The organism is Burkholderia sp. BCC1972, assembly GCF_905339605.1.
In the GTDB taxonomy this organism is placed as follows: Bacteria; Pseudomonadota; Gammaproteobacteria; order Burkholderiales; family Burkholderiaceae; genus Burkholderia.
Map to the genome: position 1 here is coordinate 1 of NZ_CAJPGH010000024.1, position 57,671 is coordinate 57,671.

The 57,671-nt window shown below is 67.1% G+C and carries 39 protein-coding genes and 1 pseudogene (1 of these 40 running past the window's edge); 8 read left to right on the plus strand and 32 right to left on the minus strand.

Annotated features, from left to right (window positions below; translation table 11 throughout):
- The 10 genes and pseudogenes from U5798_RS27805 to U5798_RS27850 form a co-directional block, all read right to left on the minus strand.
- A pseudogene (locus U5798_RS27805) lies at positions 1-205 on the minus strand (hypothetical protein); the annotation flags it as partial.
- 150 nt (positions 206-355) lie between these two features.
- The gene (locus tag U5798_RS27810; RefSeq protein WP_322083829.1) at positions 356-1,027 is read right to left on the minus strand and encodes a c-type cytochrome; all 672 of its coding nucleotides are present in this window, start codon (positions 1,025-1,027) and stop codon (positions 356-358) included.
- 42 nt (positions 1,028-1,069) lie between these two features.
- Complete coding sequence (locus tag U5798_RS27815; RefSeq protein ID WP_322083830.1) at positions 1,070-2,455, minus strand: cytochrome C; 1,386 nt, start codon at positions 2,453-2,455, stop codon at positions 1,070-1,072.
- 160 nt (positions 2,456-2,615) lie between these two features.
- On the minus strand, positions 2,616-4,304 hold the full coding sequence (locus tag U5798_RS27820) for a c-type cytochrome (RefSeq protein ID WP_322083831.1): 1,689 nt from the start codon (positions 4,302-4,304) through the stop codon (positions 2,616-2,618).
- The gene (locus tag U5798_RS27825; RefSeq protein ID WP_322083832.1) at positions 4,301-5,131 is read right to left on the minus strand and encodes a hypothetical protein; all 831 of its coding nucleotides are present in this window, start codon (positions 5,129-5,131) and stop codon (positions 4,301-4,303) included. The genes U5798_RS27820 and U5798_RS27825 overlap by 4 nt, the downstream gene beginning before the upstream one ends.
- Positions 5,132-5,136: 5 nt before the next feature.
- Positions 5,137-5,976 (minus strand): outer membrane lipoprotein-sorting protein, encoded by an 840-nt coding sequence (locus U5798_RS27830; protein ID WP_124456510.1) that lies wholly within the window; start codon positions 5,974-5,976, stop codon positions 5,137-5,139.
- Positions 5,977-6,039: 63 nt separating this feature from the next.
- Positions 6,040-6,543: a hypothetical protein gene (locus tag U5798_RS27835; RefSeq protein ID WP_322083833.1), complete on the minus strand. Its 504-nt coding sequence runs from the start codon at positions 6,541-6,543 to the stop codon at positions 6,040-6,042.
- On the minus strand, positions 6,540-15,287 hold the full coding sequence (locus U5798_RS27840) for a choice-of-anchor Q domain-containing protein (RefSeq protein ID WP_322083834.1): 8,748 nt from the start codon (positions 15,285-15,287) through the stop codon (positions 6,540-6,542). The genes U5798_RS27835 and U5798_RS27840 overlap by 4 nt, the downstream gene beginning before the upstream one ends.
- Before the next feature lie 17 nt (positions 15,288-15,304).
- Complete coding sequence (locus tag U5798_RS27845; RefSeq protein ID WP_124456513.1) at positions 15,305-16,954, minus strand: multicopper oxidase domain-containing protein; 1,650 nt, start codon at positions 16,952-16,954, stop codon at positions 15,305-15,307.
- A 67-nt stretch (positions 16,955-17,021) separates the two neighbouring features.
- Positions 17,022-18,605 carry a multicopper oxidase domain-containing protein gene (locus U5798_RS27850; protein WP_124456514.1) on the minus strand — a complete coding sequence of 528 codons (1,584 nt, stop codon included), beginning with the start codon at positions 18,603-18,605 and terminating at the stop codon, positions 17,022-17,024.
- A gap of 766 nt (positions 18,606-19,371) precedes the next feature.
- Between U5798_RS27850 and U5798_RS27855 the strand changes: the two genes are divergently transcribed.
- The 4 genes from U5798_RS27855 to U5798_RS27870 all read left to right on the plus strand — a co-directional run bounded on the left by U5798_RS27855 (position 19,372) and on the right by U5798_RS27870 (position 28,270).
- The gene (locus tag U5798_RS27855) at positions 19,372-20,196 is read left to right on the plus strand and encodes an IclR family transcriptional regulator (RefSeq protein WP_322083835.1); all 825 of its coding nucleotides are present in this window, start codon (positions 19,372-19,374) and stop codon (positions 20,194-20,196) included.
- Between the two features lie 253 nt (positions 20,197-20,449).
- Positions 20,450-21,829: an MdtA/MuxA family multidrug efflux RND transporter periplasmic adaptor subunit gene (locus U5798_RS27860; RefSeq protein WP_322083836.1), complete on the plus strand. Its 1,380-nt coding sequence runs from the start codon at positions 20,450-20,452 to the stop codon at positions 21,827-21,829.
- Positions 21,830-21,844: 15 nt separating this feature from the next.
- Positions 21,845-24,958, plus strand: coding sequence for an MdtB/MuxB family multidrug efflux RND transporter permease subunit (locus U5798_RS27865; RefSeq protein WP_322083837.1), 3,114 nt, complete (start codon positions 21,845-21,847; stop codon positions 24,956-24,958).
- A gap of 3 nt (positions 24,959-24,961) precedes the next feature.
- The gene (locus U5798_RS27870; protein ID WP_322083838.1) at positions 24,962-28,270 is read left to right on the plus strand and encodes an efflux RND transporter permease subunit; all 3,309 of its coding nucleotides are present in this window, start codon (positions 24,962-24,964) and stop codon (positions 28,268-28,270) included.
- A gap of 111 nt (positions 28,271-28,381) precedes the next feature.
- On the opposite strand, the gene U5798_RS27875 is transcribed toward U5798_RS27870, so the two are convergent.
- From U5798_RS27875 to U5798_RS27890, 4 genes are all read right to left on the minus strand, one after another.
- On the minus strand, positions 28,382-29,344 hold the full coding sequence (locus tag U5798_RS27875; RefSeq protein WP_124456519.1) for an AraC family transcriptional regulator: 963 nt from the start codon (positions 29,342-29,344) through the stop codon (positions 28,382-28,384).
- Positions 29,345-29,374: 30 nt separating this feature from the next.
- Entirely contained in the window at positions 29,375-30,466 is a 1,092-nt protein-coding gene (locus U5798_RS27880; protein WP_322083839.1) for a porin, read from the minus strand.
- 87 nt (positions 30,467-30,553) lie between these two features.
- A complete protein-coding gene (locus tag U5798_RS27885) occupies positions 30,554-32,758 on the minus strand; it encodes a xanthine dehydrogenase family protein molybdopterin-binding subunit (RefSeq protein ID WP_322083840.1) in 2,205 nt (734 codons plus the stop codon).
- Positions 32,742-33,182 (minus strand): (2Fe-2S)-binding protein, encoded by a 441-nt coding sequence (locus U5798_RS27890; protein ID WP_322083841.1) that lies wholly within the window; start codon positions 33,180-33,182, stop codon positions 32,742-32,744. The genes U5798_RS27885 and U5798_RS27890 overlap by 17 nt, the downstream gene beginning before the upstream one ends.
- A 265-nt stretch (positions 33,183-33,447) precedes the next feature.
- On the opposite strand from U5798_RS27890, the gene U5798_RS27895 reads away from it, so the two are divergent.
- Positions 33,448-33,831 (plus strand): VOC family protein, encoded by a 384-nt coding sequence (locus U5798_RS27895; RefSeq protein ID WP_322083842.1) that lies wholly within the window; start codon positions 33,448-33,450, stop codon positions 33,829-33,831.
- Positions 33,832-33,913: 82 nt separating this feature from the next.
- Here U5798_RS27895 and U5798_RS27900 read toward each other — a convergent pair whose 3' ends face one another.
- Positions 33,914-35,353 carry an NYN domain-containing protein gene (locus U5798_RS27900; RefSeq protein ID WP_322083843.1) on the minus strand — a complete coding sequence of 480 codons (1,440 nt, stop codon included), beginning with the start codon at positions 35,351-35,353 and terminating at the stop codon, positions 33,914-33,916.
- 261 nt (positions 35,354-35,614) lie between these two features.
- On the opposite strand from U5798_RS27900, the gene U5798_RS27905 reads away from it, so the two are divergent.
- On the plus strand, positions 35,615-36,244 hold the full coding sequence (locus U5798_RS27905; protein WP_124456525.1) for an SDR family oxidoreductase: 630 nt from the start codon (positions 35,615-35,617) through the stop codon (positions 36,242-36,244).
- 85 nt (positions 36,245-36,329) lie between these two features.
- On the opposite strand, the gene U5798_RS27910 is transcribed toward U5798_RS27905, so the two are convergent.
- Positions 36,330-36,878, minus strand: a complete 549-nt coding sequence (locus tag U5798_RS27910; RefSeq protein WP_059235263.1) for a peroxiredoxin — start codon at positions 36,876-36,878, stop codon at positions 36,330-36,332.
- A gap of 278 nt (positions 36,879-37,156) precedes the next feature.
- Here U5798_RS27910 and cdpA point away from each other — a divergent pair, with 278 nt between their 5' ends.
- The gene (cdpA, locus tag U5798_RS27915) at positions 37,157-38,899 is read left to right on the plus strand and encodes a cyclic di-GMP phosphodiesterase CdpA (protein ID WP_322083865.1); all 1,743 of its coding nucleotides are present in this window, start codon (positions 37,157-37,159) and stop codon (positions 38,897-38,899) included.
- 27 nt (positions 38,900-38,926) lie between these two features.
- The gene (locus U5798_RS27920; protein ID WP_124456527.1) at positions 38,927-40,417 is read left to right on the plus strand and encodes an HDOD domain-containing protein; all 1,491 of its coding nucleotides are present in this window, start codon (positions 38,927-38,929) and stop codon (positions 40,415-40,417) included.
- Between the two features lie 116 nt (positions 40,418-40,533).
- On the opposite strand, the gene U5798_RS27925 is transcribed toward U5798_RS27920, so the two are convergent.
- The 16 genes from U5798_RS27925 to hpnI all read right to left on the minus strand — a co-directional run.
- On the minus strand, positions 40,534-41,328 hold the full coding sequence (locus tag U5798_RS27925) for an ABC transporter substrate-binding protein (protein ID WP_111017476.1): 795 nt from the start codon (positions 41,326-41,328) through the stop codon (positions 40,534-40,536).
- 278 nt (positions 41,329-41,606) lie between these two features.
- On the minus strand, positions 41,607-42,665 hold the full coding sequence (astE, locus tag U5798_RS27930) for a succinylglutamate desuccinylase (RefSeq protein WP_185658283.1): 1,059 nt from the start codon (positions 42,663-42,665) through the stop codon (positions 41,607-41,609).
- A gap of 7 nt (positions 42,666-42,672) precedes the next feature.
- Positions 42,673-44,013 carry an N-succinylarginine dihydrolase gene (gene astB / locus U5798_RS27935; RefSeq protein WP_006488742.1) on the minus strand — a complete coding sequence of 447 codons (1,341 nt, stop codon included), beginning with the start codon at positions 44,011-44,013 and terminating at the stop codon, positions 42,673-42,675.
- A 14-nt stretch (positions 44,014-44,027) separates the two neighbouring features.
- Positions 44,028-45,491, minus strand: coding sequence for a succinylglutamate-semialdehyde dehydrogenase (gene astD, locus U5798_RS27940; protein ID WP_322083844.1), 1,464 nt, complete (start codon positions 45,489-45,491; stop codon positions 44,028-44,030).
- A gap of 7 nt (positions 45,492-45,498) precedes the next feature.
- The gene (gene astA / locus U5798_RS27945; protein WP_124456530.1) at positions 45,499-46,530 is read right to left on the minus strand and encodes an arginine N-succinyltransferase; all 1,032 of its coding nucleotides are present in this window, start codon (positions 46,528-46,530) and stop codon (positions 45,499-45,501) included.
- On the minus strand, positions 46,527-47,579 hold the full coding sequence (aruF, locus tag U5798_RS27950; RefSeq protein ID WP_322083845.1) for an arginine/ornithine succinyltransferase subunit alpha: 1,053 nt from the start codon (positions 47,577-47,579) through the stop codon (positions 46,527-46,529). The genes astA and aruF overlap by 4 nt, the downstream gene beginning before the upstream one ends.
- A 30-nt stretch (positions 47,580-47,609) precedes the next feature.
- Positions 47,610-48,842 carry an aspartate aminotransferase family protein gene (locus tag U5798_RS27955; protein ID WP_122944883.1) on the minus strand — a complete coding sequence of 411 codons (1,233 nt, stop codon included), beginning with the start codon at positions 48,840-48,842 and terminating at the stop codon, positions 47,610-47,612.
- 1,018 nt (positions 48,843-49,860) lie between these two features.
- A complete protein-coding gene (locus tag U5798_RS27960) occupies positions 49,861-50,901 on the minus strand; it encodes a GlxA family transcriptional regulator (RefSeq protein WP_124456532.1) in 1,041 nt (346 codons plus the stop codon).
- Positions 50,902-50,923: 22 nt separating this feature from the next.
- Positions 50,924-51,718 (minus strand): ABC transporter ATP-binding protein, encoded by a 795-nt coding sequence (locus U5798_RS27965; protein ID WP_176046878.1) that lies wholly within the window; start codon positions 51,716-51,718, stop codon positions 50,924-50,926.
- 20 nt (positions 51,719-51,738) lie between these two features.
- On the minus strand, positions 51,739-52,452 hold the full coding sequence (locus tag U5798_RS27970) for an ABC transporter permease (protein WP_124456534.1): 714 nt from the start codon (positions 52,450-52,452) through the stop codon (positions 51,739-51,741).
- Positions 52,449-53,138: an ABC transporter permease gene (locus tag U5798_RS27975; RefSeq protein WP_011544981.1), complete on the minus strand. Its 690-nt coding sequence runs from the start codon at positions 53,136-53,138 to the stop codon at positions 52,449-52,451. The genes U5798_RS27970 and U5798_RS27975 overlap by 4 nt, the downstream gene beginning before the upstream one ends.
- Positions 53,139-53,505: 367 nt before the next feature.
- Positions 53,506-54,060, minus strand: a complete 555-nt coding sequence (locus U5798_RS27980) for a hypothetical protein (RefSeq protein WP_322083846.1) — start codon at positions 54,058-54,060, stop codon at positions 53,506-53,508.
- An 87-nt stretch (positions 54,061-54,147) separates the two neighbouring features.
- Positions 54,148-55,185, minus strand: coding sequence for a lysylphosphatidylglycerol synthase domain-containing protein (locus tag U5798_RS27985; protein ID WP_322083847.1), 1,038 nt, complete (start codon positions 55,183-55,185; stop codon positions 54,148-54,150).
- A complete protein-coding gene (gene hpnK / locus U5798_RS27990) occupies positions 55,182-56,066 on the minus strand; it encodes a hopanoid biosynthesis-associated protein HpnK (RefSeq protein ID WP_124456537.1) in 885 nt (294 codons plus the stop codon). Before hpnK ends, U5798_RS27985 begins: the two co-directional genes overlap by 4 nt.
- Before the next feature lie 3 nt (positions 56,067-56,069).
- Entirely contained in the window at positions 56,070-57,512 is a 1,443-nt protein-coding gene (hpnJ, locus tag U5798_RS27995; RefSeq protein WP_311767317.1) for a hopanoid biosynthesis associated radical SAM protein HpnJ, read from the minus strand.
- 134 nt (positions 57,513-57,646) lie between these two features.
- Positions 57,647-57,671, minus strand: the end of a protein-coding gene (hpnI, locus tag U5798_RS28000) for a bacteriohopanetetrol glucosamine biosynthesis glycosyltransferase HpnI (protein ID WP_124456539.1). It continues 1,151 nt past the right edge of the window; 25 of the gene's 1,176 nt are visible here — the last part of the coding sequence; its start codon lies off the right edge, out of view; its stop codon occupies positions 57,647-57,649.

Below are 57,671 nucleotides of genomic sequence, written 5' to 3' on the forward strand. Positions count from 1 at the left end.
CGTAGTGCACGAGCGCATGGCCCGCGCCCGCCACGAGCGCCAGTGCGAACAGCCAGTCGAACAGCGACAGGCGCGCGAGGAACGAAAGGTCGTCGCCCGGCTCATACGCGCGAACCGCGGTCGGCGCACGGAGTCGCCGATGCAGCCGAAGCAGTGACGCGGCAATGGATATCATGCCGCCGCGTGACGATTGAATGGCTTTCATAAGCGTCACCAGGACGGAACCATCGGGTTCGAATAAAAAGAGGCGCCCCGCCCCGGGGGAGACGAGACACCTAAACGATCGCCGCCGGCGCCGTTCGTCTGCCCGCCGCGCGGCACCAGCCGCACGGGACGCCGGTTCGGCGGCGCCTGCTCATTGCTCGGCCGCCGGGCTCGCCGGTGCGTCGGCTTCCAGCGGAAACGCCTCGACATACGCCGCGACGGCGCGCATGTCCTGCTCCGTCATGTTCGAGCACACCGACTTCATGACCGCGCCGCGCGGCCGCGTGTCGGTTTCGCGGAAAACCCTCAGCTGCTTCAGCACGTAGTCCGCGTGCTGGCCGGCAAGACGGGGAAACCCGGTCATGCCCTCACCATGCTGGCCATGACACCCGACACAGGCCGACACGCCCTTGTCCGGCAGGCCCGCCATGAAGATCGCCTTGCCCGCGTCGACGAGCAAGCGATCGTCGACCGCGCCGAGCGCCGCCGGCTGGCTCGAGAAATAATCGGCGAGCTGGTCGATCTGCGCATCGGTCAGATGCGTGAAGCCCCACATGTAGCGCTTCGCATTCGGATCGGCGCGCGCGTGATGCTTGAAGTCGTTCAACTGATCGACGAGATATTCCTTGCGCTGTCCGGCCAGCTTCGGAAACACCGGCGACACCGACACGCCGGTCGCACCGTGGCAGTTCGAGCACACCTGCAGCGCGATGGTCTTGCCCGACACGGCCGGATTGTCGACTTCCCGCGACCGCTCCAGGTCGTGACAACCCGATGCCGCCAGCACCAGCGCAAGCCAAGCGAAATGGGTCACCTTGTTCATGTCAGCGCTCTCCTGCCGTAATACCCGTCGCCCCGCCGGATGTCAGAACGAAGCGAGCCATAGATAGACGAACAACGTGTCGTTGTCCCTCGCATTGCGTCCGTTGCCGTCGTAGTTGGTCGTCGCGCCGAGGTACTTGGTGAAATGCGTGTACTGGATGCCGACGCGCACGTGTTGATCCGGCATCCAGAATATTTCCGGCGTCCAGCCCTGCGTATTCGGATGGAAGTTCGCGCTCGCCGCATAGGCGGTACTGTCCGCGGTGCCCGTCGTGTTGAAGAACGACAGGCTGACGCCGTACTTGGCCTGGTAGACGTACGACGCCTTGAGCCGCAGCGAATTCAGGTTCGCGGCCGTGTTGTCGCTCACGATGAAATTGTTCGGATCGTGAATGTTCTCGCGCACGTAGCGCGCTTGCGCGGTGATCGTGTGCGGCTCCAGCAGGTACTGGTACTGCGTGTCGAAACCGTAGTCGCGATAGCGCGTCACGCCCGAGCCGAAGATCGGGAAGCTGTTCGGATCGTTCGGATAGACGTCGACGCTCAGCCCGAACGCGCCGACCATCAGGCTGTGCGGGCCCCAGTCGCGCGTCAGCGCGATGCGCGCATACGGGTTGTAGCCACGCAAATAGACCTGCGGGTGGTCCGGATTGCCCGCGTGGTTGCCCTTGCTCAGGAACGACCAGATGCCGTCGGCCGTGCTGTAGGCGGTCAACTCCGCATAGACCGTCTTGTTCCAGTACAGGTACCCGCCCATGCCGACGACCTGCATCGCGAGACCGCCCTCGATGATCGGCGTGACCGGCACGCCGGCCACCGGGCTGATCGCCGAGCCGATGTACGGATAACTCCAGGCCGGCGCGGTATTGAAGACGTCCTGCACGGTGGGGTTGTTGTGCAGCGTCAGGCCGAAGATCAGATCGTTGGCGGGTGACATGATCCGGTCGACGAAGCGGAAGTCGGTGTTGTCCGATGCCCACCAGCCTTTCCATTTTCCGTTGGCGTCCTGATGATCGTAGTTCGTGTAGGTGAATTGCGCGAAGCCGCCGAGATGGTCGGTGATCTTCCCGGCGAGGAACACGCTCGCGAAGTCGAAGATCGGCAGGCCGTTCTTCGGCGTGACCGGATTGCCGCTGGCGTCGCTGTTCGCTCGTGTCTTGCTCAGGTCGCCTATCGCCATCGCCGCGAGCGGAATCGTGCGCTCGCCCAACGTGTAGCCGTTCAGCTTGAACAGGCGCCCGTACGGCGTGAGTTCGGGGAACTGTCCGCCGGCATGGCACGCGACGCAGCTCTGCCCCGTCTGGCGCGCGAAGATCGGCAACGCGTGCCCGACGGACACCTGCAGCATCGCGAGCGCCGCGATCACGATCATCCAGCCGCGATGCAGCCAGCGATGACGCATGTCACGATCGACAGGAAACGTTGTCATGGCTGTTTTCCCCCCTCACGCGGTGTGCACCGCGCTGCGCCACCGCGACATCGGAACGTCGCGCGATGTATTCATTGTGCGAAGCGCCCGCGAGAACCGGCATGGGGAGACTTCCTCCATACGCGGTCTGATTCCTCCCCCATCTCGACGCGCGCTCCGCTCAGGGAACGATCCAGTCTCCGTCGGCGGCGATCTTCGTGCGGTCCGGCCCGGCAAACCGGACGATATAGCCGCCCTTCGACGCGAAGCGCTGCCCGGTCGCGAGCGTCAGGCGCGGGTAGTAGCCGGTCAGGATGCGGCGTTCGAGCATGTCCTGGATGCGCTCGACCAGGTACTCGCGCACGAACGCGTCGACCACGTGGCTCAGCGTCTCGGCGAGCAGGCCGCACGCGAGATAGGTATCCGCCTGCACCTGCGGCGCGACCATCGGAATCTTCCGGATCGTGAACCAGCCGAACGCATAGTCGACGCGCACGCGCCGCCCTTCGGGCAAGTCGAACGGATAGGCGACGCGCGTCACCGCGCGCCAACTCGTCGGCAGCGGCGTGCTGTCGAGCCCGCCGAGCAGCCCCGACATGAACACGGTGTCCGCCGCCGGCGGCACGTGCTCGAGCGCCGCGAGGTCGGGCGGCCGCAGCCACAGCACGAGCACGTCGTCGCGCGGCGTCCGGCGCAACGCGCGCGCGACGCCGTCGCGCGGGGCGAGCGCGTGATTCGACACCGCGATGCCGCGCGCCTTCAGTACGGCTGCAAGCGCCTGTGCGCCGCGCTCGCCGTTGTCGCCCGCGCGATAGACTTGCCTGACCGTCTTCACCGGCCGCGCGCCGGCTTCGTCCAGGATGCGCTTCGCGATCAGGTCCGACTCGAGCAGCACGCCGCGCGAGAAGTACACCGAGTAAAAATCGTGATCGGTCTCGACCGGCACTTCGACGTTCGGAAAGAGGCACGGCACGGCCTCCGCCTCGCAGAAGTCGTGGACGGGCGCCCAGTTCCGGCCGCCGAGCCCCGACACCACGGCCAGCACCGGCTGCCGCTCGAGATACGCGTTCAGTTGCGCATGCCACGTGTCCGGCGGCCCGGTGAGCGACCAGACGTGCAGTTCCCAGCGGCGATTGACCATGAACATCATTTTTCGCGTGGAACGCAGCGGCGGCGTCGTGCCGAACGGAAACGCGTTCTTGTCCGCGAAGTAGTGCTGTAGGACGTCGAGCATGCCCGCCCGCTTCACCGGGTCCGCGTCCGGCGTGACGATCGTCGCGAAATGCAGCACCGTGTCGGTCACGCCCGACGGCTTGCGGCGATCTAGACGCTTCAGATAGCCGGTCAGCGCGGCCATGTCGGCGTCGCCGAGCGCGTATTGCGGCATCAGTCTGCCGAGCGGCCTGCCTTCCGGATCGATCCCGTCACGCACGGCACGCGCGAGCCGTTCTTCCGTGTACGGCTCGCGATCGGTGCGCATGCCGGGAACGTACGGGATGTCGAGATCCTCGGCGGTCTGCGCGCGCGGATGCACCAGGTAGCGCCACGTGACCGGCGGGATGATGTTGTTGCCTTCCTTCGAGCCCAGCCCGCTGCGCCGATGGCAATTGATGCAGGCGGCGGCGGCCCCTTTCAGGCGCACGCCGTCCTGATGCACGGCTTCGAGCGGCGCGCCCGAACCGAGGATGCCGCGCTGGAAGATTGCCTCCCCCGCGTCCGCCGGCACGGCGGGTGCAGCTGTCTCGTCGCCGATCGCGTGACCTGCGCCCGCGCACAACGCGGCCAGCACCCCCCACCGCGCCAGTTGCCCGCGCGAGACCGGCAGGCACGCCGCCGCGAGGGCGCGCGCTCGCCCCCGGATGCCGTTCATGGCCGTACCGTCGGCCGGCCCGCGCCCGGCGGGGCCGGCGACACGCGCGCATCGAGCGACGCCGGACGGCGTCCGCCCGGCGCGACGGGCCGGGCGAAGAGCGCGTCGTCGAGGGGCGGATTCAGCGACACCTTGTCGATGATCAGCGTGTCCTTGGTCGGCGAGGCCGCCGTCCCGCTCTCGATCCTGAGCGGGATTTGCAGGCCGTCGATGAGCTTGAAGTTGCCGTAGTTCACCTCCACCGTGAGCGGGCCGGTCGGCCCGCGCACCTGGCGGTCGGCCTTCACGTCCAGGAAACTCCGTCCGTCGATCCACACGTGCCGTACCGCGCCGGACGGCAACTTCACCGCCAGGCGGTACGCATCGTGCCCGCCGATTCGGTCGACGCCGTCCAGCGTCACGCCGATGCCCTTCGCATCGTGGTCGAACAGCGGACCGTCGATCACCTGCTCGTCGCGCGCGGACATCAGCTCGCCCGGCGTATACGGCCGCAGGCCGGCGCTGCCGCCCGCGGCCTGTTTCCAGCCTTCGCGGCCGTCGAACACGCGCACGGCCTTCTGGTTGAGCACGGTGATCTCGAAGCGCGTCTTGTTCGGCCGCTTCATCGCAAGGACGAACGGCATGTCGCGCACGGGCGCGTTCGGGCTGTCCACATGGCCCGACCAGACCATCGTCCGGACCTTGCGCCACGCGTCGAGCCCGCCTCTCGCCGCGACATTCTTCTCGACGATCTGGTCCACGCCGAGGCCCTGCCCCGGCAATTGCTCGCACCCGCACAAGGCCGCCATCGCGCAGCCGGCGAGCACCCACGATCCGATCCGTCCCATGGTCGTCACCTCGTCCGGGTCTCGGCCGGGTGACTCGGCGCCTTCGCGAAAGTGAGCGGCGGCTTGCCGAACATCGTGTCGTCGGCCGGCTCGTTGAGTGCGACGTGCTCGATCGTGATCCGGTGCGTCTCCTTGACGCCGCTCACGACGGTCTCGAGCGTGTGCGGCATGACGAGGCCGTTTTCCTTCCTGTAATCGCGATAGAGCACGGCGACGCCGTGCGTCTTGCCGTCCAGCACGCGCGGCTCGCCATCGATCTTCAGTTCGAGAAAGCTCGACGCGTCGACCCACAGGCGGCGCGACGCGCCGTCCTTCGACGTCAGCTTCAGCACATACGCGCGATGCCCTTCCACCTGCTCCATGCCAAGCGCCTGGATCGTGGTGCCCTTGTTCGCGTAGTCGATCAGCGGACCGTCGAGTTCGGCCGACGACGCGGCGGACTTGAGTTGCGCCGGCGTATACGGCTCGACGTCGTTGCGGCCGAGATACGGCCGGACCAGCCAGCCCTGCGAACCGTCGTACACCTGCAGCGCGGTCTGCTGCTCGAACTGGATTTCGAGCCGGCTCTTGTGCGGCCGCTTCAACGTCAGCGTGAACGGCAGCCTGACGTTCTTCTTGCCGCCCGCATCGAGCTGCCCCGTCATCCTGATCGACGACACCGCCCGCCACGCCTGCAGCCCGCCACGGGCCGCGACATTGCGCTCGGCGATCTGCGCCGCGTCCATATGCGACGCCGACGCCGCCTGCGCATTCCCCGCCGCCGAGGCCGCGGATGCGACCTGGCCGCAAGTCAACAAGCCGGCAGCACACGCCGCCGAAATCGACTTGAAAAGAAACCGGTTCATGACTGCTCTCCCCGCATGCAGGCCGCCCGTTGTCGATGCGCGGCGGCATGCGCATGTATGTGATTACTCGACCACCAGCCCGTCGATATGCAGCGAATCGATCAGGATGCTGACCCGTTCGCCGCGCTTGATCGGCCCTCCCTTGTTGGAAAACACCATCCAGTACTCGTGTCCGGTCTCGAGCTGGCCGGTCTGCCGCAGCGCGCCGATCTGGTCCATCACCGGAATCACGAGCATCGCGTGGCTCGTTTCTCCGTACAGATAGACGGTCGCCTTCGTGTCGGCGAGCAGCCGCGCCTTCTCGGGATCGGTCACGCGGTAGCTGAAACGGATCAGGTTGCCCGACGCGGTGCTGCGCACGTGCAGATCGTCGACGCCCTTCGCCATCTGGTAATAGGCCTTCGCCTGCCGCGGCAGGCTCACCGGCAGGTAAGGCGAGTGCCGGCCGGCCGCCGGCTTGGCCGGCGCATCCTGCCCGGCCGCGGCCGGCTGAGGCCGGACCGCGACGAGGCTCGCACCGCCCGCGAGCAGCAGCATCGATGCCGCGCGGAAGGCCGCCCGTTTCATCGCATCGCTCCCGTAAGCGGCGCGGGTAGCGCCTGCGCCGGGGTCGGCGCAGGGAGCCGCACGGGCGGCAGCGCGCGTGTCTGTGCACGTGTCTGCGCAGGCATCTGCGGGCGCGCGCGCGGCGGCACCCTGGCCGGGGCCTGCAGCAGCGCATTCGACGGCGGCCGCGCCAGCGCCGGAGACTGCCCCAACGCGCCGGTCGGCAGCGGCCGAGTCGCCCTGGGGGCCAGCCGCGCCCCTGCCTGCAGCCGCCTCAGCGCCGGTGCCACGATCGGCGGCAGCGGCGCGCCACCGTTGAACAGACCCGGGATTCCGCCGATGCCCGGGATTCCGCCGCCCGGGAAGCCGTGTCCGCCCGGGAATCCGCCTCCACCCGGGAAGCCACCACCACCCGGGAAGCCGCCATGGCCCGGCGGGAGAAGTGCGGCCAGGCCGGTCAGCTGGCTCCCCAGTGCGAGCGGGTCGATCGGCGTGCCGCCACCGAGCAGGCCACCGAGCAGGCCGGGCGCCACGTACTCGACCGCGCCGATGTCGTAGCCGTTGCCTTGCGGCCGCGGCGTGCCGAAGAAGTCGTGGTTCGGCGCGCCGGATGCCGTGGCTGCCCCGATCGCCGGCGACGTGCCCTTGATCGAGTAGTTGCCCATCATCACGTTGTAGCCCGCGCTGCCAGGCGTGAGCGCCTCGTTGAACAGCGACAGCGGCCCGTACGACATGTTGATCCACTGGTTGCCTTCATCGGGCGTGGCCGCCGGCATCAGCCCGAACAGCGGGTTCGGCAACACCGCGTCGGCGATCCCGGGCGGTACGGCAAAGCCGTTCCCGCCGGCTTCCGGCGGCACGCGCGAGCCGTTGCAGTACTGGCTGATCGTCTGCGGGTCCGATGCCTTGTTGGTCGCCGCATAGCCCGCCGTGCTGGTCATGATCGAGTACTGCGGGTTCATGGTCAGCCCGGACTGGTGATTGGCCGGCCCGGTGTCGCCGTACGCGCCGATGTCCCAGTAGAACGGCGGGGTCGTGCCGCCCGTCACGCAGAAGCCTGTCGATTGCCCCTTCTGGTTCAAGGTCGGGTTCAGCGTGACCGCGTTCTGCACGCCGGGGATGTTCGGGTTCGGCTGCGAACTCACCGAGATGTAGAACGAGCGGTTTTGCCAGAACAGGTTGTTGCTCAGCACCGGGTTCGAGAACTTCGTGCAGTTCGGCTCGTTCGCGGGACAGGTGATTTGCCCCGTGAAACCCGCGGGCGGGACGAACGCCGTCATCAGGTTCTGCGTATGCGTCGCCGTCTCCAGTCCGGCCGGCTGCTGCGTCGATGCCTCGATGAAACTCGTGCAGGTCGACTCCGCGCTGTTCGGGCTGCTCGTGCATCCGGGCGGCGCCACGTTCGACTGCGCCGCGGCCGGCGTATTGAAGAGCACGCCCGCCGACGCCGTCGCATCGTTCGCGATCACCGTGTTGTTGATGAAGCTCACGCGCACCGCATCCTGCAGCGACACGCCACCGCCCGACCAGCCGGCCACGTTGTTCGCGATGATGTTGTTGATCACGCGCACCTGGTACCACTTGTTCGGGTTGCCGAGATTGCGTTGCACCTCCGTGCCGTTGACGTTCTGCAGCCGCAGGCCGCCGCCCTTCCCGCTTTCCGCGGTATTGCCCATGATCAGGTTGCCGTCGATCACCAGATCCGGACCGATACCGTCGGACAGCTGCGGCGCGCAGTCGACGTCGACGAGGCTGTTCTCGCAGAACGTGCCGTCGGGCGGCACGCCCTGCGCGATGATCCCGCCGCCATACGTCGGCAACGTCGGATTGTTGCTCTGGTTGAACAACACCACGTTGTGCGACAGGTCGCCGTTGTAGCTGAACCCGAAGTGCGCGACACCGCCGCCGTCACCGCTGGTCATGTTGCCGCAGACCCAGTTGTAGTTGAAGCGGTAGTAGTCGGCGCCCGTGCAGAGCGTCACACCACCGGCCGAAGACGGCGTGGTCGAGTTGATCTCGTCGCCATACGACGCGTTTGCCGTGACGGCGTTGTGGTGCACGTTGACGAACGTGTTGTACATGAACGGCAACTGCGTCACGCCGTCCGCGGCGATGTTGGCGTCCGGCACTTCCACCTGGCCGACCGTGATGCCGCCCGACAGCGTGCCGGCATTACCGGTCACGCGGTTGTTCGAGACCTCCGTGTAATGGTTCCAGCCGTGCAGGAAAATCCCGCCGCCGCCCTGCGAGCTGTTGGTGACCGTGACCCCGTCGATGCGCGACGGGTTGCACAGGAAGTTGCTGTAGTTCGGGTTGTTCGGGTCCGTCGTGCAGTCGTGCGCCGTGAGCAGCGTGCAGATGCCGTTCGCGGTGCAGTTCGTGCTCGGCTGCACACCCTTGGCCAGCACCGTGATGCCCGCACCTTCGTACGCGCCCATCAGCGACGGTTCGATCAGCAGCTCGCCCAGGTTGCCGTTCTGCGTGCTGTCCCAACCGACGGTCGGTTCGAACGGAATCGGGTCCACGTGCCCCTGCATCTGCGTCGAGCACTGATAGGTGCCTGACGGATCGTACGGGTTGTTGGTCGGCGAGATCGGCTTCGTCGAGTCGTACGTGGACGAAATCAGCCCGCCGTCCAGCGATGTGCCGAACAGGCACGCGATCAGCCTGCGCCACGGATCGAGCTTGCCGGACGGATGCGTATTTGCATTGATCGTCACCGACGCGGCACCCACGCCTTGCAGCCGCACCGGCTTCCACATCACCAGCATCTCGTTGTACGTGCCCGGACCGACGACGATCATGTCGCCCGCGCTCGCATTGTTGATCGCGGTCTGGAGCGCATTGCTCGCACCGTTCTCGCCGCTCACGTAGGTCGGCGCCTTGCCGCCGATCGTCACCGTGATCGCATCGATCGACCGCTTGCCGTTGCCGGCCGTGATCACGAGCTCGCCGCACTGCGTCGCGGGTGCGCCCATCTGCTGGATCGTGCAGGTCGACGGCACCTTCAGCGACGGGAGCGACGGCAGGCTCAGGTCGGGCGCGAGCACGACGATCTTCGAGTCGCTCCACGACACGACCGGCGCATTGACGCCCGCGATCGTGACCGTGCCGGTGCCCTGCGTCGCGCCGAAGCCGTAGTGGCGCGTGATGAACTTCTGGTTGAACGGCGCCGCGGTCTGGCTCGGTCCCGTATACGCGTGGTTCACCACCTGCTGGTCGCCCAGCGCGTTGATCGTCAGCGGCTTGCCTGGCGCGCTGACCCACGGGCCCGCACCTGCGCCGATCGTGTCGCCGGTCACGCTCGAGATCGCCGGCGTCGCATCCGGATACGCGCAGTCGGGCTGGTTGTAGCCGTCCGCGAAGGACTGCACCGGCACCACCGGCGTATCCATGTACTGCGTCTGTCCGGGCATGAACGGAATCTCGTAACAGAACTGGCTGTATGCCGGGTTGTACAGCGGATCGGTCATCGTCTTGCCGGGGTGCTGCGGATCGGGGATCGGGCCCGGATCGTTCATGCACGTGACCATCATCGTCGGCGCATAACCGGTCGGGTTCGGGGGGTTCACTTCCCAGGTCGAGAACGTCAGTCCGTTATAGATGCCCCATTGATCCGTGTAGGTGCGCGAGACTTCGTTGCCGGAGAAATCCTTGAACGAGACCGGCACGTTCGGCACCGCGAACTTTTCGCCGAACTGCGGCGAATACGGATCGAACTCCGACGAGAAGTCGTCGAGCATGAAGCCCGTGTAGTGCGCGCTGACATGCGTCGAGCTGAAGACCCAGAACTTCGCGAGCACCGATTCCTCGTCGGTCAGCATCACCTCCTTGCGATCGCACAGATGCCGGGACGCGCCCGCGAACGGTGCGACTTCCTTCGATCCCGGGAACAGGCTGATGTAGTCCGGCACGATGCGCAACTCGCCGACGCACGGCCAGAACCGCTCGACGCTGCCGGTGTCGCCTTCGGCATGCGGCGTCGAACCGAGGTTCGTGGTCGGATTCTGCGGGTTGTTCTTGTTGTACGTCGAATTCACCGCGGCCTGGTCGGGGAGGATGAAGATCGCACCGATCCCGCCGAACTGCTGCGTCACCGGAGCGATGTAGTTGTCGCCGATCAGGATGTTCTTGTCTTCCTCCTTCACCAGTTCGTAGCCCGGCGGCACGATGATCTCCACCACGTACTTGCCGGCAGGCAGCATCGGCGTGCCGTCGACGGGATTCTTCCCGACGCAGATCGTGCAGTTCGACGCGACCGGCTTGCCGTTCGCATCCGTCGCCGTCACGCTCGGGAACTTGTACATCCCGTCATACGGCGCCGGCTGGATCTGGTTGAACGCGTGCATGCCGTCGTAGCACTTGTACTGTGCGTTCGCGGGCAGCTGGCGATGTTGCGGATCGAGCCAGTTGGTGCTGTTCTTCAGCGTGAAGTAGAACGGGTCGTTCGGATCCTGGCCCGGGCAGTTCATGTTCGGCGTCACGCCGTCCGCGCGGAAGCCCTGCGCCCAGTCGTCCCAGCTCGCCGTCTTGGTCGTGTCCACCAGCGTCAGGTTGGTCGTGCCGTCGGTGGCCGTGCCTTCCTGGTACAGGTTGACCGTGACGTTCGGCACGTTGGGCGTCCACTTCGTGTGGATCAGCAGCGTCGGATCGTCGAACGGCCGCGTCGACGCATAGATCACCTCGCCGCGTATCCCGCCGTTCTCGCCCTTCGCGAACGGCGCCTTGCCGTACTCGATGAACGAGTTCTGGCCGGAGAAGCCCTGCCATGCCTCCGTGGTCACCCAGGGCGGATCGACCCGCCCGGTCGATCCGCTGCCGGTCGACGCGCAGTCCGCGTCCGCACAATACCGGGCGCCCGGCACCCGCAGGTTCGACGGCAGCGGCAGGGTTTCGGCCGTGTTCGCGAAGTTCGCGGCCAGCGTCGAGTTCCCGCTGCCGGCAGCGCCGGTGCCGTCCACCGGACCGCCCGCGTCGTACACCACGTGCGTGCCGGTCGACTTGAAGCGCGTCAGGTCGTCGTCGACCACATACCAGTTGAACAGCGGAAACACTTCGTTGAACGGCGCGTAGCCGTTGCCGTCCGTGTTGTTGAAGTTCGAGAAGCTGCCGTCGCGGAACCGCATGTTGACCGACGCCAGCGCGACGCCGGGGTCGTCAGGGTGCGAGATGCCGTCGCCGTGCAGGTCGATGAAGGTCCGCGTATAGAGGTTCGTGTGCCACTGCAGCACGGACAGGTCGCCGACGTCGACCGTCGTGCTCCCGTTGGCCGCGGGCAACTGCACCGCCTTGGCCAGCCCGTCGACGATCTGGTCGTTCCATTGATCGAACACGGTGATGCGCGTCGTGCCGCTCGGCAGGCCGCTGATCGTGAACCGGCCCTGGCTGTCGCATTTCGTGAAACCGTAATCCTCGCTGTCCGGATCGCCGACGCTCACATAGCATTGCGAGAACGCCAGCGAATCGCGCGATCCGCTGCTGTACAGGTTCTCGTTCGGCGGGCGGCTGTAGTGCAGGTTCGTCACGCGGCCCGTGAGCGTGTTCGGGCACGGACCGGTGTCGCATATCCCGGTCTTGGCCGCGTTGGTCCTGCGCCCGTTGATGATCTTCGGATTCGCGAAGCCGATCGACACGTGATAGCCGGCCGGCCCGAACTCCTGGAAGTACGCGGGGCCGCCGACCTTGATGAACGCGTCGTGCGCCTTCTGTCCGTCGAGCGTGTTGGTCTGCAGCCATTCCTCGCCGCGGCCGATCCGGTCTGCCGCCGGTGTCGCGATCACGCCGTAGCGGCCCGGCATCAGGTTGGCGATGATCGCCTGGCCGACGAGCGGCGACAGCGTCTTGCCGTCCGATTCGTATTTCGGGCAGGTCGGGATCATGCCGACCAGGCCGTCGGTCGCCGTCGAGATCGGGCATGCATTGAGCCCGGTGAGCGGATCGATGGTGCCCTGCAGCGAATTCGACAGCGGCATGTTGAACATGTCGTAGGTCATCTGTCCGGTCGGGTCGCCGGTGCCGCCGGCATCGTCCCAGAGCTTGATCTCGAATCCGCCGAGCCCCGGCTCGCGCGAGGTGCCGAATCCGTCGGACCCGCCGCTGACATCCACTTCGCCGTTCAGCGGCGCATCGTCCTCGAACACGAACACCGACAGCTTCGCGGTCTGGTACGGCGTTTCCGTCAGCAGCACGTTGAGCTGCCCGGCCTGTCCGGCGCCGGTCTGCCCTGCCTTCGCGGCCGCGATCTGCGCGGGCGCGATCGGCGCGCCGCCCATGCCGTGGCCGCACTTGCCGGTGCCCGGCGCGAAATCCGCGCCGCTCGGGCCCGACGGGCAGTCGAGCGCGATGCTGAATTGCCGCTTGCCGTCGGGCGACACGCCGCCGCCGTTCGTGAACGTGTTGCCCGCATCGCCGGGCAGGATCGAGATGTAGTAATGCTTGGTCGGATCGAGCGCCACGTACTTCGGATCGACCGGCGTCTGTTGCGAGACGCTCGGGCCGGTGCGGCACACGCCGTTGCCGACGTCGCACACGGTCGCCACGTGCGTGTTGGACACCGGGTCGTACACGGTCTGCCCGGATTCGCATGCCACGGTGCCGACGCAGCCCGCCGCCACCACCGGCATGTAGCTCGTGTGGAAGTTCGTGCCGAGACTCGGGACCGGCAGCGGCGGGCAGTTCGCCGGCCTTCCTGTCGCGGAATTCACCTGGCAGGCCGGATCGATCTGCATCGTGCGGTCTTCCTCGATGATCCAGCGATAGTCGGTGAGCTTGACCGCCTTGTTCGGCGCGGTCGCATCCGGCGCCATGCTCGGCGCGTCCATCACGTTCACGACCAGCCCGCTGCCGGGATTGAACGTGACCGTCACGGTCCCTGCATTCGCGCTCGTCTGGTTCTGCGTATTGGTGACCTTGTACTGGAACGTCATCGTCTGCGCCGCCGCGCCGTTGCCGACCCGCGGCGTCGTCGGCACCGCGGTAAACGAGCCGTCGGGATTCAGCGTCACGGTGCCGTTCGTCGCGCTCGACGCGACGATCTGCGCGGTGAGCGGCAGCCCGGCCGGATCGCTCGCACTGGCGAGCACGCCGGGCGCGCCGATCTGAACCTGCGACGCGATGTTGCTCGAGAAGCTCGCATTGCCGGCCGTGGGGACCGACAGGCACTTGTTGCTCGTGGTGCAGGCGGTCAGCGTCACCTTCGCCGTCACCGGCGGCGTGCCGTTGGTCGACTGATAGACGAAACTGTCGTTCGCAGTGCTACTCGACAGATACGTGAACGTACCGTCCGTATTCAACGTGAGCGTGCCGCTCGCGGGCGGCGTCTGGACCTTCACGCCGTACACGCCGGAGTCGCTCGCGATCACGCCCTTGGCCGGATCCGACACGGCAAGCGTCGTGCCCGGCACGAAGTAATAGTTCGCGCCCGCGGCGGTCGGCGTTTCGCCGATGCCGGCAGTCGCCGACGGTTGGGCGTTGTTGACCGCGATGTAGCCCTGCATCCCGCCATCGCGCATATTGTTGGTCGACAGGCTCAACTCGCGGTCGTACACCGGCATCGCACCTGCGGCCGGCGCGTTCAGCATCACGTCATAGGTCTTGCCGGCCGCCATGAACACGGCGTTCTGGATGCGCGCGGCGCCGGGAATCACGTTGCCGTCCTCGGCGACCAGCGTGAAGCCGGGAACGGACGGATTGCCCGTTTGCGCGCCGACCACGGCCGGAACGTGCATGCGCAGCCCGGCGTTCACCAGGCGCACGAGCACCTGCCCGGTCGACGGCGGCACGGTCGCGCTCGGCGGGAAAGCCGACGCGTTCGGGTTGGTGCGATCGAAGGCCACGCCGTTGATCAGGTAATAGCGCGGATCGTAGTTCACCACCGGCGGATAGCAGGTGCCGAACGTGACCGACTTCGAGTCGCCGCACCCGCCGGGCTGGCCCGACCACGCAGCGGTTTCGCTGAAGCCCTTGGTCGCGACGGCCGCGGCAACCGCGGCGTTCTGCACCGGATCGATCTCGCCCATCACGAGCGGCACGTCGGCGTCATAGCAGGACACCGAATTCGGATAGGCCTGTTTCGTCGATGCGCACGTCGAACTGGGGACGGTCGGGCTCTTCACCACCAGCACCCCGTAGAGGCCCATCGGCCCCTGGATCGACGGGTGCGTGCCCGACTCGAGCAGGTAGGTGCCGGGCTTGAGATTGGCCCAGGTGAGCGTCGTGTGCGATTTCGGATCGGTCGACGGCGCCACCTCGGTCCCGAACGACTGGACGCGCGGCCCCTGCGCGGGCGGCACGAACGATGCCAGCGGCGCGGTCGATGTGGCCGTGACGATCGGCCAGGTCGTGGCCGTCTGCGTCGGATGGACCGGGCTCGGCGTGGTCGTCGGCTTGTCGCCCAGACCGCCGCCCAGCTGGCCGACGATCACGAGCGAGGTCGGCACGGGCGCCGGCAGGTTGTTCGTCAGGTTGATCTGCAGCTGCCCTGCCGGCACGGTGACGACCACCGGCGACCAGTTCGCGCCGGCGGCCGGATTCGCCGCCGCGCAGGTGGCGTTTGCCGCCGGCACCGTCGCGTTGGCGGCCGTCGTGCAGGTGTAGCCCCACATCGGCACGGCCTGCCCGTCCGGCATCAACGCCGTGGACGCCTTCGCCGTCAGATTGACGACTGCCTGCGCGAAACAGGCTTCGCCTGCCGTCAGCAAGATGGATGCCGCGACCCCCGCCTTGAACAGATCAAGGAGCGTCGCCGTGAGCTTGGTGGATCTCATCGCCTTTCTCCCCACCCCTAATTGGATTCGTCGATCGGAAATACCGGAGGATCAACGAGCATCATCATCATCATTCCGCCCGGGAAGATGTTGTTCGTCGTGATCTCGCGCTCGTTATGCGAGTGCCACATGAACGCGAAGCCTGCTTCCGTCGCCGGCGGGTTCAGGATCGTGTTGCTGGGCGGCGACGTGCCGGTCGGCGCCGTCGCACGCACGGTCGCGTCCGGCCCGAGATACGGACTGCCGCCATACCAGAAGCCGTTCGTCAGGATGTTCGAGTCCGGCAACGTGACCGGCCCGCCGCTCGCGACCTTGCCGAACGGCGCCTTCTCGAGTGCCTTGCCGTGGTCCTGGCACCACTCGTAGTAGTTCGGCGCGCTGCGCGGCGCCGGCGGATTCGACGCCGTCGTGTAGTAGCCGTTCGCGTCCGGCACGCAGACGGAGCCGTCGCCCGCGTAGTGCGCGTAGACGTCCCAGTTCAGGCCCTTGCCGGTCCAGTAGAAAATCCCGTCCATCGTCGCGCCTGGCGTCGTGGTGGTCGTGAACAGCAGCGGCCCGGCCGGCTGCCGCGGGTTCGCCGGGTGGCTCGGGTCGACCGGGCTGAGCAACAGGTTGCCGTCGCGCGCCAGCACGCGCACGTGGTTGCCGTGCTCGTGGAACGGATGCTGCCAGCGGCCGGTGCCGATGATCCGCAGCAGCACCAGTTCGCCCGGATGCATGTGCGGGTTGCCGTTGTACGGCTGGTGCGGGTACTGCGGCGCGTAGTTCGGATCCATGTCGTCCGGCATCGAGCGGCCGTTGACCATGAAATAGGCCGGGTGATACGGCTCGGTCTCGACCGTCATGCAGCCGGTCGGCTTGGTGCACGACGTATTCGCCGCGACCTGCTGCTCCGCCTGCTGATGGATGCGCGGATCCATTTCGGAGAACTGAAAAAGATACTCACGGTCATAGCAGGCGGCGCTGTTGTCGAATGCCGCCACTGCGTTGCGGAAATCGCGCTGGCCGAACGGCCGGCCCGAATCCGGCAGCGCCATGCAGCCCGCCGTGTTGACCGCCGTATTCGGCAGCACGATGATCGCACCGTACATCCCCATCTCGATCTGCAGGTCGCCCTGCGTGCCGCTGTAGTACGCATGCGTACCCGGCGTCGCCGCGACGAACGTATAGGTGACCGTCGCGCCGTGCGGCGCTTCCTGCGCCAGCAGCCCGGCAACGCCGGAGGTGCCGGTGCAGGTCTTGCCGTCCGGGCTCAGGGTGCCCGTGCACACGACGAAGCCGGGAAACAGCATCGACGTGTTGCCGGCCGCCGCCGGCAGGTTGTTGGTGAGTGTCACGGTGATGACGTCGCCCTGCCTGACGATCAGCGTCGGACCGGGAATCTGCATCGTCGGACAGGTCGCACCGGTAATCGTCGACGGCGAGAAGACGAGCGGCGTCGCGCTGGTCGCCGCGCAGCCGTAGCCCCACGAATAGACGCTCGTGCCGTCCGGCTGGGTGATGCGCGCCTCCTGGGCCGTGAGGTTGAAAACCTTGCCGGCGATGCCCGGCGCGGCGGCTTGCGCGTGCACCGACAGCAACGCGGCGAGCGTTGCGACGCCGACGCGTGCGAGCCGTCCGAGACGGGCGAGCGTCGCGGTCCACGCATGATGAGTGATGTGTCCCACGGCTTTTCTCCTCAGGGCAGGACTTCCCGGCCGGGCCCCGCCCGCTGCTGCGGGCGGGCCCTGGTCATCAAAGAGTGCAGTGCTTCGTGACCGGGTCCACCGCGCTGCAGATGTGGACTTCGGTCATCAGGCCGCCGAAGTTCTCCTGATCGTTCGACAGGTGATCGAGGTTCGGCGTGTACAGGTAGAAAATCTGGCCCGAGTGGTACTTCGTCTTGTCGCTGGCGTCGAGAATCAGGTCGAGCGACTCGCCGCCTCCGAGCGTGATCGAGTTCGTGTCGTAGGCCATGTTGTTGCCGGCCATGTCGCGCAGCATGCGGGCGTTGATCGCGATCACGTGCATCGGGATGCCGAGCGACGCCAGCGTCTGGTATTCGGTCACGTCGAGATCCGAGATCCGCAACAGCGCGCGGCCGCCGGCCGGAATGTTGATCAGCGTCGACAGCGGTTGCGACGGATGCATCGAACTGTCCGACGCCGGCGTCGACATCGCCCCTTCGGTCACCGTGTCCGGATAGCTGCGGCCGTTCAGCAGGAAGAACTTGTCCTTCATGTCGGTGAACGGCTCGGGATTGAACGTCATGCCGACGAAGTGGAAATTCGGATCGAAGCCATGGATCTGGATCGGATACTCGACGTCGTACGCGGTCGAGCCGTCACCGTCGTTGTAGGCGTAGAGCGACAGCGTTTCGGGCGTGGTCGCCGGAATGTTGGCGTTGGCCGCACGCACGAGGCCGTTGTTCTGCGGCGGCAGCGGCGTCGAGCACAGGATGTCGTTGCCGCAGCGCGTGCGCAGGTCCGACTGCTGCGTCACCAGCGCCTCGTACAGCGACACGCCCTTCGGCACGCGATCCTGGCGCGGCCGCACGTAGATCTGGCCGACCATGCCCATCTGCAGGTGCTCCGGCGGCGTGATGTGGCAGTGCCAGAAATAGGTGCCCGCATCCGGCGCGAGATAGTAGTACGTGAAGCTCGCGCCGATATTGATCGCGACCGACGCGTCCGGCACGCCGTCATAGAACGACGACGCGTTCGGATAGCCGTGGAAGTGCACCGTATGCCTCTCGAACAGGTCCGGGCGCATGATCATCCCGACGTTCGTGAGCGTGAGGAAGAACTCGTCGTCCTCGTCGATCGCCATCAGCGGCGCGGGCTGGTTGCCGTTCATCACGCCGATGTCCATGATCGGGCGCGGATCGACGTGGCCGGTCAGCGCACCGCCTGCATCCGGATCGGGCGCGAGGCCGACCGCGCCGTTGTAGGTCGGGTCCGTCCTGGGATCGCCGACGGTGTTGAACACCGACGCGAGCTGCGTGCCGGGCAGCCCGGCCTTGACGTCCGCGAGCCCGGACAGCGGGCCGAACGCGAACAGATAGGTCTGCACACCGTTGGCCATCGTGGCGTAGCCGTCGCCGCCCGAGATCTGCTGGCACTTGATCGCGCCGTTCACGGTGCCGGTCGACGTGGAAGTCTGGCCGGTGTAGGTCGGTTTCGTGTAGGCGGGTTCGCCGACACCGGGCGCCAGCGCGGTCGGATGCGACGGCGTGGTGAACGGGCACTGGACGCGGAACGACTGGGCGAACGAGGGAACGGCGCACATCAGGAGCAACAGTGCCGCCACACTGCTGCAACACGCGCGGGTACTGAACATATGACCTCCATCCAAGGGGTCAACCAGCGATACGGGCTGGACGTCATGCTGTACTGCGGACGCGGGCCGGCGAGGTCTTCGCATCAGCCCGTATCTGGATTCTGAAGATGTGCGCGTCTGGCCGGGATGGGTCACCCTCCTACTTTTGCATAGGGGGGCTCCGGCACGCGGGGGCGACAGGCTCCTCACGGACGGATGGGCGAGGCTCGAGCAGCCCCGTCGACGCACAGGATTTGTCCGATGAAAAACGCGCGACGACCGACGACGTATCGGCGAAATTTTCCCGATAGCAGAAATTAATTAAAATCGGGGGGGTAGGCAGTGGATGGTGCAGGACGCGGCAAGCGGTGCCGGCCCCGAAGCAGCGAAGCGGCGGGCTTTCGATCGCGGCAAACCGGGCGGTCGCCGGAGAACGGGCAAAAAAAAGCGCCACGGAGACCGTGGCGCTAAAAAAGTTCTAGCCATTCCGAGGGCCGTGCTAGAACCTGAGAGACTGCGCGAAACATCGTTGCCGGTTAAACTCTTGAAACGATGTTTCGAAAACGTGAGACATTCTTTCCGTTTCCGCCCGACAAGTCAAGCGGTATTTGCACCGGTTCATGCACTTTCTGGCAACGCTGATTTGAGCGTTTTCCTAATAAACCAAGGGTGAACCCGTAAAATCTCATCCAATGACCGGTTCACCCGCAGAACATGCATCCTTTGACAATAGTCCTACAATACCAACAAAATTGAAATCGAGTTTCGGAATTAGAGAGAATCCCTCGTGTCGACAACTGTAACCCTTCCCGCGTCGCGGGACCGTGAATCGTCACCCGACGAGATCACCGCCCTCGCCCGCGGCCTCGCCGTGCTGCGCCGCATCGCGGCGGCCGACGCCCCCGTCAGCAACCGCGAACTGACCGAATTGACCGGCATCCCGAAGCCGACCGTCTCGCGCATCACCGCGACGCTCGTCAGCGCCGGCTTCCTGTTCCAGTTGCCCGACAGCGAGCGCTTCGTGCTCACCGCGTCGGTGCTCGAACTGAGCCACGGCTTCCTGCGCAACTTCGACATCCGCGCGCGCTCGCGGCCGTTCATGATCGAGCTGGCCGAACGCACGTCGCTGTCCGTGCACCTCGCGGTGCGCGACCGGCTCGACATGGTCGCGATCGACGTGATCCGGCCGCGCTCGGCCGTGCTCGTCACGCGCCTCGAAATCGGCTCGCGGATGGACATCGCTCGCACGGCAGTGGGCCGTGCGTATCTCGCCGCGCTCGAGGAAGACGAGCGGCGCCTGCTGCTCGAGTCGCTGCGCACCACGGCGGGCGACGACTGGCCGCACGTGTCCGCGCGCCTGACGCCCGCGCTCGACGATGCGATGCGCGACGGCCACGCGATCGCGATCGGCGAATGGCGCGAAGGCCTGAATGCGGTCGCGGCCGGTTTCGTCGGCCCGTCGGGCCAGCGCTACTCGGTGAATTGCGGCGGCGCGGCGCACCAGTGCTCGCCCGAATGGCTGCAGGAACACGTCGTGCCCGCGCTGCACGAATGCATCGCGAAAATCACGCGCGAGATCGGCGGCGCACCGGCCCGGCGCATCAGCGTGTAATCGTTTCGTCATCGTCCCGTCGCGTTCTGTAACGACCGTAACCCGTTGAAAGATAGACCACTGGACTGTAACGGGGACGGGACGTAGGATCATGCCCATCGTCGCGCCGCATTCGCGGTGCACAACGCTCTTTTCTCGCGAGTCGGCGGGGCCCCGGACCGAGCCGGGCCACCCCGTCCCGTCACCCGCCCGCCCACGCGCAGCCCAGCAGTGCGATTTCCGGCACGCCGCGCCGTCTTCCTGACAGATCACGATGGATAACGAACAAAAGCCCACGCCCCCTTCGAAAGACCCCGTGTCGCCCGCCGCACGGCGTCCGCGCCGCACGCTGATGATCGGCACGGTCGCGGTCGTCGCCATCGGCGGCCTGCTGTGGTGGCATCCGTGGAACCGCACGCCGGCGGCCGGCAGCACGGCAACCGGTGCGAGCGCAGCCGCCGGCAGCAGCGCAGGCGGCCATCGCGGCCGCGGCGGCCCCGCTGCGATGGCGAACGTTCCGCAGCCCGTGCAGGTCGCGACCGCGACGCAAGGCGAGATGCCGATCGTGCTGTCCGCACTCGGCACCGTCACGCCGCTCGCGAACGTGACGGTCAAGACGCAGCTGTCGGGCTACCTGCAGTCGGTGTCGTTCCAGGAAGGCCAGATCGTCAAGAAGGGCGACGTGCTCGCGCAGATCGACCCGCGCCCTTACCAGGTGTCGCTCGAGAACGCCGAAGGCACGCACGCACGCGATTCCGCACTGCTCGCGACGGCGCGCCTCGACCTGAAGCGCTACCAGACGCTGCTGTCGCAGGACTCGATCGCGTCGCAAACCGTCGATACGCAGGCGTCGCTCGTCAAGCAGTACGAAGGCGCGGTGAAGACCGACCAGGCCGCGATCGATTCCGCGAAGCTGAACCTCACGTATGCGCGCATCACGGCGCCGGTGTCGGGCCGGGTCGGCCTGCGCCAGGTCGACCCGGGCAACTACGTGACGCCGGGCGACACCAACGGCATCGTCGTGATCACGCAGCTGCAGCCGATGAGCGTGATCTTCACGACGTCGGAAGACAACCTGCCGCAGATCCTCAAGCAGGTGAACGCGGGCCAGAAGCTGTCGGTCACCGCGTACAACCGCAACAACACGGTGCCGCTCGAGACGGGTTCGCTCGCGACGCTCGACAACCAGATCGACACGAGCACCGGCACGGTCAAGTTGCGCGCGAACTTCGATAACAAGGAAGGCATGCTGTTCCCGAATCAGTTCGTGAACACGCGGCTGCTCGTCGACGTGCTGCGCAACGCGACGATCGTGCCGACCTCCGCCGTGCTGACCGGTTCGATCGGCCAGTTCGTCTATGTCGTGAAACCCGACAACACGGTCACGGTCCGCAAGGTCACGATCGGCCCGGTCGACGGCGAACGCACGAGCATCGTCAGCGGCATCGCGCTCGGCGAGCGCGTGGTGACCGACGGCTCCGACCGCCTGCGCGAAGGCTCGAAGATCTCGATTCCGGCCGACAAGCCGAAAGGCGCATCGGGCGCGCGCGGCGCCAGCGCGGCGTCGGGTGCATCGGCAGCGTCGGGCGCCGCCGCCCATCGCGGCGGACACAAGCACGGCGCGTCGCAGGCAGCGGCCCCCGCGGCCCAGTAACGCGCGGGCCGCTCGATGAATCCATCCCGCCTCTTCATTCTCCGGCCGGTCGGCACCGCCCTCCTGATGGCGGCGATCATGCTGGCCGGTCTTGTCGCGCTGCGCTTCCTGCCGCTCGCCGCGCTGCCCGAAGTCGACTACCCGACGATCCAGGTCCAGACCTTCTACCCGGGCGCGAGCCCGGAAGTGATGACCTCGTCGGTCACCGCGCCGCTCGAACGCCAGTTCGGGCAGATGCCGTCGCTGAACCAGATGTCGTCGCAAAGCTCGGCCGGCGCGTCGGTGATCACGTTGCAGTTCTCGCTCGACCTGCCGCTCGACATCGCCGAACAGGAAGTGCAGGCCGCGATCAACGCAGCCGGCAACCTGCTGCCGTCCGACCTCCCTGCCCCGCCGATCTACGCGAAGGTCAACCCGGCCGATGCGCCGGTGCTGACGCTCGCCGTCAAGTCGAAGACGCTGCCGCTCACGCAGGTGCAGGACCTGGCCGATACGCGCCTCGCGATGAAAATCTCGCAGATCGCGGGCGTCGGCCTCGTCAGCCTGTCGGGCGGCAACCGCCCGGCCGTGCGGATCCAGGCGAACCCGACCGCGCTCGCGAAATACGGGATGAACCTCGACGACCTGCGCACGACGATCTCGAACCTGAACGTAAACACGCCGAAGGGCAACTTCGACGGGCCGACGCGCGCGTACACGATCAACGCGAACGACCAGCTGACGAGCGCCGACCAGTACAACAGCGCGGTCGTCGCGTACAAGAACGGCCACCCGGTGATGCTGACCGACGTCGCGACGGTCGTCGCCGGCTCGGAGAACACCAAGCTCGGCGCGTGGGTGAATTCGGACCCCGCGATCATCCTGAACGTGCAGCGCCAGCCCGGCGCGAACGTGATCGCAACGGTCGACGCGATCAAGGCGCAACTGCCGAAGCTGCAGGAAACGCTGCCGGCCGCGCTCGACGTGGAAATCGTCACCGACCGCACGACGATGATCCGCGCGGCCGTGCGCGACGTGCAGTTCGAGCTGCTGCTCGCGGTCGCGCTCGTCGTGCTCGTGATGTACCTGTTCCTCGCGAACGTCTACGCGACGATCATCCCGAGCCTGTCGGTGCCGCTGTCGCTGATCGGCACGCTCGCGGTGATGTACATGGCCGGCTTCTCGCTGAACAACCTGTCGCTGATGGCGCTCACCATCGCGACCGGCTTCGTCGTCGACGATGCGATCGTGATGATCGAGAACATCGCGCGCTACGTCGAGGAAGGCGAAACGGGGCTCGAGGCCGCGCTGAAGGGCTCGCGGCAGATCGGCTTCACGATCATCTCGCTGACGGTGTCGCTGATCGCGGTGCTGATCCCGCTGCTGTTCATGGGCGACGTGGTCGGGCGCCTGTTCCACGAATTCGCGATCACGCTCGCGGTGACGATCGTGATCTCGGCGATCGTGTCGCTCACGCTCGTGCCGATGATGTGCGCGAAGCTGCTGCGCCATTCGCCGCCGCCCGAGAGCCACCGCTTCGAGGCGCGCGTGCACCGCGCGATCGACTGGGTGATCGCACGCTACGCGGTCGCGCTCGAATGGGTGCTGAACCGCCAGCGCTCGACGCTCGTCGTCGCGCTGCTGACGCTCGGGCTGACCGCCCTGCTCTATATCTATGTGCCGAAGGGCTTTTTCCCCGCGCAGGACACCGGCGTGATCCAGGCGATCACGCAGGCGCCGCAGTCGATCTCGTATGGCGCGATGGCCGAACGCCAGCAGGCGCTCGCCGCCGAGATCCTGAAGGATCCGAACGTCGACAGCCTCACGTCGTTCATCGGCGTCGACGGCAGCAACATCACGCTGAACAGCGGCCGCATGCTGATCAACCTGAAGGCGCGCGACGAACGTTCCGAGACGGCCGCGCAGATCAACCGCGACCTGCAGCACCGCGTGGCGAACATCACCGGCATCTCGCTGTTCATGCAGTCGGTGCAGGATCTGACGATCGACTCGACCGTCAGCCCGACGCAGTACCAGTTCATGCTGACGAGCCCGAACTCGGACGAATTCGCGACCTGGGTGCCGAAGCTCGTCGCTCGGCTGCAGCAGGAACCGTCGCTCGCCGACGTCGCGACCGACCTGCAGAGCAACGGCCAGTCGGTCTACATCGAGATCGACCGCGCGAGCGCCGCGCGCTTCGGCATCACGCCGGCGACCGTCGACAACGCGCTGTACGACGCGTTCGGCCAGCGCATCGTGTCGACGATCTTCACGCAGTCGAACCAGTACCGCGTGATTCTCGAGTCCGAGCCGAAGGAGCAGCACTACGCGCAATCGCTGAACGACATCTACCTGCCGTCGGCCGGCGGCGGCCAGGTGCCGCTGGCGTCGATCGCGTCGTTCCACGAGCGGCCGTCGCCGCTGCTGGTCGCGCACCTGTCGCAGTTCCCGTCGACGACGATCTCGTTCAACCTCGCGCCGGGCGCGTCGCTCGGCGAAGCCGTCAAGGCGATCGAGGCCGCCGAGAAGGACATCAACCTGCCCGCGTCGTTCCAGACGCGCTTCCAGGGCGCGGCGCTCGCGTTCCAGGCATCGCTGTCGAACCAGCTGTTCCTGATCCTCGCGGCGATCGTCACGATGTACATCGTGCTCGGCGTGCTGTACGAGAGCTACATCCATCCGATCACGATCCTGTCGACGCTGCCGTCGGCCGGCGTCGGCGCGCTGCTCGCGCTGATGATCACCGGGCACGACCTCGACATCATCGGGATCATCGGCATCGTGCTGCTGATCGGCATCGTGAAGAAGAACGCGATCATGATGATCGACTTCGCGCTCGAGGCCGAACGCGTCGAAGGCAAGCCGCCGCGCGAGGCGATCTACCAGGCGTGCCTGCTGCGCTTCCGGCCGATCCTGATGACGACGCTCGCCGCGCTGCTCGGCGCGGTGCCGCTGATCGTCGGCTCCGGCGCGGGTTCCGAGCTGCGCCAGCCGCTCGGGATCGCGATCGCCGGCGGCCTGATCGTGTCGCAGGTGCTGACGCTGTTCACGACGCCCGTGATCTACCTCGGCTTCGACTCGCTCGCACGCCGCGTGCGCGGCTGGTTCGAACGCCACGGCCCCGGCGCCGGCACGCGCACGGATGCGTAAGCCATGAACCTGTCGCGCCCCTTCATCACCCGCCCCGTCGCGACGACGCTGCTCGCGCTCGGCGTCGCGCTCGCGGGCCTGTTCGCGTTCATCAAGCTGCCGGTGTCGCCGCTGCCGCAGGTCGACTTCCCGACGATCTCGGTGCAGGCGTCGCTGCCGGGCGCGAGCCCGGAAACGGTCGCGACCAGCGTGACGAGCCCGCTCGAGCGGCACCTCGGCTCGATCGCCGACGTGTCCGAAATGACGTCGACGAGCACGGTCGGCAACGCGCGGATCATCCTGCAGTTCGGCCTGAACCGCGACATCGACGGCGCCGCGCGCGACGTGCAGGCCGCGATCAACGCGGCGCGCGCCGACCTGCCCGCCGCGCTGAAGAGCAACCCGACCTACCGCAAGGTCAACCCGGCCGATTCGCCGATCATGGTCGTGTCGCTGACCTCGGAAACGGCGTCGCCCGCGAAGGTGTACGACGCCGCGTCGACGGTGCTGCAGCAGTCGCTGTCGCAGATCGACGGGATCGGCCAGGTCTCGGTCAGCGGCTCCGCGAACCCGGCCGTACGCGTCGAGCTCGAGCCGCAGGCGCTGTTCCACTACGGGATCGGCCTCGAGGACGTGCGCGCGGCGCTGGCTTCCGCGAACGCCAACGCGCCGAAGGGCGCGATCGAGTTCGGCCCGCAGCGCTACCAGCTCTATACGAACGACCAGGCGTCCCAGGCGTCGCAATACCGCGACCTCGTGGTCGCCTACCGCAACGGCTCGGCCGTGCGGCTGTCCGACCTGTCGGACGTCGTCGACGGGGTCGAGGACCTGCGCAACCTCGGCCTGGCGAACGGCAAGCGCGCGGTGCTCGTGATCCTCTACCGCTCGCCCGGCGCGAACATCATCGAGACGATCGACCGCGTGCGCGCGGCGCTGCCGCAGCTCACCGCGTCGCTGCCGGCCGACATCACGGTCACGCCGGTGCTCGACCGCTCGACCACCATCCGCGCGTCGCTGAAGGACACCGAGCACACGCTGCTGATCGCGGTCAGCCTCGTCGTGATGGTCGTGTTCCTGTTCCTGCGCAACTGGCGCGCGACGCTGATCCCGAGCGTCGCGGTGCCGATCTCGATCATCGGCACCTTCGGCGCGATGTACATGCTCGGCTTCTCGATCGACAACCTGTCGCTGATGGCGCTGATCGTCGCGACCGGCTTCGTCGTCGACGATGCGATCGTCGTGCTCGAGAACATCTCGCGGCATATCGAGAACGGCAAGTCGCGAATGCAGGCCGCGTTCGACGGCGCGCGCGAGGTCGGCTTCACGGTGCTGTCGATGAGCATCTCGCTCGTCGCGGTGTTCCTGCCGATCCTGCTGATGGGCGGCATCGTCGGGCGCCTGTTCCGCGAGTTCGCGCTGACGCTGTCGCTCGCGATCGCCGTGTCGCTCGCGGTCTCGCTGACCGTCACGCCGATGATGTGCGCGCGCCTGCTGCCCGAGTCGCACGACCCGAAAAACGAAGGCCGCTTCGGGCGCTTCCTCGAGCGCGGCTTCTCGCGCATGCAGCGCGGCTACGAGCGCTCGCTGTCGTGGGCGCTGCGCCGGCCGCTGTTGATCCTGCTGACGCTGTTCGCGACGATCGGGCTGAACGTCTACCTGTACATCGTCGTGCCGAAGGGCTTCTTCCCGCAGCAGGATACCGGGCTGATGATCGGCGGCATCCAGGCCGACCAGTCGACGTCGTTCCAGGCGATGAAGCTGAAGTTCTCCGAGATGATGCGGATCGTGCAGGCCAACCCGAACGTGAAGAGCGTCGCGGGCTTCACCGGCGGCACGCAGACCAACTCGGGCTTCATGTTCGTCACGCTGAAGGACCGCAGCGAGCGCAAGCTGTCGGCCGACCAGGTGATCCAGCAGCTGCGCCCGCCGCTGGCGGACGTCGCCGGGGCGCGCACGTTCCTGCAGGCCGCGCAGGACATCCGCGTCGGCGGCCGGCAGAGCAACGCGCAGTACCAGTTCACGCTGCTCGGCGATTCGAGCGCCGACCTGTACAAGTGGGGGCCGATCCTGACCGAGGCGCTGCAGAAGCGCCCCGAGCTGACCGACGTTAACTCCGACCAGCAGCAAGGCGGCCTCGAGGCGATGGTGACGATCGACCGCGCGACGGCCGCGCGGTTCGGCATCAAGCCCGCGCAGATCGACAACACGCTGTACGACGCGTTCGGCCAGCGCCAGGTCTCGACGATCTACAACCCGCTGAACCAGTACCACGTCGTGATGGAAGTCGCGCCGAAGTACTGGCAGAGCCCCGAGATGCTGAACCAGGTGTGGATCAGCACGTCGGGCGGCAGCGCGAACGGCTCGCAGACCACCAACGCGGCCGCCGGCACCTACGTCGCGACGTCGGCCGGCACGTCGAGCGCCGGCACGGCCGCGCAGAGCGCCGCGGCGATCGCGTCCGATTCCGCGCGCAACCAGGCGCTCAACTCGATTGCCGCGAGCGGCAAGTCGAGCGCGTCGTCGGGCGCATCGGTGTCGACGTCGAAGTCGACGATGATCCCGTTGTCGGCGATCGCGACGTTCGGGCCGAGCACGACGCCGCTGTCGGTCAACCACCAGGGGCTGTTCGTCGCGACGACGATCTCGTTCAACCTGCCGCCGGGCGTGTCGCTGTCGCAGGCGACGCAGATCATCTATCAGACGATGGCGCAGGTCGGCGTCCCGCCGACGATCGTCGGCAGCTTCCAGGGCACCGCGCAGGCGTTCCAGCAGTCGATGAACGACCAGCCGATCCTGATCCTCGCCGCGCTGCTGGCCGTCTACATCGTGCTCGGAATCCTGTACGAGAGCTACATCCACCCGATCACGATCCTGTCGACGCTGCCGTCGGCCGGCGTCGGCGCGCTGCTTGCGCTGCTGCTGTTCAAGACCGAGTTCAGCATCATCGCGCTGATCGGCGTGATCCTGCTGATCGGTATCGTGAAGAAGAACGCGATCATGATGGTCGACTTCGCGATCGACCAGACGCGCAACCACCAGAAGTCGTCGTTCGACGCGATCCACGAGGCGTGCCTGCTGCGCTTCCGTCCGATCATGATGACGACGATGGCGGCGCTCCTGGGCGCGCTGCCGCTCGCGTTCGGCAGCGGCGACGGCGCCGAGCTGCGCGCACCGCTCGGCATCGCGATCGCCGGCGGCCTGATCGTGTCGCAGGTGCTGACGCTCTATACGACGCCGGTCGTCTACCTGTACATGGACCGGTTCCGCGTGTGGGGCGAGAAGCGCCGCAACCGCCGCGGGAATACCGGCGGGCCGGCGGTGGCCGGCGAGTGACGGAGGCGGCCGGACGCGAATGGACGGGGCATGCCGCCCCGCTCCGTTCGGCAGTCCGCGCCCTCGCGAAGGCCCCATGCGAGCGCCGGCACTCAATCGCGCGATGCGTCGTCATCCATGTCGTGCGAGGTCATACAGATCCTGTGCGTTGCGCGCATAGCGGCGCGGCGCCATCCCCGACCATCGGTGGAACGCGCGCGCGAACGCCTTCTCCGACGTGTAGCCGACCCGCTCGGCAATCTCGATCAGCCGCAGCTTGCCGTGCGCGAGTTCGCCACTCGCCAGATACATCCGGTACGCGGTCAGGTGACCGATCGGCGTTTCGCCGACCAGCTCCGCAAAGCGTGCGCAAAAGCGCGAACGCGACATGCCGGCGTCGGCCGCGAGGCTCGCGAGCTGCCAGTTGCGGCGCGGATCGCGATGCATCAACGCCATCGCGCGGCCGATCTGCGGATCGGTCAGGCCTCGCAGCCAGCCCGTATGATTCGCCGACGACTGCAGGTGCGCGCGCAACAGCTGCACGAACAGCACGTCGGCCAGACGCGTCGCGGCAATGGCCCAGCCGGGCTGGCACGCCATCGATTCCTCGATGAAGCTCTGCAGCGTGCTCGCGAGCCACGGTGCGACGGCCGCGTCGTTCGCGCGGACGTGGATCAGCGGCGGCAGCACGGAGAACAGCGGGCTGCGCACGAGGTCCCGGTACACGACGATGCCCGTATAGAGCTCGCTGGTCGCGCCGCCGCCGCCCGCGACGAACTCGAGCGGCGTGTCGAAGCGCGGCCGGATGCCCTTGTCCGCCATCAGCGTGTCGAACGGCACGGGCGGCTCGTCGAGCGACGACGCCATTACGTGCTCGTCGCCGTGAGGCAGCAGCACGAAGTCGCCCGGCTCGACATGCACGGGCGCCGTGCCCGCGACCGACAGGAAGAACGGGTTGCCCGCACAGGTACGAAACGGCGCGCCCGCGACGGCCGGCTTGCGGATCGCCCACGGCGCGCTCAGCGTGAAGCGCCCGGTGACGACCGCATCGGCCCGCAGGTCGGTCAGCACGTCGCTGAGAAGATCGGTCGTCATCGTCGAAGCCTCCGGGGGTGCGCCGCCGCGTCAGAAGCGCTGCTGGATGCCCGCCATCACACCGACCTGATTCTGGCCGGTGCCGACGGTGCCGCCGGCCGCCACCGCCGACGTGCCGAGTGCGCTGTTCGTCATGTAGCTGACGGACGTATAGATCATCGTACGCTTCGACAGGCTGTAGTTCGCGCGTGCGACGAACAGGTTCGAGTCGTAGCGGCCGCGCAGCAGGTAGCGCACGGCCTGTGCGTCGAATGATAGCGCCGGCGTCGCGTAGACCGTGCCGCCCGCGAAGAAGATGTCCGACTGGCTGTGCGCGGCGGCCGCCGTGTTGCGGCGGATCCAACCCGCGCCGAGCTTCGCGATGCCGAATTTCACGTACGCGTCGACGATCGTGCGCGTGTCCGTATAGCCGGGGCTCGACAGCGGTGCCGACGCGCCGGTGCCGCCGTGCATCACGTCATACGAAGCGGCCGCGCCGAATTGCGGCGCGTCGTACGCGACCATCATCGTGTACTGCCGGCATGCAACGGGGTCGCCCGGCACGTTGCCCGCGCAGTTCGTGGCCGACGGGCCGGCCGGCCCCGCGCCGTCGCGGCCGGTACTGTAGGTGCCGCCGAGCGTCAGGCCGCCGAAGTGGCCGAGATAGCCGATCGCGTTGTCGCTGCGTGCGTTCGGCAGGTAGCTGTCGAAGCTCGCCATCGAGTGGATCGACGGGCCGATCACGTCGGCATTGAGCAGTACCAGCATCGACATGTTCATCTGCCGGCCGAGCGTGAGCGCGCCGTACGGCGACTCGATGCCGACGTTCGCCTGCCGGCCGAAGATCCGGCCGCCGTAGTTCAGCGCACCGGAATTCAACGCGAAGCCGTTTTCGAGCACGAAGAACGTGCGGTAGCCGCCGCCGAGATCCTCGACGCCGCGCAACCCGAAGCGCGACGGCACTTCACCGGTCAGCGACGGCATGCCGGCGACCGCGCCGCCACCCGCCGCGTTGTTGTAGTACTGCACGCCGGTATCGACGATGCCGTACAGCGTCACGCTGCCCTGCGCGAACGCGCCCGGCGATGCAGCGGCGGCCGCCGCCAACGAGACGGCCGTCGCGGCCGAGCGAAAGGTTTTCATTGAAGTCTCCAGACCTGTTGTGTAGTTATGCTTGATATGGGCGGCGACGCGCGCGGCGGCACCGGCCCGTGGGGGATACGCGGTCGTTCAGGTCGCGAGCGGCGTATCGAACGGCATCGCGCGCGGCCGCTCGCCGGTCGCGCGCCAGATCGCATCGGCGACGGCCGGTGCGACGGGCGGCAACGCGACTTCGCCGCAGCCTTGCGGATCGCGATCGCTGTCGACGATCACCACCTCGATCCTCGGCATCCCGGCCAGGCCGAGCAGCGGATAGTCGGCGAAATTGCGCTGCACGACCGCGCCGTGCTCGAACGTGATCTCGCTCCTGAACGTGTTGGTCAGCGCGAAGCCGACGCCGCCTTCGACCATCTCGCGAATCAGCAGCGGATTGATCGCACGCCCGCAATCGATGCCGCACACGATCCGTTCGAGCTTCACGTTGCCGCCCGTCACGCGCACCTCGGCGATCGTCGCGACGTACGTGCTGAACGCACCGCCGCGCCCCGTGTACAGCGAATATGCGACGCCGCGCGACAGGCCGGCCGGCGCGCGGTCGAACCAGTTCGCGCGCGCGGCCGTCGCGTCGAGCACGCGTAGCGCGAGCGGGTCGCGCTTCAGCAGCGCGCGCCGATAGCGCACGGGGTCGGCCCGCACCGTGTGCGCGAGCTCGTTCACGAAGCTCTCGAGGAAAAACACCGTCGACGTGCTGCCGACGCTGCGCATGAAGCTGACCGGGATCGGCTGCATCACCGTGACCGAGTCGACCAGCAGGTTCGGCACGTCGTAGCAAAGGTCGTACAGGCCGTCGAGCATCGTCTCGTCCCAGCCGCCCGCCTTCTCGTAGCGGTCGCGCTTGATCGCCGCATACAGCGAGTGACCGGCAACGCGCGCATGCAGCGCGACCGGCAGCCCGTCGCTGCCGAGCACCGCGCGGAACCGCGCGGACGCGCACGGTCGATAGAAGCCGTGACGGATGTCGTCCTCGCGCGAGCGGATCACCTTCACGGGTCGCCCGACCGCCTTCGACGCAACGGCCGCGTGCACGACGAAATCGGGCACGTACTTGCGGCCGAAGCTGCCGCCGAGAAACGTCGTGTTGACGATGACCTTCCCGGCCGGCACGCCGAACAGCGCCGACAGCGTCCAGCGCACCTTGTCCTGCCCCTGGATCGGCCCCCACACCTCGATCTCGTCCGCCCGCACGTGCACGGTCGCGTTGACGGGCTCCATCGTCGCGTGAACGATGTACGGCGTGTGGTAGTCGGCCTCGACGATCCGGCCGGCTTCGGCGAGATGGCGCATCGGCTCGCCGATCTGCGTGGCGACGACCGCGTGTTCCGCCTGCAGCGCACCCTTGCGCTGTGCGAGGATCGTTGCACTGTCGAACGCCGGTGTCGAACCCGCCTCCCAGACGATGTCCGCCGCGTCGCACGCCTTCTTTGCCTGCCAATAGGTGTGCGCGACCACGATCACCGCGTCCTTCGCGAGCACGACGTCCGCGACGCCCGGCATCGCGCGCAATGCGTCGCGGTTCTTCACGGCGGTCGGTCGGCCGTTCAGCGTCGGTGCCATCGTCAGCGCGCCGACCAGCATGTCGGGCACCTGCACGTCGATCCCGTAGATCGCGCTGCCGTCGACCTTCGCGGGCACGTCGAGCTTGTGCAGCGGGCGCCCGATCAGCGTGTGCGCGGACGCCGGCTTCAGCCGCGGTTGCGCGTCGTGCGGCAGCTTCGCGGCGGCGTCGACGAGTTCCCCATACGACAGCGACCGGCCGCTCGGCGCATGGATCACGCGGCCGTCGCGCGTCACGCACTGCGTGTCGCGCACGCCGAGCCGCGCGGCGCCGGCACGCAGGAACGCCGAGCGCGCCTGCGCGCCGGCGATGCGCAGCCGCGTGTAGAACATCGTCGCCGACATCGACGCGCCGACGAACTGCTGCGGCGCCTCGTTCGCGGCGTCGATCCGGTACGCGTCGCGCCCCGTGACGAACTCGACCGTCACGCTGCGCCAGTCGGCATCCATCTCGTCGGCGAGCACCTGCGGCAGCCCCGTGTAGACGCCCTGCCCGACTTCCGCCTGCGACAGGCCGATGATCGTGCTGCCGTCGGCGTCGACGCGCACCCAGTCGTTGATCTCGCGAAAGCGCGCGCCGTCGCCGGCCGCCTGCACGACGTCGCCGATCGCAAGCGGCAGCAGCAGGCTTCCCGCGAGCGCGACGCCGCCTTTCAGGAACACACGCCGCGGCACATTCGACACGTCCGGTGCCTGCCCCGCATCAGCCGGCCGCGACATGGATCGCCTCGCGAATGCGTTGGTAGGTCGCGCAGCGGCACAGGTTCGTGACGGCCTCGTCGATCTGCGCGTCGGTCGGCTTGCGGTGCTGCGCGAGCAGCGCGGCAGTGGCCATGACCATTCCCGACTGGCAGTAGCCGCACTGCGGCACGTCCTTCTCGATCCACGCACGCTGCACCGGGTGCGAGCGATCGTGCGACAGCCCCTCGATCGTCGTGACCGACCGGCCCGCGACACTCGCGGCCGGCAGCACGCACGAGCGCGCGGCCTCGCCGTCGAGATGCACGGTGCACGCGCCGCATCCGCCGATGCCGCAGCCGTATTTGGTACCGGTGAGCCGGGCCGAGTCGCGAATGACCCACAGCAGCGGCGTATCGGGATCACCGTCGAAATCGAACGGCTGGCCGTTCAGCGTGAAGCGCATCGTCTGTCTCCCTGTCGTGCATCGCCGGTTCGTCATCCGGCGGATGACGGCGATGGTTGACAGAGATTCTTGGCGGCGCAAAAAGCCGCGCCAATGACCTTTGCTCCCGAAAAAGTAGCCGATCGTCCAGATCGTTTCAGCCGACGAATCGCGCTCGGTTGCCGAAGTTGACGCCGCGTTTGCCTCGGATCCGGCTTGCACGCCGGCGACGATCAACTATCGTGTGTCCATGACCACCCTCGCGCCCCTTCGCCGGGAGCCCGCCATGAACGTCCAGTTGAACCATACGATCGTCTGGTGCCGCGACAAGCGCGCGTCGAGCCGCTTCCTCACCGAACTCCTGGAACTGCCGCCGCCGACGCCGTTCGGCGCGATGCTGGTCGTCGCGCTCGACAACGGCGTGTCGCTCGATTTCTATGAGCAGGCGGGAGAAATCCGGTCGCAGCATTACGCGTTCCTGCTCGACGAGACCGGCTTCGATCGCGTGCTGGCGCGCATCCGCGAGCGCGGGCTCGCGCACTGGGCCGATCCGGCGAAGCGGCAGCCCGGCGACATCTACCGCCACAACGGCGGCCGCGGCGTGTACTTCGACGATCCGGACGGTCACTTCCTCGAAGTGATGACACGGCCGTATGCGCTGAACGGCTAGTGCGGCAGGCCGGCGTTGCGCCGGCCCGTGTGGTGCGGCGCGGATGCCGCCCGGCTTCGGACGGCACCCGGCACGGCTGCCGTTACTCGGCAGCGGCTGCCGTCTTGCGCGGCCGACGCGCGCGCGGTGCGGCCTTGCGGGCCGGCTTCTTCCTGGCAGCGGCCGGCGCTTCGGCAGCGGCTTCGACATGAGCTTCGACCGGCGCCGCATCATGCGACGGCTGCGCGGCGGCAAGCTCGCCGCCGGCATCGCCGGCTGCCGGCTCCGCGTGCGTCACGGCCACGTGCGGCGCGCCGCCCTGCTCCGCGTCGCGATGCGCGCCGTCGTCAGGCTTGCCGTGCGCATGCTTGTCGCCGCCATGCTTCGCCGCGCCGGCGCTCTTCGCGGCGGCGCCCTTTTTCGTGCCGGTCTTCTTCGCCGCGCTCTTGCGTGCCCGCTTGCGGCCTTCCTGCGCTTCGCCGTGGGCCTCGCTCGCTTCGATCGCTTCGATCGTTTCTGCAGGTGCAACCGGCACGGCGTCGGCGACGTCGTCCAGCTCCGCCGCTTCCGCCTCGACCTGCACACTTTCGTGCACGACCGCTTCCGCCCGCTGGCCGCGACGTTGCGCATGGCGCCCGGCCCGCGCCGGCTCTGCCGCACGCGTGCCGTGGTGCGCGCCGCCGTCACCGGCCGTCGCGACATGCTCGACGGCCGCCGGCTGGCGGGCCCGCGACACGAACGCGCCCGACTTGTCGTCACGGCCCACTTCGAGCAGGCCGCGCGCCTGCGCTTCGTCGAGCAGGTTGCCGAACGCGCGGAACCCGTAGTACGACTCGTTGAAATCCGGCTTGCGGCGCTTGATCGCGCTCTTGAGCACCGACGCCCAGATCTTGCCGACGTCGTCGCGCTCCGACGCGAGCGCATCGAACGTCTCGACCGCCAGGGCGATCGCCTCGGCCTTGCGTGCGTCCATGTCGTGCTTGCGCGACGACGGCTCGTCGGGCCGCTTCGCGCCGCCGTTGCCCGCACGCTGCTGCTGTTCGCGCTTCGCGAGCGCGCGCTGCTGCTCGCGCACCAGGTCGTCGTAGAAGATGAATTCGTCGCAGTTCGCGACCAGCAGGTCCGACGTCGATTTCTTCACGCCGACGCCGATCACCTTCTTCGCGTTCTCGCGCAGCTTCGACACGAGCGGCGAAAAGTCGGAGTCGCCGCTGATGATCACGAACGTGTCGACGTGCGACTTCGTGTAGCAGAGGTCGAGCGCGTCGACGACGAGCCGGATGTCGGCCGAATTCTTGCCCGACTGGCGCACGTGCGGAATCTCGATCAGCTCGAAGCTCGCCTCGTGCATCGACGCCTTGAAGCCCTTGTAGCGATCCCAGTCGCAATAAGCCTTCTTCACGACGATGCTGCCCTTCAGCAGCAGGCGCTCCAGCACGGGCTTGATGTCGAATTTCTCGTACTTCGCGTCGCGCACGCCGAGCGCGACGTTCTCGAAGTCGCAGAACACGGCCATGCTGACGTTGTCCAGGGGTAATGCCATGTGTACTCCAACCGGTGGGCCGACGCGTTGTATGACGGTGCGGCAAAAAAAGCATCGCGCACATGATAGCCGGTCGGCGCGTCATTCCCGCATCCGTGTGAACGAATGAACGCCCGCCGCCCGAATGCCCGATGCCGGTATGCCCGATGCCGGTATGCCCCTTAATACACACCCGCCGTCGGGGCAAATCGACATTACACTTGAGTTATCGGTCGTCCGTCCCTATCTGGACGGAAGACGCATCGAGCAAGGAGCGGTTTCATGACGACGAAGGTACTGCTGATTGGCGCGACCGGCCGAACGGGCCAGGCCTGCGCGGATCTGCTGCTCAAGCAGCCGGAGTTCGAGGTCACGGCGCTCGTGCGCCGGCACGGCTATGCGCTGGCGGGCGCACGGGTCGTCGAGGCCGATCTGACGAACGATTTCTCGCACGCATTCCAGGGCATCACGCACGTGATCTACGCGGCCGGCTCGGCCGAATCGGACGGCGCGACCGAAGAGGAACAGGTCGACCGCGACGCGGTGGCCCGCGCGGCCGAATACACGCTGGCCTACAACGCGCAGAAGCTCGTGGTGATCAGCTCGCTGTCGGCCTACCGGCCCGAGCTGGCGCCGGACGCGCTGCGCCATTATTCGCAGATGAAGCGCGAAGGCGACGACCGCGTGGCCGCGTCGGGCGTCGACTACGTGATCCTGCGCCCGGGCCCGCTCACCGACGATCCGGGCGTCGGCAAGATCGCGCTGACCGACGCATGGCTCGATCCCGCGCCGCCCGTATCGCGCCAGGACGTTGCATGGGCCGCGATCGAGGCGATCAAGCTCGGTATCTCGCGCAAGATCGTCGGCTTCGTCGGCGGCAGCGTGCCGATCGAGCAGGCATTGCGCGCGTAGCAGCCGGCCGGGCGCCGCCGCCCGGCTGCGCGTGTTCCCGTGTCGCCGGCCCGCACGGCGGGCCGCGTCGACCTCCAGGGTGCGCTTACTGCTTCGGATGCGCGTCGGCCCACGCCTTCACGGCGGCGAGCGTGTTCTCGACGTGCTTGTCGGGCGACAGGCTCGTATATTCGTAGAGCACCTTCCCTTCCGGCGAGATCACGTACGACACGCGATTCGCGCGATCGAGCGCCGGCAGCTTCGCGTCGTATTCACGGATGATCTTCGCGTCCGGATCGGCCGCGACCGGGAACTTGCTCCGGCACTCGCTCACCGAGAACTTCGTCAGCGTGTCGATATTGTCGGCCGATACGCCGATCACCGTCGCGCCGTAAGCCTTGTAACGGTCGACCGCATCCGCGAACGCATGCGCCTCGATCGTGCAGCCCTTCGTGAACGCGGCCGGGTAGAAATACAGCACGACCGGCCCCTGCTTCAGCGCGTCCGCGAGCGAGTACGTGTAAGTCTTGCCGCCCAGCGACGCCTGCGTCGTGAAATCCGGCGCCGCGGCGCCCGGCTTCAGTTCCGCCTGCGCCAACAGCGCATGGCCGGCCACCAGCGCCGCCACGGCGCCCAGCAACAGTTTTCGCTTCATCTGCGTCCTCATTTCTTATAAAGTCAGCCTCAATGTAGGCCACGCCGGCGTTCGCCTGTCGAACACCCGGTATGCGATCCGGACCAGCGGCAGCGCCATCCGCGGCCGGCCCGTTAAAGATTCCGCACAGTCTGCCGTTAATCCTTGCGGACAACCGGTTCCAGCCCTTCACGTCAGCGAGAAACATGGAAGCCAACAGGAAACAGACGTCACGCAAGGGCTCCTGGCGCAGTGCCTTGCATACGCTGCGCCGCTTCGCCTGGTCGGGCGGCGCGCTGATGCCCGCGCGCGCCGGCGCGCCGCGCCGCGACGACTCCGTGCGCAACTGGCTGGAACAGACGGTCGGCACGGTGGACTTCCTCGCCCATGTCGATCGCGAACTGCGCTTTCTGTACGTGTCCGACGCGAGCCTGCGCTTCATCGGCTACCACCGCGACTACCTGCATACGCTGACGCTGCGCGACCTGATCGCCGAACAGGATACCTCGGTGCTCGAAGGCCTGCTCGCGCGCGCCGCGCGTTCGGGCCAGGTCGAGAAGGCGACGATGTGCATCGTCAAGTCGCTCACCTACCCGCTGGACGTCGAGGTCCGCGCGTTCAAGAGCCGCCACCACGGTGTCGACGGCTTCGCGATCGCGGCCTTCGACGTGTCGGCGTGGCGCGCGCTCGAGGCGAAGCTGACGTACGAAATGCACCATGACCCGATGACGGGGCTCGACAACCTGTCCGCGCTCGTGCCGGCACTGATGCGCGCGCAGCAGACCGCCGACGAGGGCGGCACCTGCGCGGCGCTGCTGCTGCTCGACCTCGACGACTACCAGCGGATCAACCGCGCGCTCGGCTACGATGCCGGCGACATGCTGCTGCGCGATACCGCCCAGCGGCTGAAGGCGCTCGTCACGCCGAACGAGCAGCTCGCGCGCGTCGCGAGCGACAAGTTCGCGGTCGTGCTCGGCGCATCCGACCGCGCGCAGGCGAGCCATGCGGCCGACGCGCTCGCACGCCGGCTGCAGGCCGCGGTGCGCGAGCCCTACGTGTACCAGGGGCAGACCGTGCACTTGTCCGCGAGCATCGGCATCGCGCTGTATCCGGACGAACGGGCCGCGCCGCATCGCGCGCAGCATCACAGCCCGCTGCTGCGCCGCGCCGACCACGCGCTCGCGCAGGCGAAGGCATCGGGCGGCAACGCGCTCGCGTTCCATGCGCCGGTCGACGACCCGGCCGACGCCGAACGGCTGAAGCTCGAGGCCGACCTGTACGACGGCGTGCGCAACGGCGAGTTCTCGCTCCATTTCCAGCCGATCACGCGCAGCCAGTCGGGCGCGGTGGTCGGTGTCGAGGCGCTGATTCGCTGGCGCCATCCGGTGCACGGACTCGTGCCGCCGGCGACCTTCATTCCGCTCGCCGAATCGATCGGCCTGATCAACTACCTCGGCAACTGGGTGCTCAAGGCCGCGTGCATGCAGCTCGTCGCGTGGGACAGCCAGGGGCTCGCGCTGCAGTACGTGGCCGTCAACGTGTCGCCGCAGCAGTTCCGCGACCCGCGCTTCACGCAGTGCGTGCGCGAGGCGATCGCGCTGACGGGCATCGACCCGCGCCGCATCGTGCTCGAAATCACCGAAAGCCTGCTGATGCACGATCCCGCGCATGCGAAAGTGCTGCTCGAGGAGCTGACCGATCTCGGCATCCGCTTCGCGATCGACGATTTCGGCACTGGCTATTCGAGCCTCGCCTACCTGCAGCGCTTCCCGCTCGCGAAGCTGAAGATCGACCGCAGTTTCGTCGAGAACCTGCTGACGTCGCGCAACGACCGCGCGATCGTGTCGGCGGTGGTCGGCCTCGCGCAGACGCTCGATCTCGAACTCGTCGCCGAAGGCGTCGAGACCGAGGCGCAGCGCGCACTGCTGACGGAGATGGGCTGCAATCACATCCAGGGCTGGCTCGTCTGCCAGGCGCTGCCGTCCGAGGAGCTCGCGCGGCGCTTCGCGGCGCAGCAGCTGCACCTGCACGCCGCCGCCTGACGCGCGCGGCGAACCGGACAGATCCGTATGTCAATCACCGAACACATGCCCCGCACGGCCTTGCTGGACAAGCTGTGGGCCCGGATGAACGAACGGGGCGATTTCCCGCTGCTGTCGGAATCGCTGCGCGCGACGATGGCCGCGATGAAGAACGACGACCTCGACTTCACCGCGCTCGTGCGCGTCGTGCTGTCGGACTTCGCGCTCACGCAGAAGGTGCTGCGGCTCGCGAACTCCGCGATGTACATGGCGTTCGGCGGCAACATCACGACCGTGACCCGCGCACTGATGGTGCTCGGCATGGACGCCGTCGGCCATCTGGTCGTCGGGCTGAAGCTCGTCGACCATTTCCATCACAGCACGCCGCGGCGCATCGACGCGAAGCTCGAACTGAACCGTGCGCTGCTGTCCGGCTGCGTCGCGCGCAAGCTCACCGAGCGCGCCGACCTGCGCGCGGGCGAGGAAGCCGTCGTCTGCACGCTGATGCGCCAGGTCGGCAAGCTGCTCGTCGTCTGCTATCTCGACAGCGAATGGGACAAGATCCGCCGCCATGCGGCCGAGCTGCACGGCGACGAATCGGCCGCCTGCATCGAGGTGCTCGGCGTCGGCTTCGACGAGATCGGGCTCGAGGCAGCAACGCGCTGGCGGCTGCCCGACATGATCCGGGACGGCATCGCCGACGATCACCAGCACGTGAACCGCGTCGATGCATTCGGCCGCGAACTCGCCGCCGACGAGGACATGATCGAACGCGTGAACTGGCTGCGTGCGGTGAGCCGCTGTTCGACCGACGTCGCGAGTGCGCTCGCGATGCCCGACGGCCCGCAGCGCGACGCGCACATCACGGCGCTCGCGCAGCACTATGCGCTGGCGCTCGATACGGAACCCGACGCGCTCGTCGAGATCGCCGAGCGGCTCGCGCACGAGGAAGCGAGCGACACCGTGATGCGCGAGATCGACGAGCTGCGCGCGAACGCCGATGCGATCGCGCGCGCGCAGGCCGAACCCGAGGCGTGCCTCGAAGCCGGCCTCGCCGACCTGCGCGCGCTGCCGTCCGAGCACGTGCTGACGCCGGTGCTCGCACTGGCGTCGGAAAGCCTGCTCGCGAGCCTCGCGTTCACGCGCACCGTCACGTTCGTCCGGCACGACGACGGCACGTTCGCCGCACGCCTGGGCTTCGGTCCCGGCGTCGACGACGCGCTCTACCGGCTGCGCTTCGACGAGCGCTTCGAGCCGGACGTGTTTCATCTCGCGATCACCAATTCGGTCGGCATCTTCATCGAGCAGGCGCAGGAACCGAAGATGCTCAAGCGCCTGCCCGCGTGGTATCTCGACGTGTTCGACGACACGCGCGCATTCGTGCTGCTGCCGGTGCGCGTCGATGCGACGACGGTCGCGCTGCTGTACGGCGACTGGGCCGGCGCGCAGCCGGCCCGCAAGATCTCGCAGCAGGAAATGAGCATCCTCAACGAGCTCGCGCGCGAACTGGGGCGATTCTTTCCCGCGCAGCACGGTTGACGGCCGGCCCGGTTCGGCCGCTTCCGCCGTTTCCCCGTTTCCCCGTTTCCGCGCCACAAAAGCAAACCGGCCGCATCAGCGGCCGGTTTTTTACATCGTGCGTTCGAACGAGACGCTTACTTCAGCGTGACGGGCACGCTGAAGTACTTCTTCGCGAGGTTGTCGATCGTGCCGTCGGCCTTCAGGTCCTTCAGCGCCTGATCGAGCGCGGTCTTCAGCGCCGCGTCGTTCTTGCGCAGGCCGAAGCCGACGCCCGAGCCGAGGATCTCGGTGTCGCTGACGGTGCCGCCCGCGAACGCGAAGCCCTGGCCTTGCGGCTTCGTCAGGAAGCCCTTCGAGCCGGCTTCCGAATCCTGGAACGTCGCGTCGAGACGGCCCGACTTCAGGTCGGCATATGCCAGGTCCTGCGTCTGGTACGGCACGACTTCAACGCCGGCCGGCGCCCACTTCTTCTTCGCGTACGCTTCCTGGATCGTGCCCTGCAGCACGCCGACGCGCTTGCCCTTGAGCGACTGCGGGGTCGGCAGCAGGCCGCTGCCCTGCTTCGCGATCAGCTGGTTCGGAATCGTGTAGATCGGGTCGGTGAACGCGATCGCGTGCTTGCGCTGGTCGGTGATCGTCATGTCCGAGTTGATCGCGTCGAACTTGCGCGCCTGCAGCGCGGGGATCAGGCCGTCGAAGTCGTTCTCGACCCACACGCACTTCGTCTTCAGCTTCGCGCACACCGCGTTGCCGATATCGATGTCGAAGCCGGTCAGCTTGCCGTCGGGCGTCTTGTATTCGAACGGTGCGTACGAGGCCTCGACGCCGAACCGGATCTCCTTCAGATCCGCGGCAAACGCGCTGCCTGCCGCCACGGCCGATGCCGCCACCACCGCATGCGCGGCCACTTTACGCCAATCCAACTTCATCAGGTGCTCTCCTCGATACTCGAATGTTCCGGAACTACGGGCGCATGCATCATTGCAGGGTCAGATGACCGCGACAACGTCGCTGCCGCGCCGTGATGCGGCGCAACAGCCGCAAGGCCGCGATTGTACCAATCCATGCGGCCCGATATGGCAAAGCGGCCGCCGACGCGCGATGCTGCGGCGCGCATGCGACAGCGGCCGGGCCGGCCGTCGAACTTGCAAGACGATGTCGCAAATACGCAAGGCGGGCCGCACTTCGATGCGGCCGGGCCGATCGATCAGACGAGTGCTGCGATCGTCTCGCGCGTCGTGTCGATCACGAGCAGGCCCGCGCGCAGCCCCGGCTTCACGGTCGGGTTCGGGAACACGATCCGTTCCTCGTCGTGCGTGACCGTGTAGCGGTAGTCGCCGTCCTGCGCGAGCACCGTGCCGCGTGCGAAGGGGGTGAAGTTCGCGACGTCGGCCGCGACGAACAGCTCGAGCGCGTCGCTCTGCTTCGTGATCTGGTCGATCACCGTGAAAACGCGCGGCAGCGGCGGATGGCCGCCTCGCGCCTCGGCGTCGGTCGACGGATGGCCGCCCCACGCCCCCGACACGAGCTTGCGCACCGCGCGGTCGGCCGGCGCGAAGCGCGCCAGGTCGTTCTGGCCGAACGGCCGCACCTTGCCGAGTTCGAGCGTGCACGCGAGCGCGCCGCAGTGCTCGGCCGTGAAATGCGAATACGTGTTGCCCTTCGCGGTATGCAGCAGCACGGCCGCGATGCGCGCCTCGCCGAGCCATTCCACCATCGTGCGCGTCGGCGGCGTACCGGTGTGCGGCAGCAGCGCGAACTGCTCGAACACCGATGCGCGGATCGCCGTGTGCATGTCGATATGCCAGCGTGCGCTGCCCGCCGGCGCGGCCGCGAAGAACGCGGCAGCGGCCGCTTCGAGCTGCGCGGCGCGCGGCGCTTCGCGGCTCGCGGGCACCTGCGTGTGACGACCGCTGAACAGGCGGTTCAGGTCGTCGTCGAGATAGCGCTCGCCCGCGCGCATCGCCGGCACGTTGCCGAGCACGACGAGCAGCCGGCACGCGAGCGGCAGCGCGCCCGACGCGAGATCGCGCACGAGCATCGACAGCAGCTCGATCGGCGCCGTCTCGTCGCCGTGCACGCCGGCCGACACGAGCACGCTCGCGCGCGCCGCATCGCTGGCCGCGGCCGGTTCGAGCACGAGCAGCCCGTCGCCGGGCCATTGCCAGCGCACCGCGCCGCCCGCACAGGTGCCCTCCCGCTCGACCGGCGTGCTGCCGGCCAGCGTGAACGCGAGAAAGTCGTCGAGCAGCGCGGCGGCCGGCATCCGTGCCTCAGCGCTGGAAGTCATACAGCGAACCGACGCGCAGGATCTGCGTGAGTTCGTCGAGCGCCGTGCGCGATTCGTCGAGCAGCGCCGGGTCGGCGAGGTCTTCCGGTGCGAGGCGATCGCGGTAGTGCTTGTCGATCCACGCGTCGAGCGACGCGAACAGCGTGTCGTTGATCCACACGTTCGACGTGACGGCCGCGCGCTCCGCTTCGTTCAGCACGACGCGCAGGCGCAGGCACGCGGGGCCGCCGCCGTTCTTCATGCTTTCGCGCAAGTCGAACACGAGCACGTCGTGAATCGGGCCGTTGCCGGCCGCGAGCTGGTCGAGATAGGCGGCGACGTTCGCGTTCTCGCGGCACTCCTGCGGCACGACGAGCACTTGCGAGCCGTCCGCGCGCGACAGCAGCTGGCTGTTGAACAGGTACGACGTCACCGCGTCGTTCACGCTCACGGCCGCGTCGGGCACCTCGATCACGTTCAGGCGCGCACCGCGTGCGTCGAGCGCGGCGGTCAGCGTGTCGTAGATCGCCTGCTTGTTGACGAATGCACGCTCGTGCGTGAACAGCGTGTCGCGGTTGCCGACCGAGATCACGTCGTTGTGGAACACGCCCGCGTCGATCACGTCCGGGTCCTGCTGCGCGTAGACCGTCGCTTCTTCGGCAAGGCCGTGGCGATGCGCGACCGCGCGGCTCGCCTCGAAGGTCTGGCGTGCCGGGAAGCGCTTCGGCTCGGGCCCGCGGCGGTATTCCGCGCGGCCGTACACGAAGAACTCGATGCCCGGCTTGCCGTATTCGGCGCAAAAGCGCGTATGGTTTGCCGCGCCTTCGTCGCCGAGCGCCGGCGTGCCCGTCAGCGCCTCATGCACCGCGAAGTGCGCGGGATCGGCGAACAGCGTCGACAGCGTGCGGCGCGTGGCTTCGTGCTCGATCGCGCGATGCAGCTTGCTGCACAGGTTCGCCGGCGTGAAGTGCACGCGGCCGTCGCTCGTGTCGGCCGACGGGCTGACGGTGGCCGCGTTCGCGGTCCACATCGCCGACGCCGAGCTCGCCGCGGCGAGCAGTTCGGGCGCCTGCTTCGCGGCCTTCGCGATCACGTCCGCGTCCTTGCCCGAGAAGCCGAGCTCGCGCAACAGGCGCAGCGACGGCCGCTCCTGCGGCGGCAGCACACCCTGGGCGAAGCCGAGATCCGCGAGCTGCTTCATCTTGCGCAGCCCCTGTTTCGCGGCGGCCTTCGGGTTCGCGGCCGACTTCTCGTTGTTGAGCGACGCCACGTTGCCGAACGACAGTCCGGCGTAGTTGTGGGTCGGGCCGACGAGTCCGTCGAAATTGGCTTCTTGTGCGTTCATCGTCGCTCCCTCGATCAGAAATGCAGGCCCGGCGACAGGCTCGCGGGCAAGGTCAGTTGCGTGCTTTCCACCGACGCCATCGGATACGCGCAATAGTCGGCCGCGTAGTACGCGCTCGGGCGATGGTTGCCCGAGCGGCCCGTGCCGCCGAACGGCGCGGCAGACGACGCACCGTTGGTCGGCCGGTTCCAGTTGACGATCCCGGCGCGGATCGTGCGGCGGAAGTGTTCCCATGCCTTCTCGTCGTCGGCCAGCAGGCCGGCGGACAGGCCGAATGCCGTGTCGTTCGCGCGCTCGATCGCTTCGTCGAACGTCGCGTAGCGGACGATCTGCGCGAGCGGGCCGAAATGCTCTTCGTCAGGCAGGTTCGCAACACCCGTCACGTCGACGATCGCCGCATTCACGAAGCCGAGGCGCGGATCGCGCTGCGACATCGCGATGATCGGCTTCGCGCCCTGCTCGATCAGGCGCGACTGCGCGTCGACCAGCTTCGCGGCCGCGCGCGCCGAGATCACCGCGCCCATGAACGGCTGCGGATCGGCATCGAACACGTCGGCCGTGATCTTCGACGTGACGTCGGCGAAGCGTGCGAGGAAGCGGTCGCCGAACGCGCCCTGCGGCACGAAGATGCGGCGCGCGCACGTGCAGCGCTGGCCGGCCGACAGGAACGCCGACTGGATCGTGTGATGCACGGCCGCGTCGATGTCCCCGACTTCGCCGATCACGAGCGGGTTGTTGCCGCCCATCTCGAGCGCGAGCACGATTTCCGGACGGCCGCCGAACTGCTTGTGCAGCAGCGTGCCCGTATCGGAGCTGCCGGTGAAGAACAGCCCGTCGATCTGCCGATGGTTCGCGAGCGCGATGCCCGTGTCCTTCTCGCCCTGCACGAGGTTCAGCACGCCGGCCGGCAGCCCGGCTTCCTGCCACACCTCGACGGTCGCGCGCGCGACGCCCGGTGCGAGCTCCGACGGCTTGAACACGACCGCGTTGCCGGCGATCAGCGCGGGCACGATATGGCCGTTCGGCAAGTGGCCGGGGAAGTTGTACGGGCCGAACACCGCGACGACGCCGTGCGGGCGGTGGCGCAGCACCGCGACGCCGTCGGCCATGTCCTGGCGCTTCTCGCCGGTGCGTTCCTGGTATGCCTGGATCGAGATGCCGACCTTCGCGGCCATCGACGCGACTTCGGTGCGCGCTTCCCACAGCGGCTTGCCCGTCTCGCGGCCGATCGCGGTCGCGATCGCTTCCTTGCGTTCGTTGAGCAACGCGGCGACGCGCTTGACGATCGCGCAGCGCGATTCGAAGTCGAGCGCCGACCAGCCGGCGAATGCGCGGCGCGCGCTCGCGACCGCGCGGTCGACGTCGGCCGCCGACGCGCTTTCGCCCTGCCATGCGATCTCGTCGGTGCCCGGGTTGCGCGAAGCGAAGACGGGGCCCGAGCCTGCGACCCAGGCGCCGTCGATGAAGAGTTCCGTCATGATTCGTTTATCCCTGTTTGACTTTGAGCGGCAGCACGCGGACCGGATCGCCGGCCTTCACGTCGAGCGCGACGGCGTCGTCGGCCGACAGCACGAACGAGCCGTTCGCGACCACGCCCGGCGCGACGCCGACGCGAAAATCGCCGAGCGACGTGTTCGACACGAGCGACCTCGGGGCGTCGTCCCGTGCATCGGGCACGCCGATCGCGACCGGCACGACGACGCTCTCGCGCACCGTGCGCAGGTCGTTGACGTGGCATTCGAGCACGGGGCCCGCGTCGAAGATGTCGACGTGATTCTGGTAGCGCAGCCCTTCCGCTTCGAGCATCTTGCGGGCCGGCAGCGTGTCGCGGTGCGTGAGGCCGACCGCGTCCTGCGCGTCCTGCGGCAGCAGGTCGACGTACACCGGGTAGCGCGGCATCAGCTCCGCGAGGAACGACTTGCGGCCGTGCGAGCTGAGGTAATCGGCTGCGTTGAAATCGATCTGGTAGAAGTGCGAACCGACTGCGCGCCAGAACGGCGACGTGCCGTCCTCGTCGAAGTGGCCGCGCAGTTCCGCGCAGATGCGTTCCGGGAAGCGTTCGCGGAACTGCGCGATGAACATGAAGCGCGAGCGCGACAGCAGGCCGCCGACGCCGCCCGTGCGATAGCGCGGGCTCAGGAACAGCGAGCACACTTCCGCGTAGCCCGTCAGGTCGTGCGAGATGTTCAGCGCGGACATCCGCGTCCACACGCCGAGTTCCTGGCTCGCGTGCACGACCGTGCTCACGCGATAGTTGTAGAACGGCTGTTCGAGGCCGACCTGCGTTTCGATCCCGCACACGCCCGCGATGTCACGCGTCTTCGAATCTTCCATCACGAAGAAGTAGCCGGCTTCGCCCGGCGCGGCCTGCCCGTCGAGCGTGCGGCGCGAGCGTTCGATGCGCGCGGCGAGCGCGTCGCGGTCGGGCTTGAACGTGGTCAGGCCCGGCCCGGTTTCCTTCGCGAGCGACACGAGCGCGTCGACGTCGCCCGTTTGTACGACCCGAACGACGATCATGCTGCGTCTCCCTTCAAATCTTCATCGTCGCGGCGGTGCAGCGGCACGCAGCGCACGACATCGCCATCCTTCACATCGAGTGCTGCGCGCACGTCGCCGGCCAGCGGTGCATCGGGCGTATCGCCCGGCAGATCGGCCAGGACGCAGCGGAACGATTCGCCGCTGCCCGTCGACACCATGTAGGCGACGTCGCCCTGCTGGTGCGCGGCCTCGCGCACGACACGCTCCGACGCCTGCTTCACGCATGCGGTGCGGTCGACCTGCGCGGTCAGCACCGGGCCTGCGTCGAAGATGTCGACGAAGCGGTCGGGCTCGAAGCCTTCCTCGAGGTGGATGTCGTACGCGAGCAAGGCCGTTTCGTTCGGCTCGCCGAGCACGCGCTGCGCGGCTTCCGGCAGCAGCGGCACGTAGAGCGGATAGGCCGGCATCACTTCCGCGATGAACGTGCGGCTGCGGCCGCCCGACGCGATGTCGACGTCGGTGAAGTTGCGGCCGAAGAACTTGCGCCCCACTGCTTCCCAGAACGGCGATGCACCGGTGGCGTCGCTCACGCCGAGCAGCAGCGTGAACACTTCCGGCGTGAAGCGGCGACGGTTCGCGGCGATGTACATCATCCGGGCGCGCGAGATCAGGTGCGCGGCCGCGTCGCCGCGCAGCGACGGATCGACGTAGAAGCCCGCGAGCCGGCTCTTGCCGGTCAGCTCGTGCGACATCGTGAGCGCGTGGATCTTGCGGTTCACGTGCAGTTCGCGCGACGCGTGGATCAGTGCGTCGTTGCGGAACGCGTAGAACGGTTCCGAGTAGCCGGCCGCGGCCACGATGCTCGCCGTGCCGAGCAGCTTGCCGGTCGACGAATCCTCGAGCACGAAGAGGTAGAACTCCTCGCCGGCGAAGTCGACGTCCGCGCGAAACGAATCCTCGGAGAGCGCCACGCGCGCTTCGAGCGCGGCGCGGTCGTGCGGCAGCGAGTGCAGGACCGGCTGCGCGGTGCGCGCCATGTGCGCGAGCGCATCGAGATCCGTGAGTTTGCCGGGGCGAACAAATAGCATCGTCGTTCCTGTCTGCGATGGGGGCGCCGATCAGCGCGCGGTGGCTTCCTGTGCGGCGAGCACTTGTTCGACTGCCTTCTCGAAGCGCTTCATGCCTTCGTCGAGCAGGTCGAACGGGATCACCAGCGACGGGACGAAGCGCAGCACGTTCGGGCCGGCGATCAGCATGATCAGGCCGTTCTCGGCGGCGGCCGTGACGAAGTCCTTCGCGCGGCCGTCGAATGCGGCGGTGAGTTCCGCACCGACCAGCAGGCCCTTGCCGCGCACGTCCTTGAAGATGCCGAAGCGTGCGTTGATGCGTTCGAGCGCGCCCTTCAGGCGTACGCTGCGTTCGCGCACGCCTTCGAGCAGTGCCGGGTCGCCGATCAGTTCGACGACCTTGTCGGCGATCGCCGATGCGAGCGGGTTCCCGCCGTACGTCGTGCCGTGCACGCCGACCTTGAAGTGCGCGGCGAGTTCGTTCGTCGTCAGCATCGCGCCGATCGGGAAGCCGTTGCCGAGTGCCTTCGCGGTCGTCAGGATGTCCGGCGTGACGCCCGTGTCCATGTACGCGTAGAACTGGCCCGTGCGGCCCACGCCCGTTTGCACTTCGTCGAAAATCAGCAGTGCGCCGTGTGCGTCGCATGCTTCGCGCAGTGCCTTCAGGAAGGCCGGATCGGCCGGGATCACGCCGCCTTCGCCTTGCACGGGCTCGACGATCACGGCGCAGGTTTGCGGGCCGATCGCGGCCTTTGCGGCTTCGATGTCGTTGTACGGCAGGTGCTTGATGCCGGCCGGCACGGGGCCGAAGCCTTCCGAGTATTTCGGCTGGCCGCCGACGCTGACCGTGAAGAACGTGCGGCCGTGGAACGACTGCACGAACGAGATGATTTCTGCTTTATCGGCGCCGTGGCGGTCGAACGCGACGCGGCGTGCGAGTTTCAGGGCCGCTTCGTTCGCTTCCGCGCCCGAGTTCGCGAAGAATGCGCGATCGGCGAAGGTCAGCGATTCGAGGCGCTTCGCGAGGCGCAGCACCGGTTCGTTGGTGTAGCCGTTGCCGATGTGCCAGAGCTTGCGGCTTTGTTCGTCCAGGACTTTCAGCAGTTCCGGGTGGCCGTGGCCGAGGGACGTTACTGCGATGCCGCACGCGAAATCGATGTACTCGCGGCCAGCCGTGTCCCACACGCGGGAGCCCTCTGCGCGATCCGGCACGAACGGGGCGGGGGAAAATACCGGCACCATCACTTCGTCGAATGTCTGGCGGGTCACGGTCGAGGTCGTCATGGTCGTTCCTTTCGGTTTCGTAAGAGGGTTCAACAGGATCAAGTTTAGGTAAGGGCGACGCAAGCGTCTTGCAGATTTGCGACGGGTTCTATCGGAAGGTTTGGGTTTTGCCCTCCCGGGCCGGGGGGCGGCTACGCCGTGTCGGTATTTTGGGGCTTTTTCTGTCTTGTCTGGGGCTTGCTTCGGGGTCGCGAAGCACCTGTAATCGCGAAGCACCTGCAATCGTGTCGGTCTATTAGCGTCGCCCCTCCGCGGGGCAGCGGTCACTTTTCTTTGTCTTGCCAAAGAAAAGTAACCAAAAGAAAGGCGCTCGGATAACGCATGACTTACCGGTGCCATCGCCAACAGAGTGGCCACCATCTAAGTGTCCGCGCCAGTCAGGAACCCGGAGTGGTTCGAACAATGGTTCTGACACCACTGCCTACACAACAGAGCGGTATACCGCTCGCTAGCTCCGTCCTCGCTTCGCTCGGACGATAGGTCCATCCCAACCAATACCGATATCACTCTCAACGTACTTTCAATAAACGGGGAATTCGCTGCTCTGTCCGCGAGAAAATTGGGGGACGCAAACACATCGTCTCGCGAAGACATCATCGTCAAACGATCTGCTCACACAAATATGGAGAGCAGAAAAAGTGCCTGGCGGTCGACGGCTGATGCAGGAAGCACGAACGCAACCGCCCGCCCTGAAGTACCTTGCAGCCGAGCGTAGCGAGGATGGAGCTAGCGGACGGTATACCACTCCGTGGGGTAGCGAGAGATGTCAGAACCATTGCTCGAACCACTCCGGATTCCTGACTGGCGCGGACACTTAGATGGTGGCCACTTTGTTGGCGATGGCACCGGTAAGTCATGCGTTATCCGAGCGCCTTTCTTTTGGTTACTTTTCTTTGGCAAGACAAAGAAAAGTGACCGCTGCCCCGCGGAGGGGCGACGCTAATAGACCGACACGATCACAGGTGCTTCACGCCAACCGCGGGCAGACCGCCAAAACAAACCAAGTCAAAACCAAACCTCAATCCTTCCCGCGCTCGACGAGCGCTCCCCCCCGAGGTTCACTGCCGCCACCCGTCTGCTTCTCGAGCCACGCCCGCCGATCCTCCCGAGGCGTAACCCCAAACCTTTCCCGATAAGCATTAGAAAAGTGCGCAGCAGAAGAAAACCCACAGGCGAGAGAAACTTGAACGACAGACTTGCTGGTGCGCTGCAACTGAGTGCGGGCCTTGAGCAACCGGAGATTGAGGTAATACTTGGAGGGCATCGCCCCGAGATACTGTCGAAAGAGCCGTTCCAGCTGTCGGCGCGACACGCCGACCAACCCGGCGATTTCATCGGTAGTCAGAGGATCTTCGACATTGGCTTCCATGAGCAGCAATGCGTCGTTCAGCCGAGGATGCCGCTCACCGGGCGCGGTGACGAAAGGAATCCGCTGTCGTTCTTCGCCGCTGCGCAAAGCGCCAACGCCGAGCGCATCGGCAATCCGCTCTGCGAGGTCCGCCCCATGTTCCCGGCCGATCATGGCCAGCATGAAATCAACGGTAGCCTGCCCACCCGCACAGGTCGCCCGATCGCGATCGATCTCGAAAATCTGCTGCGTGACGATCGACCGCTCGAACTGCTCGGCGAACTGCTGATACGTCTCCCAGTTCACGCTCACGCGATACCCGGAAAGCTGCCCGGCCATCGCGAGCCACCACACGCCGTGGTGAATGCCTGTGACGACGGGCGTCCGCTGCCCGACCCGCGCGAGACTCGCGAGAAACAACCGATAGTCGGCAAACTGCTGAAACCGCTCCGTCACGACGATCAGCCAGTCGCACGCGATCGCATCGTTGAACGCCGCATCGGCATGCCACTGCGCACCGCCCGCGAGCGGCACGGGCCGCCCGTCCCAAGAACAGACCTGCCAGCGGTACAACAACCGCCCGTCGATCTCGTTCGCCAGGTTCAACGCATCGACGATCGGACCCACGCCCGACATCGACACGGGCGGCAATGCAACGATCGCCACCTGCGTCGTGCGGGTGGCGCCTGCGGGACGAGACACCGGTACCACGTCTGAAACCTGCCCCGTCGCGTTACTTGAGACTGCCCGACAGGAACTGCTTGAGCCGCTCGCTCTGCGGGCGCACCAGCACCTCCTTCGGATCACCCTCTTCCTCGGTCCGCCCCTGATGCAGGAACATCACATGATTCGACACGTTGCGCGCGAAACCCATCTCGTGCGTCACGACGATCATCGTGCGGCCTTCCTCGGCCAGCTTCTGCATCACCTTCAGCACTTCGCCCACCAGCTCAGGGTCGAGCGCCGACGTCGGCTCGTCGAACAGCATCACGTCCGGATGCATCGCGAGCGCGCGCGCAATCGCCACGCGCTGCTGCTGGCCGCCCGACAAATGCGACGGATACTGCTTCTCGACACGCGGCGGCAGGCCGACCTTCTCCAGGTACTCGCGCGCGCGCTCCTCGGCTTCCTTCTTCGAAATGCCAAGCACGTGCACGGGTGCCTCCATCACGTTCTCGAGCACGTTCATGTGCGCCCAGAGGTTGAAGTGCTGGAACACCATCGCGAGCTTCGTGCGGATGCGCTGCAACTGCTTGTGATCGGCGACTTCGAGCGCGCCGGCGCGGTCGGCCTTCGTGCGCACGGCCTCGCCGTCGACGACGATCTGCCCCGCATTCGGCCGCTCGAGGAAGTTGATGCAGCGCAGGAACGTGCTCTTGCCCGAGCCGCTCGCGCCGATGATGCTGATGACGTCGCCGGCCTTCGCGTTCAACGACACGCCCTTGAGCACCTCGTTGTCGCCATAGCGCTTGTGGATGTCGAGCGCCGCAAGCTTGGTGGCACCGTTCGTTTGAGTGATCTCGGCCAACTGGCTCTCCTCGAAGTAAATCAATGACGGGCGGCCGCGAGATACGCGAGCCAGTGGCGCTCCGCGCGGCGAAACGCCGCGACGAGTGCGAACGATACCGCAAGATAGATCAGCGCGGCGATTCCGAACGACTGGAACGCCATGTAGGTCGCGGAATTCGCATCACGTGCGACCTTCAGGATGTCCGGCACGGTCGCCGTGAACGCCACGGTCGTCGCGTGCAGCATCAGGATCACCTCGTTGCTGTACAGCGGCAATGCACGGCGCAGCGCCGACGGCAGGATCACCCGGCGGTACATCGTGAACGGCGACATCCCGTACGCACGCGCCGCCTCGACCTCGCCGTGCGGAATCGCCCGGATCGCGCCGGCGAAGATCTCGGTCGTGTACGCGCAGGTGTTCAACGCGAACGCGAGAATCGCGCAGTTGAAGCCGCTGCGGAAGAACGCGTCGAGCAGCGAGTGCGACCGCACGAACTCGAGGCTGTACATGCCCGTGTACATCAGCAGCAGCTGCACGTAGAGCGGCGTGCCGCGGAACACGTACGTGTAGAACCGCACGGGCATCGACACCCACTTCTTCCGCGACACGCGCGCGACCGCGAGCGGCACCGCGCACACGAAGCCGAGCGAGATCGACGCCACGAGCAGCCACAACGTCACCGCGAGGCCGGAGAGGCGCTGGCCGTCCCAGAAAAGGAACGCCTTGCCGAATTCCTGGAGGATCTCGATCATAGTTCTGCGTGCCGCACGCCCATGGAATAACGTTTCTCGAGCTGGATCAGCACGAGGTTGGAAACGGTCGTGATCGCGAGGTAGATCAGCGCCGCGACGAGGATGAAGAAGAACATGTTGAACGTGCTCTTGCCGGCGTCCTGCGCGGCCTTCACGACGTCCGCGAGGCCGATGATCGACACCAGCGCGGTCGCCTTCACGAGCACCTGCCAGTTGTTGCCGATGCCCGGCAGCGCGAAGCGCATCATCTGCGGAAACATGATCCGCACGAACACGCGCGCGCCGCTCATCCCGTAAGCCGACCCGGCCTCGAGCTGGCCGCGCGGCACCGACAGGAACGCGCCGCGGAAGGTCTCGGTGAAGTACGCGCCGTAGATGAAGCCGAGCGTCAGCACGCCGGCCACGAACGGGTCGATGTCGATCTGGTTCCAGCCGACGAGGTCGGTGAACTGGTTCAGCCAGATCTGGATGCTGTAGAACAGCAGCAGCATCAGCACAAGATCGGGCACCGAGCGGATCAGCGTCGTATAACCGGTCGCGATCGCTCGCAGCACCCGGTTGTGCGACAGCTTCGCCACCGCGCCGATCAGCCCCAGCGCCACCGCAGTGGCGAGCGACAGCACCGACAGCTCGATGGTCTGCACGGTGCCGGCCCAGAGGACGGGACCAAAGCCGTAAAGGAACACGCGCGTCTCCAGAGTTGGAATGAATGCCGACGCGTATGCCTGTCCCGCGCCGGGCTGACGCGGATAGTCGCAAGCGAAATTGATTGTCTCAAATCACCTTGCACTCGATTGCTGCATCGCAACAATCAATCCCGCCATTTACACCCCGGCCCTACACCGCTGTTTCCAAAGGAAAAAAGCCGCTTCCTGACAGTCGGATGACACGCAGGGAAGCGGACTTTTTGCAATTTTCCGGTCGCTTTTTCGATATAGCGCCGGACTGGCCATCGGGCCGAACACGCACATCCCGGCCCGCCACAGCCGCGGCTGGCAGACGCGCATGAACGGTGCGCTGCGCAACGGGCTGAAGCAGCACCGCGCGTGACCGTCAGCGCCCCTTCAGGATGTCGGAGCGCGAAGTCGTATAGACAAGCCCGTCCGGGCCGAAATGGACGTTGAAGAACGCGTCGGTGTTGACGCCGTCCTCGAGCCAGCGCCAGCTCCAGACCGTCTCGGGCTTCAGCGGATACTGCGCGACGTCGCCGGGCTTGCCGAGCAGGCGCCGCACCTCGTCCTCGTTCATCCCCGGGCGCACCTTCGCGAAATTCTCGGCGGTCAGCACCTGCGTCGCGCCCGTGTAGCGCCCGTTCGCATCGAGATCGACGAACCAGGTCTGGTTGCCCATCGGGCCGCGCGGATATTCGTAGCGCTTCGAGCCGTCGGTAAACTCGCGCACGGTCTCGGGCTTGCCCATCGTGCCGCGCACGTCGGCCTCGGTCGACTCGCCGACCTTCAGCCCCTTCAGCAGCAGCGGCGCGGGCTTGATCGCGTTGAAGAAGTCCCTGATACGTTGCACGTCGAGATGGCCTTGGTCGTCGCAACCGGTTAGCGCCAGCGCGGCGGCCAGCATCGTCACGGAAAGCAGCCTGAATCGGAAAATCATCGGAAGAGTTGCGCGTCGAGAAAACACGCGGCAAGGATACCCGCGCAACGCCAAAAGCGCGAGACGGGCGCACGGCCCGTCTCGTGTTCAATGCGTCGTTTCGGTTTCCGTTTCGGCTTCGGACACGCGGCTCGCCGGCTGCGGCGCACGCGGCGCGCCGACGCGGCGGCGCGTACGCACGAGCTCGGCAAGCTGCCACGAGCCGAGTGCCAGGCAGCCGAACAGCACCTCGCGGCCGCGCTTGACCACCGCCAGCGACAGCGCCGTCTCGCGGTCGACGCCGAACATCTGCGCGAGCAGCACGACGGTCGCCTCCTGCACGCCGAGCCCGCCCGGCACCATGAACGCCGCATGCCGCACGGCCTGCGTCATCGCCTCGATCGCGATCGCGCCGCCGATCGACACCGGATGGCCGAGCAGCGCGAGCGCCCAGTAGATCTCGAGCGCGCCGAGCACATACCCGGCCAGTTGCCAGAAGAATGCGCTGAACAGCAGGCCCGTGCGCGACATCAGCGAATCGATATCGGCGTCGAGCCGGCGCCCGTCGACGCCCTGCAGCAGCCGGTGCGAATCGCCGAGCAGGCGGCCCGCGAAACGCTCGATCGCATGGAAGATGCCGCCGCGCCGCATCAGCACGACGCCGAGCACCGGCAACGGCAGCGTCAGCAGCAGCGCGAGGCCGATCGTGCCGCCGCCCATGTTGTCCGTCGTCGCGAGCAGCAGCACGAGGCCGAGCGCCGCGAACGCATACTGGACGACGATCGTCACGAGCACCTCGACGATCACCGACGCGGTCACGCGGCTCGCGTCGGGCACCTGCCAGCGCGCGAGCCGGATGCCGACGATCTCGCCGCCGATCCCGACCACGGGCAGCAGCCGGTTCACGGCCTCGCGCACGGTCGCGATCCACCACAGGAACGACAGCGAACTGCGCCGGTCGAGCAGCAGGTGCCACGCGTACGCATCGAGCAGCAGCGGCAGCCCGTGGAACGGCACGAGCCACAGCAGCGCGTAGCCGGCGCGCGCGAGCATCTGCGACACGTCGCCGACGCCTTCGTGCAGCCCCAGCGCGAGCAGGATGCCGATGCCGATCGGCCAGCCGAGCCACTTGATCCACTTGCTCATGACGGCTGCGCCCCCGGTGCGCGCGACGCGTGCGCGCCTCGACGTGCCGCAGGCCCGCCGAACACGTCGGCGAAGCCGCCGGTCGCGACGCCCGCCGCCTTCAACGCGGCCGCGACGCGCGGCGACAGCAGCGCATCGAGTTCGTCGACCGGACGGTAGCCGGCCATCGTCGGCGTGATCGGGCCGTCGCCGGCCTCGGCCGGATGGCAGTAGATCTCGCCGACGCCCGGCGGCAGCTGCGCGAGCGCGTCGAGCAGCACGGCCTCGTCCATCGCGCCCGTGTGCTCGATCCCGACGACATAGTCGTTGTGCGCGAGCCCTGCGCGATCGAGCCGCGCACGCACGAGCGCGATCCACGGCTTGAGCAGCGCGGGCGCGCTCGTCTCGTACGGCAACCGCACCGCGCGCAGCCCGTAGTCGCGGCCGATCTCGATGATCATCGACAGCACGGTCGGATGCAGGTGGAAATGCTTGTGCGCGTTCACGTGGTCGAGCGGCAGGCCGCTCGCCGCGAACGCGTCGAACTGCGCACGGATCTCGCGGCGCAGTTGCGCGCGAACATGCGGCAGGAAGAAGAAGCGACAGCCGTCCTTCGCCATCGCGTCGCCGAACCGCCCGTCGGCGCCGACGAGCGCGGGAATCTCATGCGCGGGCAGCGTGGCCGGGCCGTCCGCGAGCACCAGGTGCAGGCCGACCGCGAGCGACGGCAGCCGCCGCGCGCGGTCGATCGCATCCTGTGCGGCGGGGGCGCCGACCATCAGGCTCGCGGCGTTCAGCACGCCGTCGCGGTGCGCACGCTCGACCGCCGCGTTGACGCGCGGGTGCAGCCCGAAGTCGTCCGCGGTGAAGATCAGCGCCCGCGCCGCCGGCTGCGTCGCCACGGATTACGCCTCGTGTGCGCGCAGGAAGCGGAAGAACTCGACGCCTTCGCGCAGGCGGCGCTTCATCATGTCCCAGCTCGTCAGCATCTCGCGGACGATTTCCCAGATCTTCGACGGACGGAAGTAGAACTGGCGATAGAACTGCTCGAGATGGTGATAGATCTCGTCGCGCGACAGGTGCGCATAGCCGATCGCCGCGAGCTGCACGCCTTCCTTGCTCACCAGGTTGATCGTCTTGTTCTCTTCCATCCAGCCGTTCTCGACGGCCTGCTTGTAGAGCGTCGTGCCCGGATACGGCGCGGCGAGCGAGACCTGGATCGTGTGCGGATTGATTTCCTTCGCGTACTCGATCGTCTTCTTGATGGTTTCCTGCGTCTCGCCCGGCAGGCCGAGGATGAAGGTGCCGTGGATCTTGATGCCGAGCTTCTTGCAGTCCGCGCTGAAGCGGCGCGCGAAATCGGTGCGCACGCCCTTCTTGATGTTCACGAGGATCTGGTCGTCGCCGGATTCGAAGCCGACCAGCAGCAGGCGCAGGCCGTTTTCCTTCATGATCTTCAGCGACTTGTACGGCACGTTGGCCTTCGCGTTGCACGACCACGTCATGCCGAGCTTGCCCAGGCCGATGGCGATCGCTTCGGCGCGCGGCAGGTCGTCGGTGAAGGTGTCGTCGTCGAACATCAGTTCCTTCACTTCCGGCATGTTGTCGCGGATCCACTTCGCTTCCGCGAGCACGTTCTCGACCGAACGCGTGCGGTAGCGATGGCCGCTGACCGTCTGCGGCCACAGGCAGAACGTGCAGCGCGACTTGCAGCCGCGGCCCGTGTAGATCGATACGTACGGATAGTTCAGGTAGCCGATGAAGTAGTTGTCGATCTTCAGGTCGCGCTTGTAGACGGGCGCGACGAACGGCAGTTCGTCCATGTTCTCGAGGATCGGACGCGCTTCGTTGTGCTCGATCGAGCCGTCCTTCGCGCGCCAGCTCAAGCCCTTGATCTCGGGGAACGGCTTGCCTTCCGCGATTTCCTTGCAGGTGTAGTCGAATTCCTCGCGGCACACGAAGTCGATGGCCTCGCTCGCCGTGAGCGAGTTGTGCGGATCGACCATCACCTTCGCGCCCACCATGCCGACCAGCATCGACGGCTTCATCTTCTTGAGATCCTGCGCGAACATCGCGTCGGTCGGGAACGACGGCGTGCTCGTGTGGATGATCACGAGATCGTAGTCGTTGGCGATCTTCAGCGTTTCCTCGACCGACAGGCCGTCGGCCGGCGCATCGAGGACGCGGCTGCCCGGCACGAGCGCGGCCGGCTGCGCGAGCCACGTCGGATACCAGAAGGAACGGATTTCGCGCTTCGCCTGATAGCGCGAGCCGGCTCCGCCGTCGAAGCCGTCATACGAAGGGGCCTGCAAGAACAGCGTTTTCATGAATGCTCCGGTAGCCTGCATAGTTCGATTCGTCACAACGATTCAGTCAAAAAACCGCGGGCCGCCCTGCCGGCGCCCGCCTCTCTGTCATGTCGCGCCGCGCGGCTTCGCCGCGCAGCGCGTCTCGGCCGTCGGGCCGGGTTCGATCGACGGCCCTAGCGGCCGTCCACTGCTTCAACT

Excerpts from the sequence above, each read along its gene's own strand:
- U5798_RS27810 (WP_322083829.1), bottom strand. The coding sequence starts at position 1,027 with ATGAACAAGGTGACCCATTTCGCTTGGCTTGCGCTGGTGCTGGCGGCA.
- U5798_RS27815 (WP_322083830.1), bottom strand. The coding sequence starts at position 2,455 with ATGACAACGTTTCCTGTCGATCGTGACATGCGTCATCGCTGGCTGCAT.
- U5798_RS27820 (WP_322083831.1), bottom strand. The coding sequence starts at position 4,304 with ATGAACGGCATCCGGGGGCGAGCGCGCGCCCTCGCGGCGGCGTGCCTG.
- U5798_RS27825 (WP_322083832.1), bottom strand. The coding sequence starts at position 5,131 with ATGGGACGGATCGGATCGTGGGTGCTCGCCGGCTGCGCGATGGCGGCC.
- U5798_RS27830 (WP_124456510.1), bottom strand. The coding sequence starts at position 5,976 with ATGAACCGGTTTCTTTTCAAGTCGATTTCGGCGGCGTGTGCTGCCGGC.
- U5798_RS27835 (WP_322083833.1), bottom strand. The coding sequence starts at position 6,543 with ATGAAACGGGCGGCCTTCCGCGCGGCATCGATGCTGCTGCTCGCGGGC.
- U5798_RS27840 (WP_322083834.1), bottom strand. The coding sequence starts at position 15,287 with ATGAGATCCACCAAGCTCACGGCGACGCTCCTTGATCTGTTCAAGGCG.
- U5798_RS27850 (WP_124456514.1), bottom strand. The coding sequence starts at position 18,605 with ATGTTCAGTACCCGCGCGTGTTGCAGCAGTGTGGCGGCACTGTTGCTC.
- U5798_RS27860 (WP_322083836.1), top strand. The coding sequence starts at position 20,450 with ATGGATAACGAACAAAAGCCCACGCCCCCTTCGAAAGACCCCGTGTCG.
- U5798_RS27865 (WP_322083837.1), top strand. The coding sequence starts at position 21,845 with ATGAATCCATCCCGCCTCTTCATTCTCCGGCCGGTCGGCACCGCCCTC.
- U5798_RS27870 (WP_322083838.1), top strand. The coding sequence starts at position 24,962 with ATGAACCTGTCGCGCCCCTTCATCACCCGCCCCGTCGCGACGACGCTG.
- U5798_RS27875 (WP_124456519.1), bottom strand. The coding sequence starts at position 29,344 with ATGACGACCGATCTTCTCAGCGACGTGCTGACCGACCTGCGGGCCGAT.
- U5798_RS27880 (WP_322083839.1), bottom strand. The coding sequence starts at position 30,466 with ATGAAAACCTTTCGCTCGGCCGCGACGGCCGTCTCGTTGGCGGCGGCC.
- U5798_RS27885 (WP_322083840.1), bottom strand. The coding sequence starts at position 32,758 with ATGTCGCGGCCGGCTGATGCGGGGCAGGCACCGGACGTGTCGAATGTG.
- U5798_RS27890 (WP_322083841.1), bottom strand. The coding sequence starts at position 33,182 with ATGCGCTTCACGCTGAACGGCCAGCCGTTCGATTTCGACGGTGATCCC.
- U5798_RS27895 (WP_322083842.1), top strand. The coding sequence starts at position 33,448 with ATGAACGTCCAGTTGAACCATACGATCGTCTGGTGCCGCGACAAGCGC.
- U5798_RS27900 (WP_322083843.1), bottom strand. The coding sequence starts at position 35,353 with ATGGCATTACCCCTGGACAACGTCAGCATGGCCGTGTTCTGCGACTTC.
- U5798_RS27905 (WP_124456525.1), top strand. The coding sequence starts at position 35,615 with ATGACGACGAAGGTACTGCTGATTGGCGCGACCGGCCGAACGGGCCAG.
- U5798_RS27910 (WP_059235263.1), bottom strand. The coding sequence starts at position 36,878 with ATGAAGCGAAAACTGTTGCTGGGCGCCGTGGCGGCGCTGGTGGCCGGC.
- cdpA (WP_322083865.1), top strand. The coding sequence starts at position 37,157 with ATGCCCGCGCGCGCCGGCGCGCCGCGCCGCGACGACTCCGTGCGCAAC.
- U5798_RS27920 (WP_124456527.1), top strand. The coding sequence starts at position 38,927 with ATGTCAATCACCGAACACATGCCCCGCACGGCCTTGCTGGACAAGCTG.
- U5798_RS27925 (WP_111017476.1), bottom strand. The coding sequence starts at position 41,328 with ATGAAGTTGGATTGGCGTAAAGTGGCCGCGCATGCGGTGGTGGCGGCA.
- astE (WP_185658283.1), bottom strand. The coding sequence starts at position 42,665 with ATGCCGGCCGCCGCGCTGCTCGACGACTTTCTCGCGTTCACGCTGGCC.
- astB (WP_006488742.1), bottom strand. The coding sequence starts at position 44,013 with ATGAACGCACAAGAAGCCAATTTCGACGGACTCGTCGGCCCGACCCAC.
- astD (WP_322083844.1), bottom strand. The coding sequence starts at position 45,491 with ATGACGGAACTCTTCATCGACGGCGCCTGGGTCGCAGGCTCGGGCCCC.
- astA (WP_124456530.1), bottom strand. The coding sequence starts at position 46,530 with ATGATCGTCGTTCGGGTCGTACAAACGGGCGACGTCGACGCGCTCGTG.
- aruF (WP_322083845.1), bottom strand. The coding sequence starts at position 47,579 with ATGCTATTTGTTCGCCCCGGCAAACTCACGGATCTCGATGCGCTCGCG.
- U5798_RS27955 (WP_122944883.1), bottom strand. The coding sequence starts at position 48,842 with ATGACGACCTCGACCGTGACCCGCCAGACATTCGACGAAGTGATGGTG.
- U5798_RS27970 (WP_124456534.1), bottom strand. The coding sequence starts at position 52,452 with ATGATCGAGATCCTCCAGGAATTCGGCAAGGCGTTCCTTTTCTGGGAC.
- U5798_RS27980 (WP_322083846.1), bottom strand. The coding sequence starts at position 54,060 with ATGATTTTCCGATTCAGGCTGCTTTCCGTGACGATGCTGGCCGCCGCG.
- U5798_RS27985 (WP_322083847.1), bottom strand. The coding sequence starts at position 55,185 with ATGAGCAAGTGGATCAAGTGGCTCGGCTGGCCGATCGGCATCGGCATC.
- hpnJ (WP_311767317.1), bottom strand. The coding sequence starts at position 57,512 with ATGCAGGCTACCGGAGCATTCATGAAAACGCTGTTCTTGCAGGCCCCT.